This window comes from Anaeromyxobacter sp. K, from assembly GCF_000020805.1.
GTDB classification, from domain to species: Bacteria; Myxococcota; Myxococcia; order Myxococcales; family Anaeromyxobacteraceae; genus Anaeromyxobacter; species Anaeromyxobacter dehalogenans.
Genome location: NC_011145.1, coordinates 1,630,304 through 1,686,514, shown reverse-complemented (window position 1 = coordinate 1,686,514; position 56,211 = coordinate 1,630,304). Strand labels below are relative to the sequence as shown.

General features: G+C 75.2%; 49 protein-coding genes (2 of these 49 only partly in view). 13 read left to right on the top strand and 36 right to left on the bottom strand.

The annotated features are described in order from the left end of the window. On the top strand, positions 1 to 793 hold the 3' portion of the coding sequence (locus ANAEK_RS07445; RefSeq protein ID WP_012525536.1) for an anti-sigma factor. It extends 23 nt beyond the left edge of the window; 793 of the gene's 816 nt are visible here — the last part of the coding sequence; its start codon lies off the left edge, out of view; it ends in the stop codon at positions 791 to 793. A gap of 167 nt (positions 794 to 960) precedes the next feature. Further along, positions 961 to 2,544, top strand: a complete 1,584-nt coding sequence (locus tag ANAEK_RS07440) for a response regulator (RefSeq protein ID WP_012525535.1) — start codon at positions 961 to 963, stop codon at positions 2,542 to 2,544. 15 nt (positions 2,545 to 2,559) lie between these two features. Here ANAEK_RS07440 and ANAEK_RS07435 read toward each other — a convergent pair whose 3' ends face one another. The 12 genes from ANAEK_RS07435 to ANAEK_RS07380 all read right to left on the bottom strand — a co-directional run bounded on the left by ANAEK_RS07435 (position 2,560) and on the right by ANAEK_RS07380 (position 15,582). Beyond that, complete coding sequence (locus ANAEK_RS07435) at positions 2,560 to 2,862, bottom strand: STAS domain-containing protein (protein ID WP_012525534.1); 303 nt, start codon at positions 2,860 to 2,862, stop codon at positions 2,560 to 2,562. A gap of 136 nt (positions 2,863 to 2,998) precedes the next feature. Next, complete coding sequence (locus tag ANAEK_RS07430) at positions 2,999 to 3,370, bottom strand: hypothetical protein (protein ID WP_012525533.1); 372 nt, start codon at positions 3,368 to 3,370, stop codon at positions 2,999 to 3,001. An 11-nt stretch (positions 3,371 to 3,381) separates the two neighbouring features. After that, positions 3,382 to 3,570, bottom strand: coding sequence for a hypothetical protein (locus ANAEK_RS07425; RefSeq protein ID WP_232288394.1), 189 nt, complete (start codon positions 3,568 to 3,570; stop codon positions 3,382 to 3,384). 113 nt (positions 3,571 to 3,683) lie between these two features. Then, a complete protein-coding gene (gene murJ / locus ANAEK_RS07420; protein ID WP_012525531.1) occupies positions 3,684 to 5,291 on the bottom strand; it encodes a murein biosynthesis integral membrane protein MurJ in 1,608 nt (535 codons plus the stop codon). Continuing rightward, the gene (locus tag ANAEK_RS07415) at positions 5,291 to 6,436 is read right to left on the bottom strand and encodes a hypothetical protein (protein ID WP_012525530.1); all 1,146 of its coding nucleotides are present in this window, start codon (positions 6,434 to 6,436) and stop codon (positions 5,291 to 5,293) included. Before ANAEK_RS07415 ends, murJ begins: the two co-directional genes overlap by 1 nt. After that, entirely contained in the window at positions 6,436 to 7,251 is an 816-nt protein-coding gene (locus tag ANAEK_RS07410; RefSeq protein ID WP_012525529.1) for a hypothetical protein, read from the bottom strand. The genes ANAEK_RS07415 and ANAEK_RS07410 overlap by 1 nt, the downstream gene beginning before the upstream one ends. Continuing rightward, complete coding sequence (locus ANAEK_RS07405) at positions 7,248 to 8,012, bottom strand: type III pantothenate kinase (protein WP_012525528.1); 765 nt, start codon at positions 8,010 to 8,012, stop codon at positions 7,248 to 7,250. Before ANAEK_RS07405 ends, ANAEK_RS07410 begins: the two co-directional genes overlap by 4 nt. 73 nt (positions 8,013 to 8,085) lie before the next feature. Beyond that, positions 8,086 to 9,078 carry a biotin--[acetyl-CoA-carboxylase] ligase gene (locus ANAEK_RS07400; protein WP_012525527.1) on the bottom strand — a complete coding sequence of 331 codons (993 nt, stop codon included), beginning with the start codon at positions 9,076 to 9,078 and terminating at the stop codon, positions 8,086 to 8,088. Between the two features lie 63 nt (positions 9,079 to 9,141). Continuing rightward, positions 9,142 to 9,978, bottom strand: a complete 837-nt coding sequence (nadC, locus tag ANAEK_RS07395; protein WP_012525526.1) for a carboxylating nicotinate-nucleotide diphosphorylase — start codon at positions 9,976 to 9,978, stop codon at positions 9,142 to 9,144. Positions 9,979 to 9,992: 14 nt separating this feature from the next. Beyond that, positions 9,993 to 13,148 carry a valine--tRNA ligase gene (locus ANAEK_RS07390; protein WP_012525525.1) on the bottom strand — a complete coding sequence of 1,052 codons (3,156 nt, stop codon included), beginning with the start codon at positions 13,146 to 13,148 and terminating at the stop codon, positions 9,993 to 9,995. Between the two features lie 97 nt (positions 13,149 to 13,245). After that, positions 13,246 to 14,679, bottom strand: coding sequence for a response regulator (locus ANAEK_RS07385; RefSeq protein WP_012525524.1), 1,434 nt, complete (start codon positions 14,677 to 14,679; stop codon positions 13,246 to 13,248). 135 nt (positions 14,680 to 14,814) lie between these two features. Further along, positions 14,815 to 15,582, bottom strand: a complete 768-nt coding sequence (locus ANAEK_RS07380) for a chemotaxis protein CheW (RefSeq protein ID WP_012525523.1) — start codon at positions 15,580 to 15,582, stop codon at positions 14,815 to 14,817. A gap of 25 nt (positions 15,583 to 15,607) precedes the next feature. Here ANAEK_RS07380 and ANAEK_RS07375 point away from each other — a divergent pair, with 25 nt between their 5' ends. Beyond that, complete coding sequence (locus tag ANAEK_RS07375) at positions 15,608 to 16,975, top strand: diguanylate cyclase (protein ID WP_012525522.1); 1,368 nt, start codon at positions 15,608 to 15,610, stop codon at positions 16,973 to 16,975. Between the two features lie 296 nt (positions 16,976 to 17,271). On the opposite strand, the gene groL is transcribed toward ANAEK_RS07375, so the two are convergent. Continuing rightward, positions 17,272 to 18,915: a chaperonin GroEL gene (gene groL, locus ANAEK_RS07370; protein WP_012525521.1), complete on the bottom strand. Its 1,644-nt coding sequence runs from the start codon at positions 18,913 to 18,915 to the stop codon at positions 17,272 to 17,274. Positions 18,916 to 19,174: 259 nt separating this feature from the next. Here groL and ANAEK_RS07365 point away from each other — a divergent pair, with 259 nt between their 5' ends. After that, positions 19,175 to 20,236: a metallopeptidase family protein gene (locus tag ANAEK_RS07365; protein WP_012525520.1), complete on the top strand. Its 1,062-nt coding sequence runs from the start codon at positions 19,175 to 19,177 to the stop codon at positions 20,234 to 20,236. 549 nt (positions 20,237 to 20,785) lie between these two features. Then, positions 20,786 to 21,874 carry an HNH endonuclease gene (locus ANAEK_RS07360; RefSeq protein WP_012525519.1) on the top strand — a complete coding sequence of 363 codons (1,089 nt, stop codon included), beginning with the start codon at positions 20,786 to 20,788 and terminating at the stop codon, positions 21,872 to 21,874. Between the two features lie 96 nt (positions 21,875 to 21,970). On the opposite strand, the gene ANAEK_RS07355 is transcribed toward ANAEK_RS07360, so the two are convergent. The 11 genes from ANAEK_RS07355 to ANAEK_RS07305 form a co-directional block, all read right to left on the bottom strand. Continuing rightward, positions 21,971 to 22,933, bottom strand: coding sequence for a patatin-like phospholipase family protein (locus ANAEK_RS07355; protein WP_012525518.1), 963 nt, complete (start codon positions 22,931 to 22,933; stop codon positions 21,971 to 21,973). Positions 22,934 to 23,001: 68 nt separating this feature from the next. Continuing rightward, positions 23,002 to 23,844 carry an ABC transporter permease gene (locus ANAEK_RS07350; protein ID WP_012525517.1) on the bottom strand — a complete coding sequence of 281 codons (843 nt, stop codon included), beginning with the start codon at positions 23,842 to 23,844 and terminating at the stop codon, positions 23,002 to 23,004. Next, complete coding sequence (locus tag ANAEK_RS07345; RefSeq protein ID WP_012525516.1) at positions 23,841 to 24,308, bottom strand: nitrous oxide reductase accessory protein NosL; 468 nt, start codon at positions 24,306 to 24,308, stop codon at positions 23,841 to 23,843. The genes ANAEK_RS07350 and ANAEK_RS07345 overlap by 4 nt, the downstream gene beginning before the upstream one ends. After that, on the bottom strand, positions 24,305 to 25,204 hold the full coding sequence (locus tag ANAEK_RS07340; protein ID WP_012525515.1) for an ABC transporter ATP-binding protein: 900 nt from the start codon (positions 25,202 to 25,204) through the stop codon (positions 24,305 to 24,307). The genes ANAEK_RS07345 and ANAEK_RS07340 overlap by 4 nt, the downstream gene beginning before the upstream one ends. Further along, the gene (locus ANAEK_RS07335; RefSeq protein ID WP_012525514.1) at positions 25,201 to 26,577 is read right to left on the bottom strand and encodes a nitrous oxide reductase family maturation protein NosD; all 1,377 of its coding nucleotides are present in this window, start codon (positions 26,575 to 26,577) and stop codon (positions 25,201 to 25,203) included. Before ANAEK_RS07335 ends, ANAEK_RS07340 begins: the two co-directional genes overlap by 4 nt. A gap of 4 nt (positions 26,578 to 26,581) precedes the next feature. Then, on the bottom strand, positions 26,582 to 27,238 hold the full coding sequence (locus tag ANAEK_RS07330) for a hypothetical protein (RefSeq protein WP_012525513.1): 657 nt from the start codon (positions 27,236 to 27,238) through the stop codon (positions 26,582 to 26,584). A 21-nt stretch (positions 27,239 to 27,259) separates the two neighbouring features. Continuing rightward, positions 27,260 to 29,122: a Sec-dependent nitrous-oxide reductase gene (gene nosZ, locus ANAEK_RS07325; protein WP_012525512.1), complete on the bottom strand. Its 1,863-nt coding sequence runs from the start codon at positions 29,120 to 29,122 to the stop codon at positions 27,260 to 27,262. A gap of 21 nt (positions 29,123 to 29,143) precedes the next feature. Then, positions 29,144 to 30,430: a c-type cytochrome gene (locus tag ANAEK_RS07320; protein ID WP_012525511.1), complete on the bottom strand. Its 1,287-nt coding sequence runs from the start codon at positions 30,428 to 30,430 to the stop codon at positions 29,144 to 29,146. Positions 30,431 to 30,432: 2 nt separating this feature from the next. Further along, a complete protein-coding gene (locus ANAEK_RS07315) occupies positions 30,433 to 31,788 on the bottom strand; it encodes a cytochrome b N-terminal domain-containing protein (RefSeq protein ID WP_012525510.1) in 1,356 nt (451 codons plus the stop codon). Positions 31,789 to 31,798: 10 nt separating this feature from the next. Continuing rightward, complete coding sequence (locus ANAEK_RS07310; protein WP_012525509.1) at positions 31,799 to 32,305, bottom strand: ubiquinol-cytochrome c reductase iron-sulfur subunit; 507 nt, start codon at positions 32,303 to 32,305, stop codon at positions 31,799 to 31,801. Positions 32,306 to 32,325: 20 nt separating this feature from the next. Further along, positions 32,326 to 34,266, bottom strand: coding sequence for an FAD-dependent oxidoreductase (locus ANAEK_RS07305; protein ID WP_012525508.1), 1,941 nt, complete (start codon positions 34,264 to 34,266; stop codon positions 32,326 to 32,328). A gap of 212 nt (positions 34,267 to 34,478) precedes the next feature. Between ANAEK_RS07305 and ANAEK_RS07300 the strand changes: the two genes are divergently transcribed. After that, positions 34,479 to 36,920, top strand: coding sequence for an AAA family ATPase (locus ANAEK_RS07300; protein WP_012525507.1), 2,442 nt, complete (start codon positions 34,479 to 34,481; stop codon positions 36,918 to 36,920). A 47-nt stretch (positions 36,921 to 36,967) separates the two neighbouring features. After that, positions 36,968 to 37,825 carry a Rossmann-like and DUF2520 domain-containing protein gene (locus ANAEK_RS07295; RefSeq protein WP_012525506.1) on the top strand — a complete coding sequence of 286 codons (858 nt, stop codon included), beginning with the start codon at positions 36,968 to 36,970 and terminating at the stop codon, positions 37,823 to 37,825. Here the strand turns inward: ANAEK_RS07295 and nadD are convergent. The 11 genes from nadD to ANAEK_RS07240 all read right to left on the bottom strand — a co-directional run bounded on the left by nadD (position 37,813) and on the right by ANAEK_RS07240 (position 47,991). Beyond that, positions 37,813 to 38,376, bottom strand: a complete 564-nt coding sequence (nadD, locus tag ANAEK_RS07290; protein WP_012525505.1) for a nicotinate (nicotinamide) nucleotide adenylyltransferase — start codon at positions 38,374 to 38,376, stop codon at positions 37,813 to 37,815. The genes ANAEK_RS07295 and nadD overlap by 13 nt on opposite strands. Beyond that, a complete protein-coding gene (locus ANAEK_RS07285; RefSeq protein WP_012525504.1) occupies positions 38,373 to 38,936 on the bottom strand; it encodes a hypothetical protein in 564 nt (187 codons plus the stop codon). The genes nadD and ANAEK_RS07285 overlap by 4 nt, the downstream gene beginning before the upstream one ends. 29 nt (positions 38,937 to 38,965) lie before the next feature. Continuing rightward, complete coding sequence (locus ANAEK_RS07280) at positions 38,966 to 40,207, bottom strand: exo-beta-N-acetylmuramidase NamZ domain-containing protein (protein ID WP_012525503.1); 1,242 nt, start codon at positions 40,205 to 40,207, stop codon at positions 38,966 to 38,968. 159 nt (positions 40,208 to 40,366) lie between these two features. Then, entirely contained in the window at positions 40,367 to 41,344 is a 978-nt protein-coding gene (locus ANAEK_RS07275; protein ID WP_012525502.1) for a hypothetical protein, read from the bottom strand. Positions 41,345 to 41,400: 56 nt separating this feature from the next. Further along, a complete protein-coding gene (locus ANAEK_RS07270) occupies positions 41,401 to 43,137 on the bottom strand; it encodes a caspase family protein (protein ID WP_012525501.1) in 1,737 nt (578 codons plus the stop codon). Positions 43,138 to 43,256: 119 nt separating this feature from the next. Next, on the bottom strand, positions 43,257 to 44,087 hold the full coding sequence (locus ANAEK_RS07265) for a hypothetical protein (RefSeq protein WP_012525500.1): 831 nt from the start codon (positions 44,085 to 44,087) through the stop codon (positions 43,257 to 43,259). A 4-nt stretch (positions 44,088 to 44,091) separates the two neighbouring features. Beyond that, entirely contained in the window at positions 44,092 to 44,709 is a 618-nt protein-coding gene (locus tag ANAEK_RS07260; RefSeq protein WP_012525499.1) for an RNA polymerase sigma factor, read from the bottom strand. Between the two features lie 14 nt (positions 44,710 to 44,723). Further along, complete coding sequence (locus ANAEK_RS07255) at positions 44,724 to 45,713, bottom strand: lysylphosphatidylglycerol synthase transmembrane domain-containing protein (protein WP_012525498.1); 990 nt, start codon at positions 45,711 to 45,713, stop codon at positions 44,724 to 44,726. Positions 45,714 to 45,716: 3 nt separating this feature from the next. Further along, the gene (locus ANAEK_RS07250; RefSeq protein ID WP_012525497.1) at positions 45,717 to 46,559 is read right to left on the bottom strand and encodes a polysaccharide deacetylase family protein; all 843 of its coding nucleotides are present in this window, start codon (positions 46,557 to 46,559) and stop codon (positions 45,717 to 45,719) included. 7 nt (positions 46,560 to 46,566) lie between these two features. After that, on the bottom strand, positions 46,567 to 47,679 hold the full coding sequence (locus ANAEK_RS07245) for a glycosyltransferase family 4 protein (protein ID WP_012525496.1): 1,113 nt from the start codon (positions 47,677 to 47,679) through the stop codon (positions 46,567 to 46,569). 30 nt (positions 47,680 to 47,709) lie between these two features. Beyond that, complete coding sequence (locus ANAEK_RS07240; protein ID WP_012525495.1) at positions 47,710 to 47,991, bottom strand: hypothetical protein; 282 nt, start codon at positions 47,989 to 47,991, stop codon at positions 47,710 to 47,712. Positions 47,992 to 48,093: 102 nt separating this feature from the next. On the opposite strand from ANAEK_RS07240, the gene ANAEK_RS07235 reads away from it, so the two are divergent. After that, positions 48,094 to 48,582, top strand: a complete 489-nt coding sequence (locus tag ANAEK_RS07235) for a hypothetical protein (protein WP_012525494.1) — start codon at positions 48,094 to 48,096, stop codon at positions 48,580 to 48,582. A gap of 21 nt (positions 48,583 to 48,603) precedes the next feature. On the opposite strand, the gene ANAEK_RS07230 is transcribed toward ANAEK_RS07235, so the two are convergent. Then, positions 48,604 to 49,521: a lipopolysaccharide assembly protein LapB gene (locus ANAEK_RS07230; RefSeq protein ID WP_232288393.1), complete on the bottom strand. Its 918-nt coding sequence runs from the start codon at positions 49,519 to 49,521 to the stop codon at positions 48,604 to 48,606. 94 nt (positions 49,522 to 49,615) lie between these two features. On the opposite strand from ANAEK_RS07230, the gene ANAEK_RS07225 reads away from it, so the two are divergent. The 5 genes from ANAEK_RS07225 to ANAEK_RS07205 all read left to right on the top strand — a co-directional run. Continuing rightward, on the top strand, positions 49,616 to 52,006 hold the full coding sequence (locus tag ANAEK_RS07225) for an endonuclease MutS2 (RefSeq protein ID WP_012525492.1): 2,391 nt from the start codon (positions 49,616 to 49,618) through the stop codon (positions 52,004 to 52,006). A gap of 203 nt (positions 52,007 to 52,209) precedes the next feature. Continuing rightward, the gene (locus ANAEK_RS07220) at positions 52,210 to 53,490 is read left to right on the top strand and encodes a hypothetical protein (protein WP_012525491.1); all 1,281 of its coding nucleotides are present in this window, start codon (positions 52,210 to 52,212) and stop codon (positions 53,488 to 53,490) included. Positions 53,491 to 53,568: 78 nt separating this feature from the next. Next, positions 53,569 to 54,720 carry an ABC transporter substrate-binding protein gene (locus ANAEK_RS07215; protein ID WP_012525490.1) on the top strand — a complete coding sequence of 384 codons (1,152 nt, stop codon included), beginning with the start codon at positions 53,569 to 53,571 and terminating at the stop codon, positions 54,718 to 54,720. A 212-nt stretch (positions 54,721 to 54,932) separates the two neighbouring features. Further along, positions 54,933 to 55,799, top strand: a complete 867-nt coding sequence (locus tag ANAEK_RS07210) for a branched-chain amino acid ABC transporter permease (RefSeq protein ID WP_012525489.1) — start codon at positions 54,933 to 54,935, stop codon at positions 55,797 to 55,799. Positions 55,800 to 55,803: 4 nt separating this feature from the next. Next, positions 55,804 to 56,211, top strand: the start of a protein-coding gene (locus ANAEK_RS07205) for a branched-chain amino acid ABC transporter permease (RefSeq protein ID WP_012525488.1). 699 nt of this gene lie beyond the right edge of the window; 408 of the gene's 1,107 nt are visible here — the first part of the coding sequence; it begins with the start codon at positions 55,804 to 55,806; the stop codon falls past the right edge of the window.

Sequence of the window (56,211 nt, the reverse complement as noted above, 5' to 3'; positions counted from 1 at the left end):
CGCCGCCATGGACTGCCGCGAGCTCGAGCGATCGATCGACGCGTACCTGGACGGCGAGTTCGACGAGCGCGAGCGCGCCGAGGCGGAGGCCCACCTCGCCGCCTGCACGCCGTGCCGCGCCATGGCCGACCGCCAGGGCGCGCTCCGGCTCGCGCTCCGCGCCAAGCTCCGCGAGGCGATGGCCTCGCCCGCCGCGGCCGGCTGCGCGCCCCCGGCCCTTCGCGCGCGCGTCCGCACCTCGCTCGCGCACGAGCGCCGGCCGCTCTGGCGCCGGGTGCTCCAGCCGGTCCCCGCGGCCGCGGTGGCCGCCTGCGCGATGGGCGCGCTGGTGGTGCTGGCGGGTCACCGGGGCGACACCGCGCTGGTGGACGACGCGATCCGGGTGCACCACCGCGCGCTGCCGCTCGAGGTGGACGCCGCGGCCATGCCGGGCTGGTTCGCGGGCAAGCTCGACTTCCACCCCGCCCTGCCGCACTTCGACGGCGGCGGCGCGCGCGTGCAGGGCGCGCGGCTCTCCAACCTGCGCGAGTGGCCGGCCGCCTACGTGCGCTACCAGCTCCCGCGCGGGCAGGCCGGGCTGTTCATCGTGGACGACCCCGACCGCCGCTTCGACACGCCCGGCCGCGAGGTGAAGGTCGGTCCGCAGGTCGTCCGGGTGGTCAACGCGCGCGGCTACAACGTGGCGGTGTGGCGCCAGGACGAGATCGTCTACTCGCTCGTCTCGGACCTCGACGAGGACGCGCTGTTCAGGCTCGTCCAGGCCGCCCAGGCGGAAGCCGCCGGCGGCCGATAGCGGTCGATCGCGTGCCGCGGATGTGGTCGCGGGGACGACCCGCGGCGCCCGGCCCGCGTTTTGACCTCGCACCGCGCGGCGGTTAAGATTCACCAGCATTTTCCGCGCGGTGCGCGACGTGCGCGGCGCGCGCGCCGTCCCCTCCCGCACGTGCCCGGGTCCGCCTGATGCCGACGAAGATCCTCCTCATCGAGAACGACGCCGCGTTCGCCGCCGAGCTCTCGAAGGCGCTCGAGGCGAGCGGCTTCGACGTGCGCGTCACCGGGGACGGGAAGCTCGGGATCGAGCTGGCGCGCGAGTGGGCCCCCGCGGGCGTGGTCCTCTCCGTCGAGCTGCCGGGCATGAGCGGCTACCTCGTCTGCCAGAAGCTGAAGAAGGACGACGCGCTGAAGTCGACGCCGCTCGTGCTCACCAGCGCCGAGGCGACCGAGGAGACGTTCGAGAACCACCGCAAGCTGAAGGTCCGCGCCGACGAGTACCTGCTGAAGCCGTTCCCCGCCGCGGCGCTGCTGGAGAAGCTCGGCGCGCTGGTGGGGCTGCCCGACCTCGGCGAGGAGCCGCTCGAGGCGGACGAGGAGATCGTCTCCCTCGAGGAGGAGATGGGGCTCGAGGCGGTCTCGGAGCTTCCCGAGGCGGACCTCCCCGCGCTCGACCTCGACGCGCTCCCGGACGAGCCGGGCGATGCGGCCGCAGGTCCGGCGGCGGACGACCTCGCGCTGCTCGACGAGGCGTTCGACGGGATCGCGGCGCCGAGCCCGGAGCGGCCCGGCGACGCGCTCGACCTGGCGCTCGGGCTCGGCGACGGCCCGGCGGCGGTGGACGACCCGCTGGACCCGTCGCTGCTCGACCCGACCGACGACCTCCCCGGCGCCGCGGGCCTGGCCGGCACGGACGACGCCGACGGCGGCCTCTCGCTGCTCGACGCCGACGCGGCGCTCGGCGCGCTCGCCGACGAGCCGCCCGCGCCGGCGCGCCCGCCGGTGCGCGGCGCCAGCGCCGACGCGCTGCGCGCGGCCGGGATCCGGCTGCTGGAGGACCCGCCGGCCCCCGCGCCGGCCGCGGCGCGTGCCGGCGCCGATCCGGCCGAGCTCGCCGCGCTGCGCGCGCAGCTGCGCCAGGCGGAGGACGCCGCCGCCGGCGCTGCCGCGGAGCAGGCCGCCCTCCGCGCGCGCGGCGACGCGGCCGAGGCCGAGGCCGAGCGCGCCCGCGCCGAGCTGGCCGGGGCGCGCGAGGAGGCGCGGGACGCCGCCGACCGGGCGGAGACCGTGGAGCGCGAGCTGGCGGAGCTGCGCGACCGGCTGGCCGGCGCCGAGCGCGCCGCCGGCGACGCCGAGCGGCGCGCCGAGGACGCCGAGGCGCGCGCGCTGGAGGCCGAGGACGCGGCGCGCAAGCGGGCCGCGGAGGCGGCGGCCGCCGCCGAGGCCGCGGCGCGTGCCGAGGCGATGGAGCGCGAGCTGGAGGAGCTGCGCACCGAGCTGGTGGTGGCGCGCGGCGAGGCCGAGGGCGCCCGCGGCGAGGTGGAGAACCGCACCGCCGAGCTGGGCCGGCGCGTGGCCGAGCTGGAGGCCGCGAACGCCAAGAACGAGGAGCGCGTCCTCAAGGCGTACCAGAAGATCAAGGGCGACGAGAAGGTGAAGGACAAGGTCCGCAAGGCGCTCGCGATCGCCGCGCAGCTCCTCGACGAGGGGCTGCCCGCGGACCCGGCCGCCGAGAAGGAGCGCCGCGCCGCCTCGCCGCTGGTGCGCGAGTAGCGGCGCCGCCCGGCGCTACCCGAGCGCCTCCTCGTCGCCGACCGGCGGCGCGAGCGTGACCCCGAGGTACCGCAGCAGCCGGTGCTGGTGGCGGCCCAGGCCCACCACCTCGACCGTCTCGCGCCCGCAGAGCTGCCCCGCCATGGCGGCGACGCCCAGGTCCTGCACCTCGCGCACGCCCGAGAAGTCGAGCAGCAGCGGGGCGGACGCGGGGATCTCGCCGAGCCACCCCGAGAGGCGGCTCGCGGCCTGGCGATCGAAGACGCCCTCGATCCGGATGACGAGCTCGCCGCGTGCCCCGCGCGTCACGTCCATCATGTCACTGACCCCGGCCCGGAGGAGAGGAGTCCAAGGTGCGCGCGCGCGCGGCCCGGGTCAACCCGGCGCCCCAACGTGGAGGACGCGGGTGCGACGAGCGGGCCCGATTCCCGAGTCGACGTCGCGCTGCGCGCGATCAATGCGTGGACGGCGCGGCGGAGCCCTCGGGCCCCGCGCCCGCGGACGCCGTCTCCCGCGCCCGCGCCGCCCGCATCGCGCCCACCGCCGCGCCGATGGCGAGCAGGTTCGTCGGCGAGAGCGCGGCGCGCGCCGCCATCCGCACCATCGGCCGCAGCAGCGGCCACAGCCCGCCGCCCAGCACCATGCCCGCGGCGGCCGCCACGCCCAGGACCGCCATGGGCGACTCCGCCATGCGGCGCTCCAGGTCCAGCTGCTCGGCGAGCCGCGCCACCGACTCGCGCGCCTCGTCGCCGAGCTCGCGCAGCGCGTCCGCCACGTCGCCCAGCTCGCCCGCCTCCATGCCGCCCGCCCCCCGCTCGCGCTCCATCACCCCTCCGCTCAGGTCCGCGAGAGCAGCCGGCCGGCCAGGAACCCGAGCCCGACGGCGATGGCGACGGCCGCGATGGGCCGCTCGCGCGCGAAGCCGCGAATCCACTCGCCCGCGTCCTCGGCGTAGCCGCGGAGCCCCTCGAGCTGCTCCTGCATGCCCCCGGCCAGCTCCTCGGCCCGGTGCCGCATCTCGTCCATCGTGCCTTCCCCGCCCCTGCCGCCGTTTTCCATGTTCACCCTCGCCGGTCGCCCTCGCGGCAAGGTAGGCCGCGCGCACACGCGCGGCCAAACCCCGGGGAGGCGGGGCCGGATCAGGCCCGGCGCGCGCGGCGCCGGCGCAGCCCGGCGAGCAGCTCGTCGAGCTCGGCGATGCGCAGGGCGCGCGCCGCGGCGAGGTAGGCGAGGCCGCCCGCCGCGATGGGGCCGAACGCGAGGGCGAGCTGGGCCGGGACGCCGCCGTGGCGGCCGAGCAGCGTGGCGAGCCCCCGCTCGGCCGCCCAGGCGACCGCCGCCAGCGCCGCCGAGGCGAGCAGGACCTTGCCGAGCTGGCGGGCGAGCCCCTCCCCGCCCAGCCGGCCGTGCCGCCGCCGCCAGGAGAACAGCAGCACCGCGAAGTTCGCGAGCGCCGCGAGCGAGGTCCCGAGCGCCACGCCGCGGTACCCGAGCACCGGGTACAGCGCGAGGTTCAGGACCACGTTCGAGGTCATGCCGAGCACGCTCCCCACCACCGGCACGCGGGCCCGGTCGAGCGCGTAGAACGCCGGCGCGAGCACCTTGACCGCGGAGTAGGCGTAGAGCCCGGCCGCGTAGCAGACCAGCGCCGCGGCGGTCGCGTCGGTGTCGGCCGCGCCGAAGCGCCCGTGCTCGTAGATGACCGAGATGATGGGCCGGGCCAGCACCGCCAGCCCCACCGCCGAGGGCACGTTCAGGAACGCGACCAGCCGCAGCGCCGAGCCGAGCGTGTCCTGCACCGCGTCCATGTCGCGCGCCGCCGCCCACTGCGCCACGCCCGCGCCGGCCACCGTCGCGATCGCCACGCCGAACACGCCCAGCGGGAGCTGCATGAGGCGGAACGCCATCTGGAGCCAGGTGTTCGCGCCCTCCTCGTGCGAGGCGAAGATGGTGTTGACGAGGATGTTCACCTGCGTGGCGGAGAGCCCCACCACCGCGGCGCCCATCAGCCGGAAGATGCGGCGCACGCCGGGGTCGGCCAGCGCGCCCGCCGCGAGCGCCGGCCGGGCGCGGTAGCCCACCGCGCGGACCGAGGGGAGCTGGGCCGCGAGCTGGAGCGCGCCGCCGAGCAGCGTGCCGATGGACCAGCCCACCACCGCCCGCTCCGGCGGCAGCCCGGCCAGCCACAGCCCCATGCCCACCGCGATCGACCCCACGTTGAACAGCGCGGGGGCCACCGCCGGCGCGGTGAAGCGCCCCTGCGCGTTCAGCATGCCCATCGCCACCGCGGAGAGCGAGACGAGGAGCAGGAACGGCATCATGATGCGGGTGAGGTGCGCGGCCAGCGCCGCCTGGTCGGCGGTGTAGCCCGGCGCCATGAGCGCGACGAGCGGGCCGGCGAAGGCGACGCCGAGCAGCGTGATGCTCCCCACCACCAGCAGCACCAGCGCCACCACCGTGTTGGCGAGCCGGTAGGCGGCCTCGCGGCCCCGGTTGCGGTGGGCGTCGGCGAACGCCGGCACGAACGCGGAGGAGAGCGCGCCCTCGGCGAACAGGTCGCGGAGCAGGTTGGGGATCCGGAACGCGACCACGAACGCGTCGGAGAACCGGTTCGCGCCGATCAGGATCGCGAAGAGCTGGTCGCGGACGAGGCCCAGCACCCGCGACGACATGGTCGCCGCCGACAGCCACACCGCGCGCCCGACGCGGACCGGCGCCGCGCCCGCCGCCTCGGGGCTCCCGGCCACTAGTGCTTCCCGCCCACCGGCCCGCGCGCCGCCTGCTCCTTCTTCATCATCCACGCCTTCGCCTGCGCCTGGATCGTCTGCGGCACGTTCCGGTCGCGGGCCAGCTCCTTGATGTCCTTCTCCTGGAGCGTGGTGAGCATCTTGAGCGCGGTGGGCAGCGGGACCTTCGGGTTCTTCACGAGCGAGATCTTGATGGCGTAGGTCTTCAGGTACTCGCGGGTGCCGTAGATGTACCGCAGCACGTCGGCGTTCACGGTGCGCGAGTTGGCGAGCGAGAGGATCTCGCCGTCGGTGATGCGGGGGCTGGTGACCGCCGCCATGCACACCAGCTTGTTCGCGTCGCGCAGGAGCAGCGTGCGGGCCTCCTTGTTGCCGAGCGTGGCGAGCTTGATCTTCTCCGACACGCTCATGCGCATCACCCGCTGGGTGATGTTCAGCTTGCGGGTGGACTGCTCCTCGGTCTCCGCCGCGGGGGGCGCGCCCTCGCCGGCCCCGTCGCGCGCCAGCTCGTCCGCGTACTCGGCCATCAGCGCGGCGGCGGTCTCGCCCGGCTCGGGCGGCTTCACCGTGGGATCGACGCCGTGGACGCGCTTGTGCGCCTCGACCATCTGCGGCACGTCGAGCAGCGTGAGCCCGTTGCGCACGCAGAAGTCGCAGGCGCCGTCCACGGTGGACGCGAGCACGTGCGGGTTCGCGCACAGCGCGCGGACGATGGGCTCGTGCCGGAGCAGGCGCAGCTCGTTCTGCCGGACGATCTCGGCGAGGCGCTGCGGCACGATCGCGGCGAGCCGGGCCACCGTCCCGTCGAGCGTGGCCGGGTTGAGCAGCACCAGCTCGAGCGCGCCCTCGCGCTGCGCGAGCCGGTCGGCCATCCAGTCCAGCACCGGCCCGGGCACCTCGTCGGAGCGCAGCGCCACGCTCCAGATCTTCTCCGGCAGCCCCTCGGCGGTCTTCGCCGCCGTCTCGCGCACCGCGGCCTCGGGGTCGTGCGCCAGCATGAACAGGAGCGTGGCCAGGTCCGCGGCGGCCACCGCCGGGACGAGCCCCTTGGCGCCCATGGTGCGGAGCGGCAGCGGGGCCTTCGGATCGGCGTGCTTCTGCAGCGGCTTCGGCAGGGTCTCCAGCGGGAGCGGACAGTCCGGCATCAGCGTTCGACCTCTCGAGGCCCGTCCGGCTCCGGGGCCGCGGGCGCGGTGGCGTCCTGCGCGGCGGGCCCGGAGTCGGCGGGCGCGGGCGCGCTCGGCGCCTCGTCGGATACGGTGGACGCGGCGGCGGGCCCGGACGGTGCCGGCCCGTCGCCGGCGGGCCCGGCGGCGGCCGCGTCGGATGGGGTGGGCTCCGCGGGCGACGCCACCGGCGGCTCGACCGCGGCCGGCGTCACCTCCACCTCCAGCGGCAGCGGCGCGGGCGGCGGCGTGCCGGCGGCCTGCGCGGGCGCGAAGCCCAGCGCGACCGGCGACATCTCGTAGAGCGGCGCGTGGCGCCGCTGCCAGCGGTGCCGGATCCGCCCCAGGAAGCGGTTCAGCGGGTTGTTGCGCGACAGGGCGCCGATCACCGGCGGGCGGCGGATGCCGATCGTGTCGCGGGCCATGCAGAGGCTCGCGTCGCGCGGCCACAGCTCGAGCCCGCGCAGGATGGCGCGCACGGCCCGCTCGCGCTGGTTGAGCGCGAGGTGCACGCGGGCCTGGTTGAGCAGAAGCTCCGGATCCGGCCCGGTGGCGCGCAGCGCCTGGTCGCACAGCGTGACGCCCAGGTTCGAGTTCCTCTCCACGAGCACCAGCGTCACGCCGTACCAGGACATCGCGCGGGCGTCGCGCGGGTCCCTGCGGTGCGCGCGCTCGAACGCGGCGTGCGCCGCGCCCACGTCGCGCGCGACGAACGCGGCGATGCCCTCCTCGAGGAGGCTCCGCGCCGGGGCGGCGCCGTGCGGCGCCGCGGCTGGGGTCGCCTGGGCGGTCACCGGTTGCGCTCGTGGAGGATGCGCAGCCCCTCCAGCGTGAGGTGCTCGTCCACCTCGGTGATGCTGCGGGAGACGCCGGCGATGAGCGGCGCGAGCCCGCCGGTCGCCACCACCTTGGGCGGCGTGGCCAGCTCGGCCGCGATCTGCGCGCAGATCCCGTCCACCATCCCGACGTACCCGTACACCAGGCCGGCCTGGATGGAGGCGACGGTGTTCTTGCCGACGACCGAGGGCGGCTTCGCGAACTCCACCCGCGGCAGCTTGGACGCGCTGCGCGCGAGGGCGTCCATGGAGATGCCGATCCCGGGGCAGATGGCGCCGCCGAGGTACTCGCCCTTCGCGGAGATGACGTCGAAGGTCGTGGCGGTGCCGAAGTCCACCACCACCAGGGCGCAGCGCCAGCGCTCGTACGCGGCCACCGCGTTCACCACCCGGTCCGCGCCCACCTCGCGCGGGTTCTCGTAGAGGATGGGCATCCCGGTCTTCATCCCCGGGCCGACGAACATGGGCTTGCGGTCGAAGTACCGCACGCACATCTGCTCGAGGGTGAAGGCGAGCGGCGGGACCACGCTCGCGATCACCACCGCCGAGACGCGCGCCGGCTCGAGGCCGGCCGAGGCGAACAGCTGGCGCAGCAGGATCCCGTACTCGTCGTAGGTGCGGGTGTGGCTCGTCTCCACGCGCCAGTGCCTGCGCAGCACGGCGCCGTCGTAGACGCCCAGGGTCGTGTTCGTGTTGCCGACGTCGATGGCGAGGAGCACGGGCCGGAGCCTAGCTTCCGGGCCTGTCCGGGGTCAATTCCACGGCCGCCGCGGGCGCGCGCCGGCGCGCGGGTCAGCGGGGCCGCAGCAGGCGGACGTCGCCGGCGAGCACCCGCTCCAGCCCGCTCGCCGTCCGGACCAGCAGGGCCCCGGCCTCGTCGATGTCCTCGGCCGTGCCCGCCAGCTCGCCGTCGTCCACCCGCACCCGCACCTCGCGCCCCAGCGTCACCGACCGCTCGCGCCACGCCTCGCGGATGGGCCCGAAGCCCTGCTCCTCGTGCACGTCCAGCCAGCCCTCCAGCGCGGTCAGGCAGGCGGCGGCGAACAGCGCGCGCGGCGCGGGCTCGCCGCGCTCCAGCAGCACGCTGGTGGCCTCGCCGCGCAGGTCGTCCGGGAAGTCCTCGGCCCGGGCGTTCACGTTCACGCCCACGCCCACCACGATCCAGTGGACGCGGTCGGGCTCGGCCGCCAGCTCGGTGAGGATCCCGGCGATCTTGCGCCCGCCCGCGAGGACGTCGTTCGGCCACTTGATGCCCGCGTCCACCCCGGCCTGCCGGAGGACGTCGCAGACCGCCAGCGAGGCGACCAGCGTGACCTCCGGCGCGCGCGCCGTGGGCAGGTCGGGCCGCAGGATCGCGGAGAAGTAGAGGTTCTTGCGCGCGGGCGAGATCCAGGCGCGGCCGCGCCGTCCCCGACCGGCGGTCTGGCGCTCGGCGATCACCACCTCGCCGTGGGCGGCGCCCTCCTCGGCCAGCTCCCGGGCGCGGTCGTTCGTCGAGGCGAGCTCCTCGTACGCGTGGAGCACCTGCCCCAGGTCGTGGGTGTTGAGCAGCGGCCGCAGCTCCAGCGCGGTGAGCCGGTCCGGCACCTCGGCGAGGCGGTAGCCGCGCGCCGGCACCGCGTCGATGCGGTAGCCGCGGGCACGGAGCGCGTTCACGTGCTTCCACACCGCGGCGCGGGTCAGGCCCAGCTTGTCGGAGATGGCCTCGCCCGACACGACCTCGTCCCCGGCCTCGGCCAGGAACGCGAGCACCAGCTCGGCGGAGTCGGACGGCTCGGTCGCCATGGTCCCGGGATCTTCCGGGGCCGGCGGCGGCCTGTCAAATGGCGCGCCCGGGCAGGGCGCGGGTCAGGCGAGGTCGAACGCGACGTCCACGGCCCGCGCGCTGTGCGTGACCGCGCCCATGGACACGAAGTCCACTCCCGTCGCGGCCACGCGCGGGAGCCGCTCCAGCGTCATGTTGCCGCTGGCCTCGAGCAGCGCGCGCCCGGCCGTGCGGCGGACCGCCTCGGCCATGGCGCCGTCGTCCATGTTGTCGAGCAGCACCAGGTCGGCGCCGGCGGCGATGGCCTCCTCGAGCCCGGGCAGGTCCTCGACCTCGACCTCGACGCGCAGCATCGCGCCCGCCGACGCGCGGGCACGCCGGACCGCCTCGGCGACGCCGCCGCACGCCGCGACGTGGTTGTCCTTGATGAGGACGCCGTCGCCCAGGCTGAAGCGGTGGTTCTTGCCGCCGCCGGCGCGCACCGCCGCCTTCTCCAGCATGCGCCAGCCGGGCGTGGTCTTGCGCGTGTCGAGCAGGCGGGTGCGCCCGCCGCCGGCGGCCAGCGCGTCGGCGCAGCGCCGGGTGGCGGTCGCCACGCCGGAGAGGCGCTGGAGGAAGTTCAGCGCGGTGCGCTCGGCGGCGAGCAGCGCGCGCACGGTGCCGCGCGCGGTGCCGACGACCTCGCCGCGCGCGGCGCGCGCGCCGTCGGCGCGGTCGAACGTGCAGGATGCCCCGAGCCGCTCGAACACCCGCACCGCCACCGCGGTGCCGGCGAGGACCAGGTCCTCCTTCGCGAGGAACCGGCCCTCCCCGGTGGCCGAGGCGTCGATGGTCGCCTCGCTCGTCGCGTCGCCGAGGAGGAGGTCCTCCTCGAGCGCCAGATCGAGGAGGCGCTCGACGTGAGCGGAGAGCCGGGGCATCCGCGCGCCGCCGCCTACTTCCGCTTCGCGGCCTTCCGGGCCGGCTTCTTCGCGGTCTTCTTCGCGGCCGGCTTCCGCGCGACCTTCTTCGCGGGCGCCTTCTTCGCGACCTTCTTCTTGCCGGCCGGCTTCTTCGCGGCGGCCTTCTTGGCGGCCGGCTTCTTCGCGGGGGCCTTCTTCGCGACCTTCTTCTTCATGGCGGCGCGGGTCGCCGCGGCCTTCTTCACCGAGCGGCGAACGGTCTTGCGGACCGCCTCCGCGACCTTCTCGATGCCCGACGCCACCGCGGTCGCGGCCTGCTGAGCGGCCTCGCTCACCACGGCGACGGCCTTCTCGGCGCTCTCGACGACCGTGCTCTCCTGCGCCGGCTGCGACTCGGCAGCGGGCCCGTCCTGCGTCGGCTTCTGCTCGTTCTGGATCTCCATGGTGTCCCTCCTGGCGGAATTCGCCTCCGATCCCGAAAGCATCGCACGATGCGCCTCGAGCTTGCCTCTTTTTTCGCGAAGCTCCTCCGCCCGGGCACGGTCCTTCTCGACCACCGCCGCCGGCGCGTTCTGCACGAAGGACGGGTTCTGGAACTTCCGCTCGAGGACGGCGAGGTCCTGGTCGACCTTCCCGATCTCCTTGTCCACGCGCGCCGTCTCGGCCGCGAGGTCGATCACCCCGGCCAGCGGGACGCGGACCTCGAACCCGGGGCCCACCCCCACCGCCGACTGCGGCGCCGGGGCGGTCGCCGCCGCGACGACGAGGTGCGAGCCCTCGACCCCTGCCACCCGGTGGACCCGGGCCAGCTCGCCGGCCTGCAGCAGGTCGCGGAGCGCGGGATCCGCGACCGCGATCTCCACCGGCGCCTGCGCGCCGAGCTTCACCTTCCACGGGATGCCCATCTCGCCGCGGATGTTGCGCACCGCGTCGATGATCCCGAGAACCGGCCGGAATGCGGCCTCGGCCGCCCCGTCCGCCTCCCCCTTGCGGGGGTATTCGGCGGCGAGCACCGAGTCCGCCCAGGCGCTCGCGCCGACCTGCGCGCGGAGCACGTGCCACAGCTCCTCGGTGATGAACGGCATGAACGGGTGCAGCAGCCGGTAGGACGTCTGGAGGCAGTGCACCAGCACGGCCTGGACGCTCCGCCGCGCCTCGGGGTCCTCGGAGGCGAGCGCCTCCTTCGACAGCTCGATGTACCAGTCGCAGAGCTCGTGCCAGACGAACGCATAGACGGCGTTGGCGGCGTCGTTGAACCGGAACGCCTCGAGCGCCTCCACCGTCTCGTTCACCGCCCGCTGCAGCCGGGCCAGGATCCAGCGGTCGGCCGGCGTGCGCGCGAGGCGGGCCGGGTCCTCGCCGCGCTCCTGGTAGCCGGAGAGGTTCATGAGCGCGAAGCGGCTCGCGTTCCAGAGCTTGTTCGCGAACGCGCGGTAGCCCTCGATGCGCTCCTTCGCGAGCTTGATGTCGCGGCCCTGCGCGGTGAGCGCCGCCAGCGTGAAGCGGAGCGCGTCCGCGCCGTACTGGTCGGTGATGACGAGGGGATCGATCACGTTCCCCTTCGTCTTCGACATCTTCTGGCCCTTCTCGTCGCGCACCATCGGGTGCAGGTACACCGTCCGGAAAGGCACCTCGCCCATGAAGTGGAGGCCCATCATCATCATCCGGGCCACCCAGAAGAAGATGATGTCGTGCCCGGTCTCCATCACGGAGGTCGGGTAGAAGGTCCGCAGCGTCTCGGTCTGCTCCGGCCAGCCCATGGTGGAGAACGGCCACAGGCCGGACGAGAACCAGGTGTCGAGGACGTCCTCGTCCTGGCGCAGCTCGCGCTTGCCGCAGGTCGAGCAGGCCTCCGGCGTCTGCCGCGCGACCGTGACGTGGCCGTCCGGGCAGTACCAGGCCGGGATCTGGTGCCCCCACCACAGCTGCCGGCTGATGCACCAGTCGTGGATGTTCCGCATCCACGCCATGTACGTGTTGGTCCACTGCTCGGGGATGAAGCGCGTCCTGCCCTGCTCCACCGCCTCGATGGCCGGCCGGGCCAGCGGCTCGATGCGCACGTACCACTGGTCCGAGAGCAGCGGCTCGAGGATGGTGGCGCTGCGCTGGCAGCGGCCCAGCGGCAGCACGTGCGGCTTCGCGCCGCGATCCAGGCCCTGCTCGGCGAGGAGGCGCTTCACCTCCTTGCGCGCCTCGAACCGATCCAGCCCGGCGAGCGGGCCGGCCTCGGCGGTCATGCGGCCGTCGGGGCCGATGACGGTGATCATCTCGAGCCCGTGGCGCTTGCCCACCTCGAAGTCGTTGAAGTCGTGCGCCGGGGTGACCTTCACCGCGCCGGTGCCGAACTTCGGGTCGACCAGGATCGCGTCGGCGACGATCGGGAAGGTGCGCCCGGTGATGGGGTGGCGGACCTTCTTGCCGTGGAGCGCCATGTAGCGCGGGTCGAGCGGGTGCACCGCCACCGCGGTGTCGCCCAGCATGGTCTCGGGCCGCGTGGTGGCGACCACGATCTCGCCGGTGCCGTCGGCGAGCGGGTACGCGAAGCTCCACAGCTCGCCCTGGTGCGCCTCCTCGTGCTCGACCTCCAGGTCGGAGAGCGCGGTGCGGCAGTCCGGGCACCAGTTGATGAGCTTCTTCTCCCGGTAGATCAGCCCCTCCTCGTGGAGGCGCACGAACACCTCGCGCACCGCCCGGGAGAGCCCCTCGTCCATGGTGAAGCGCTCGCGCTGCCAGTCGAGCGAGGCGCCCAGCGCCTTGTGCTGCTCGCCGATGCGCGAGCCGTACTGCTCCTTCCACGCCCAGACGCGCTCCAGGAACGCCTCGCGCCCGAGGTCGTGCCGGCTCTTCCGCTCGGTCTTCTTCAGCTCCTTCTCGACGATCATCTGCGTGGCGATGCCCGCGTGATCGGTCCCGGGGAGCCAGAGCGTGTTGAAGCCGCTCATCCGCTTCCAGCGGATGAGCACGTCCTGCAGCGTGGCGGTGAGCGCGTGCCCGAGGTGCAGCGAGCCGGTCACGTTGGGCGGCGGCAGCACGATGGAGAACGGCGGGCGGGTGCGATCGTGCTCGTCGCCGTGGAAGTAGCCGCGCTCCTGCCAGAAGGGATACCAGCGGGCCTCGACCTCGCGGTGCTCGTAGCCCTTGGCGAGCTCGGTGCGGTTCTCGTTCTCGATGGGATTCGGGTTCGACACGTCGTCTCCGGGCCTGCGCGGGCCGCGGCCGCCCGGCGATCGGGCGCGCGGCCTCGGCGCGGCATGCGTTGGGAACGGGCGGCGCCGCCGCGGCGGCTCAGCCCTGGCGCTGCTTGACGAGGCGGTCGAGGTTCTCGCGGATGATCGTCTCCGCGAGCTCGGGGACCACCTCCCAGACCACCCGCTCGATGACCTCGCGCGACGCCTTGCCGATGGCCTCGCGCAGCGCCGCCTCTCCACCGTCGGCCGCGGCGGCCGCCGGCGCCGGCGCGTGGCCGGTGGAGGCGGCGGGGGGTACGAACGCGTGCATGGGCGCGAGCTCCGGCGCCTCGTCCGCCGCGCCGGGCAGCTCCACCGGCGCGCCCGCGGGCGCCGCGCTCGGCGCCTCCCGCTCCGGCGCCGGAGCCGGCCTCGCCACGGCGGGCTCGCCGCCGAGGTCGAGATCGCTCCAGTCGGTCTCGGGCGCGGACGGCGGCGGCGGCGCGTTCACCGCGCGCTGCGGGCCGCCGGGCCCGACCTGCGGGCCCTGCACGCCGAAGCCGAACGGATCGCGGCGGGCGGCGGGCTGCGGGATGGGGGTGGGCGAGGGGCGCGCGCCGGGCGGCGGCATCCCGGGGCCGGGGCGGAAGCCCGCGGGGGCGCCGGCCGGCATCGCCGGGCGAGCGCCGGGGGGCATCCCGGCCGCGGGGCGGGCGCCGGGGGGCGGCATGCCGGGTCCAGGGGGCCGCGCACCGGGCGCCATCCCGGGGCGCATCCCGGGCGCCGCCGGGCGGGCGCCGGGGGGCGGCATGCCGGGACCGGGGAGACGCGCGCCGGGGGGCGGCGCGGCGCCGGGGCGGAAGCCGGCGGGCGCGCCGGGCGCGGGCGACCGGGCGCCGGGGGGCATGCCAGGCCGCAGCTCGGGCGCGGCCGGGCGGGCGCCGGGCGGGAAGCCGGCGCCGGGCGGGCGGGCGCCCGGAGGCGGCATCCCGGGGCCGGGCGCGAGCGGACGGCCCGCGCCGGCGGGGACGGCGGACAGGGGGCGGGCGCCGGGCGCGGCCGGACCGGCCGGGCGCGCGGCGGCGGGCGGCGCCAGCGGGGCGCGCTGTGAGGGCACCGGGGCCTGCGCGGCGGGCTGCGGCGCGGCGCCGGCGCCCCGGTACGGCGAGGGCGCGGTGACGGGCGGCTCGCCGAGGAGCTCGCGCACCTTGTTGATGAGCGCCTGGCTCTCGAACGGCTTGGAGATGTGGCCGTCGGCGTGCGCACCGCGGGCGCGGGCCTCGTCGAACGCCTCGAACGTCCCGGCCAGCAGCAGCACCGGGATGCCGCGAAGGGCCGGATCGGACTTCACCGCCTCGCACAGCTCGTAGCCGTTGCGCCGCGGCATCACCACGTCCGCCAGGATCACGGCGGGGCGGAGCTCGCGCGCCTTGGCGAGCGCGTCCTCCCCGTTGTCCACGGCGACGACCTGTACGTCCTCGCTCGCGAAGGTGATGCCCACGACCTTCTGGATCGTGATCGAGTCGTCCGCGAGGAGAAGGGTCTTGGGCATGGGGCGGGTTTCCGGGCCGTTCCGGGCCTGTGGAGAGGATCCACTCCAGTACCGCCGGGATCCCTCGAATGTCAAGATTTGCGGGGCTTTGCGCAGGGTTGGCGACACTCGAGGTCCGCGTCGCGCCGGCGCCGGCTAGCCCCCGAACAGCGCATCCCACGGCGGCCGCAGCACGTCCTCGCCGCCCTCCCCGACCCCGAGCACGCGGTCGGCCACCACCCCGATGCCGGCGCCGCCCGCGTCGAGCAGGAGCACGGTGCGCCCCTCCCCTCCGGCGCCGCCGTACAGCACGGCCAGGTCCACCACCGGGTGGAGCGCGCGGCCGTGGTAGAGCAGCCCGCGGTGCGAGGGCGGCGTGAGCGGCACCGGCGCGAGCGCCGGTTCCTCCAGCACCTGCAGGAGCAGCGCGAGCGGGACCGCGTACTCCCGGCCCGCCCGCGCGAACCGCAGCTCGCGCTCGGCGGCGAGGCCGAGGTCGGGCGGCGGCTCGGCCGCGTCCAGCGCCGGCTCGAGCGGGGCGAAGCCGAGCGTCCCGACCGACAGCTCCAGCGTCACGGCCCCGCCCATCACGATCGCGCCGGCGAACGGCGGCGGCTGCGGCAGCGGCGTGCGCGCAGGGAGCTGGAAGAACTCGGCCTCGGAGAGGTCCACGATCCCGTGCAGCGCCTCGACGCGCAGCGCCACGCGCGGGGGGCCCTCGGTGAGGAGCGCGAAGGGGCACCGGCCGCCGGGGAGCCCCAGCACCGTGGAGACGAACGCCGCGGGCACCGCCTCGCCCCGGGCGATCACCTCGCCGGCCGCCTCGGGGACCGCGACGATCTCGCGGAGCTGCGCCAGGCGCAGGGCCAGGCGCACACCGCCCGCCGAGAACAGGAGCGCCTTGCGGTCCGAGGGGAGCGACACGGGCCATGATATACGACGATCCGCGATGGCCTACTCGGTCCTCCTCGTGGACGACGAGCGCTTCGCGCGCACCGTGTACTCGGACTACCTGCGCGCCGCGGGGTACGAGGTCGAGCTCGCGGAGGACGCGGAGGCGGCGCTCGCGCTCCTGCGCCAGCGGCGCTTCGACGTGCTGCTCACCGACGTGATCCTCCCGGGCTCGTCCGGCCTGGACCTGCTCTCGGCCGCGAAGCAGCTCGACCCGAACCTCGAGGTCACGGTCATCACCGCGCTCGACAAGGTGGACCCGGCCGTGCGCGCCATGAAGTCCGGCGCCTCGGACTACCTGGTGAAGCCGGTGACGCCGGAGCAGCTCCAGCTCGCGCTGCAGCGCTGCCTCGCCACCCGCGAGCTGCTCGCCGAGAACAAGGTGCTGCGCGCGCACCTCACGCTGTTCGAGACCGGCCAGCGCATCGCCGCCACGCTCGATCGCGACAAGCTGGTGCCGATGGCCCTCGCGTCGGTCGCGACGGCGGCGCGCAGCCCGGTCGCGGCGCTCATGGAGAAGGCGGCGGACGGGAGCTGGGTGCCCTCCGGCGCGCACGGGACCGATCACGCGGTCGCGATCGAGCTGCTCGCCGCCTGCCGCGCGGATCTCGATGCGCTGGGGGCCGAGCCGACCGCCCGCGGCGAGCAGGCGCCGGGCGAGCTGGGGCCGTTCGGGCCGCGCGCGCTGCTCCTGCCGGTCACCGAGGAGGGCGCGCTGCTCGGGGCCGTGGCGGTCAACGCGCCGGGCCCGCTCGATCCGGCCGGCGCCGAGGCGGTGGGGTACCTCTGCCGCAACCTGGGGCTCGCGCTCCGCAACCTCGGCCGGCTGAGGCAGGTCGAGCACCTCGCCTACCTCGACGACCTCACGCACCTCTACAACACCCGCTACCTCGACATGGCGCTCGACCGCGAGATGCAGAGCGGCCGCCCGTTCTCGGTCCTGTTCATGGACCTCGACCACTTCAAGACCGTCAACGACCAGCACGGCCACCTGTCCGGCTCGCGCCTGCTGGTCGAGGTGGCCCGCGTGCTCCGCTCCTGCGTCCGCGACGAGGACGTCCTGGTCCGTTACGGGGGGGACGAGTACGTGGTGCTGCTGGTCGGGATCGACTCCGGCGGCGGGCTGAAGGTGGCCGAGCGGGTCCGCCGGGCCATCGAGGACCACCGGTTCCTGTCACGGGAGGGCGCCCGGGTGCGGGTCACGGCCTCCATCGGCCTCGCCAGCTACCCCGAGCACGCCCAGGAGAAGAGCGAGATCCTCGACCTCGCCGACCGCGCCATGTACCGGGGCAAGCGCTCCAGCCGGAACGTGGTCTACATGGCGTCGAAGGACCTGCCGCCGATCCCGGCCGGCGAGCGGCCGTAGGCGGCCCGCGTCCGGGCTCGGGTTCGACGGGCTCACCCGAGCGGCAAAAAAAACGCGGGGCCAAGGAAGGATCCTTGGCCCCGCTGACGACGACTGCCGGGTTCCGCCCGTCCGAGCACGTAGTAGCGGCTGCCCTCGTCATCGACGAGACGGTCCGATATCGCGCTGGCCGTCCGTCGTATGCAAATACCCTACCCGACCGAGGGCCCGGTGTCAATGACGCACCCCGTCGGGGGACGGGGAACCCCCTGCACCGCGGGCGGCGCAGGGGGGAAAACCCTCGGGACGGCGGGACGCTAGTAGTCCATCTCGTCCATGCCGCCGCCCATCCCGGCACCGCCAGCGCCGGCCGCGGCCTTCTTCTTCGGCTTGTCGGCGACCATCGCCTCGGTGGTGAGCAGGAGGCTCGCCACCGACGCCGCGTTCTGGAGCGCGGTACGGGAGACCTTGGTCGGATCGATGACGCCAGCCTTGGTCAGGTCCTCGAAGGTGTCGGTCGCGGCGTTGAAGCCGAACGCGCCCTGCCCCTCGAGGATCTTGTTCACCACCACCGGCCCGTCCCAGCCGGCGTTCTCGGCGATGCGCCGGGCCGGCCACTCGAGCGCCTTCACCACGATCTGCACGCCGAACCGCTGATCGCCCTGCCCGACGTCGAGCTTCTGGAGCTCGGCCAGGGCGCGGAGGTACGCCACGCCGCCGCCGGGGACGATGCCCTCCTCGACCGCGGCGCGGGTGGCGTGGAGCGCGTCCTCGACCCGGGCCTTCTTCTCCTTCATCTCGGTCTCGGTGGCGGCGCCCACGTTGATGACCGCCACGCCGCCCACCAGCTTGGCGAGCCGCTCCTGCAGCTTCTCGCGGTCGTACTCCGAGGTGGTCTCCTCGATCTGGCCGCGCATCACCTTGATGCGGGCCTGGATGTCCTCCTTCTTGCCCTCGCCGTCCACGATGGTGGTGTTGTCCTTGTCCACCGTGATGCGCTTGGCGCGGCCGAGGTCCTTCAGGCCGAGCTGGTCGAGCTTGATGCCGAGCTCCTCGGCCACCACCGTGCCGCCGGTGAGGGTGGCGATGTCCTTCAGCATCTCCTTGCGGCGGTCGCCGAAGCCGGGGGCCTTCACCGCGCACACGTGCAGCGTGCCGCGCAGCTTGTTGACCACGAGCGTCGCGAGCGCCTCGCCCTCGACCTCCTCCGCGATGATGAGGAGCGGCTTGCCGGAGCGCGCCACCTGCTCGAGCACCGGGATGAGGTCGGCCATCGCCGTGATCTTCTTCTCGGTGATGAGGATGTACGGATCCTCGAGCACCGCCTCCATCCGGTCGGGGTTGGTGACGAAGTACGGCGACGAGTAGCCGCGGTCGAACTGCATGCCCTCGACCACGTCGAGCGTGGTCTCGAGGCCCTTCGCCTCCTCGACCGTGATCACGCCCTCCTTGCCGACCTTCTCCATCGCCTCGGCGATGATGTTGCCGATGGTGGTGTCGCCGTTCGCGGAGATGGTGCCGACCTGGGCGATGTCCTCCTTGCCCTTCGTCGGGGTGGAGAGCTTCTTGAGATGCGCCACCACCACCTCGACCGCGCGGTCGATGCCGCGCTTCAGGTCCATGGGGTTGTGGCCGGCCGCGACCAGCTTCAGGCCCTCCTCGTAGATCGAGCGCGCGAGCACGGTGGCGGTGGTGGTGCCGTCGCCGGCCTTGTCGGAGGTCTGCGAGGCGACCTCCTTCACCATCTGCGCGCCCATGTTCTCGAACTTGGACTCGACCTCGATCTCCTTGGCGACGGTGACGCCGTCCTTGGTGATGGTCGGCGCGCCGAAGCTCTTCTCGATCACCACGTTCCGGCCCTTCGGGCCGAGGGTCACCGCGACGGCTTCGGCCAGCGTCTGCACCCCGCGGAGGATGGCCTCGCGGGCGGGCTGGTGGAATGCGATCTCCTTGGCGGGCATGCCGGTCTCCTTTTCAGAGAAGCTGCAATGATCCTGAGATGTTGTGGGGCGACTCGGGTTGGCAGTCGCCCCGGGCGGCCGCTAACATAACCGCTCTCCGACCTCGGTCAAGCGGCGCCTGGCCGCGACCTCGCGGGTCCGTGGACGGCCCGCCGGATCCGCGCCGTCCGTGAAGCCCGCGCGACCGAGCCCGGCCCGCGCCCCTCCCCCGGGGGCGCGCGCGTTTGACACCGGCCGCCCGCCCCGCTACTCGCGACGCATGCCCGGTCCCGACGCGCTGGACGATCTCCTCGACGACGCCGCCGCCGCGCTCGAGGAGGGCGAGCCCGAGGAGGCGCTCGCCCGCGCCGAGGAGGCGGTGGCCCGCGCGCCCCGGTCGGTCCCGGCGCTGCACCTGCGCGCCGCCGCGCTCGCCGCGCTCGACCGGCTCGACGACGCGGCCGACGCGTACGAGCGCGCGCTGGAGCGCGGGCGGGACGACCCCGAGCTGCTCGCGGGCGCGGCCGACTTCCACCTGAACGTGCTCGCCGACGAGGACACCGCGCGCGAGCGGGCCGAGCGCGCGCTGGAGCTGGCGCGGCGGGGGTCGCGGGCCGCCCGGAAGCTCGACGACCCGGACCTCGCCGCCGACCTCGCCTACCTCGAGGGCGCGGCGCTCGACCAGCTCGGCCGCGCGGACGAGGCGCTGGTCCGGCTGGAGGAGGCCGCGCGGACCGCGCCGGACCGGGTGGAGATCCTGCTCGAGCAGGCGTTCGCGCTGTACGAGCTGTCGCGCCTCGACGACGCGCGCGCGGTGCTGCTCCGGGCCGAGGCGCTCGACCGGAAGGATCCGTGGGTGCACCACCAGCTCGGGCTGGTGGCCGAGCGGCTGGGCGACGCGGCCGAGGCGGCGCGCCGGTTCGCGCGGGCGCGCAAGCTCGCGCCGGAGGAGTTCCCGGAGCCGGTCTCGCTCACGCACGAGGCGTTCGACGCCGCGGTGGAGGCGGCGCTGGAGCGGCTGCCCGAGCCGGTGCGGCGGTACCTGTCGAACGTCGCCATCACCGTCGAGGACCTGCCGCAGGACGACGACCTGCGCGGCTCCGAGCCGCCGCTCTCGCCGGCGATCCTGGGGCTGTTCCGCGGCGCGCCGTGGGGGCAGAAGGCGTCGATGGATCCGTGGAGCCACTTCCCGTCGTCGATCGTGCTCTACCAGAGGAACCTGGAGCGGTTCGCGCGGAGCCGCGAGGAGCTCGTCGAGGAGATCGGGGTGACGCTGGTGCACGAGGTCGGGCACTTCCTCGGGCTGGACGAGGAGGAGCTCTGGGAGCGGGGGTTGGATTAGGGGCCTTCGCTGGCGCTTGGGGAGCGGGCTGGTTGGTGGGGGCGGCGCGGTCGGTTGTTTGGCTTCTGAGGGGGCAGCGGCGGTCGGGGGCGGGGCTGTTGGCCGGGACCGGTCGTTGCGGAATCGGCTTGCGAGAGGCCTGAGGGTGGGACGCGGGGCGCGGGGGGGCGCCTGCGAGAGCCGGGCTACGACGGCGCAGCGGGGTTCGGGACGGGGCCGTGGGCCGGAACCGCTGGTTGCGGGATCGGCTTGCGAGAGGCCTGAGGGTGGGACGCGGGGCGCGGGGGGCGCGTGAAGCCGAAGGCGCGGCCGTGGGCGTGGAGTGATGCTGCACCCGTTTGTCTATCAGTGAATGCTTGACGGGGTTCACGGCCGACCGCGCGTTCGCTGTCGGCGACGCGTCATCGCAGGCCTCTCGCGCGCTCGCGGCGCGGCGCTGCGGCGCTGGAAGGCGAGCCGGGGGGTCGCGGCACCGTGCCCGCGTTCTCGCCTCCTGGGGCATCCTCGTGCGTTTTACGGTGAGCGAATATCGCGTGCGATGCTTCGTGCATGGACACCGCACTCGAGTTCACGAACCGTCTCGCCGCCCTCCTCCGTTCCGAGCGCCACTCCATGGCCGACTTTCTCGTCGCGCTCTCGGAGTTCGATCGGCGCGGGCTGTACCGGGAGCGCGGGCACACCTCGCTGTTCTCGTTCCTGCGGCGCGAGCTGGGGCTCTCGGCGGGCGCAGCGCAGTACCGCAAGACGGCGGCGGAGCTCATCCGGCGGTACCCGGCGGTCGAGGAGGCGCTCCGCGACGGGAAGCTGTGCCTCTCCTCGGTCTGCGAGCTGGCAAAGGTGGTGACCGCCGAGAACTGCGCCGAGGTCCTGCCGCGGTTCTTCGGGCTGTCGAGCCGGGACGCGGCGGCGGTTGCGGTCTCCATCCGTCCTGTCGAGAACCCGCCGCGCCGCGAGGTCATCGTGCCCATCAGGGCGGCGGTTTCGGCGCCGGCGGAGACGACGGCAAGCGCGGTTCCGGCTTCAGTTCGGGCGCCCGAACTGAATGCACCCGACCGGGTCCTCCTGTTTCATGCGCATGAAGCGGCGCCGCCTCCCCCCGCTCGCAGTGAGCCTGTCGAGCTGCGAGCGGTGAGCCCCGCCGCCAGGCCGAGCTCCGTGGACTGGCTCGGGGGCGATTCGGCCCGCATGCACCTCACCGTCTCGAAGGCGTTTCTGGCGAAGCTCGACGCGGCACGCGATGCGCTGTCTCACGCCATGCCCGGCGCCACCCGCGAGGACGTCCTCGAGGCGGCGCTCGACGTGCTCCTCGCCGACCGCAACCGGCGCAAGGGGCTCACGGCTCGGCCGCAGCAGACTCCACGGCCCTCCAAGCCGGACCACATTCCCGCCCACGTGCGCCGCGAGGTCTGGGAGCGGGATGGCGGGCGGTGCACCTTCGTGCTGCCGTCCGGCGAGGTGTGCGGCTCGACGCGCCGGCTCGAGCTCGACCACGTCGTGCCGCGGGCGCGCGGCGGGGTCTCCACGGCGGGCAACCTCAGGATCCGTTGCCGGGGTCACAACCTCGAGGAGGCGCGGCGGGTCCTCGGCGATGGGTTGATGGACGGCTACGCTCCGCGGCGTCGCCGCGGGTCGGCGTGAGGGGCGCGCCCTCGGGTCCAGCTCGGGCGGTCGCGTTCCCGCCCGCCGCCCTGATCCCCGCCTCGCTCCGGGTCCGGTTTGCTGGGTCCGGCTTGCTCACGCCCGGGGGCGCTGGGCGGCCTGCTTCGCCTTCCACGCCTCGATCGCGGCGCGCACGCGGGGCATGGCGGCGCGCGCCGCGTCGATGCCGGACTGGACGCAGCGCTTCTTCTGCGTGAAGTCGAGCATGCCGACGCCGCGCACGTCGGGCTGGACCAGCACGTCGGCGCCCTGCTTCCGGTGCGCCACGTTCTCCGCGAACATGATGTTGGTGGCCTGGAGGATCACGTCGAGCGCGTTGCGGATGCTGGTGTTCCCGACGTCCTCGGAGATGTCCACGGCGATCACCACCTCGGCGCCCTTCTCGCGGGCCACGTCGATGGGGATGTTGTCCACCACGCCGCCGTCCACGAGCAGCTTCCCCATGTGGCCGACGGGCTCGAAGATGCCGGGGATGGCCGACGACGCGCGGACGGCGGGCGCGACGGGACCGCGGTCGATCACCACCCGCGTGCCCCAGTTCAGGTCCGTCGCCACGGCCGCGAACGGCACCTTCAGCTGCTCGATGCTGGGCTGCTTCACCTTCGCCCGCACGAACGCGTCGAGCTTCTCGCCCTTGGCGTAGCCCATGCCCATCACCGCGTTCACGAGCCGGAAGTCGAACAGGTCGTCCTGCTGGAGCTGGAACGCGGTCCACTCGAGATCGAACGAGTCCTTCTCGCTCGCGTACAGCGCGCCGATGAGGCTGCCGACGCTGGTCCCGACCACGAGGTCCACGGGGATCCGCTCCTGCTCGAGCACCCGGATCACGCCGATGTGGGCGAAGCCGCGGGCGGCGCCGCCGCCGAGGACGAGCGCGATCCTGGGCTCGCGCACGGGGGCGGGCGGCGGGGGGACCGCGGGCGCTGGGGCGGGCGCGGACGGGAACGGCGCGGCAGGGGCGACGGGGCCGGCGGTGCGGCAGCCGGCGAGCGCGGCCAGCGCGGCGGCGGAGAGGGCGGCGAGGGGGGTGCGGCGCATCGGGCGATTCTGGCGCGGGACGCGGGCGCGCACCAGCGCCCTGGCGGCCCGGAGGCTCCGACAGTCCCTTACAGATCCACCCGCCCGATCCGGCGCGCCGCCAGCGCGGCCGGCACCACGATCCAGAGCGCGAGCGACGACGCGAGCGCGACCGCGGCGCCGGCGGGACCACCGGTGAACCGCAGGAACGCGAGCGACGCCGCGCCGAACGCCGCGGTGCCCTCGACGGCGAGGAGCGCGCCGGTCCGCACCGCGCCGACGGGGTTCGCGATCACCGCGACCACGAGCAGGCGCGAGGCGGTCCCGGAGGGCAGCAGCGACGCCACGCCGAGCGCGGCCACGTCGAGCAGGACCACGGCCGCGAACCACACCACCACGGCCACGGCGAGCGCCCGCACGCGCCGGCGGCCCACCGCGCCGGCCGCGATCAGCGCGGCGATGGCGAGGAACGCCGCGGTGAGCAGGGCCGCGCCGAGCACGAGCAGCGCGTACCCTCCCCCACCCTCCTCGCCGGCCTGCGAGAACACCACCACGCCGGCGGCGCCGAACCCGACCAGCTCGGCGGCGGAGAGCGCCGCGAACAGGCCGAGCAGCTGGCCGAGCAAGATGGTCCGGCGCGACACCGGCTGGGCGTACAGCAGCTCCGCGGTGCCGCGCTCCGGCGCGAGCGCGAGGACGCCCATGAGCAGCGCCGCCAGCGGGACCACCAGCGCCACCAGCTCCACCAGCGACGCGCTGGTCCGGGCGAAGTCCTGGAACCCGTGCCCGCCGGAGAGGACGTAGCCGGACCCGGCCACGCCGAGCGAGAGCACGGCGAACACGGCCGCGAAGATCTGCACCCAGCGCGAGCGCGCCGCGAGCAGCAGCTCCTGGCGCGCCACGAGGAGCAAGGGCGACCGGCCGAGGCTCATCGACGCTCCGCCGACGGTGCCGCGCCGAGGAGCTCCGCGGCCGGCACCGGGACGGCACCCCTGGCGGCGGGGTCGGCGTCGCGCGACGCGGCGTCCGCGTGCGCGATCAGCTCCGAGCCCATGGGCGTGCGGAGCCCGGGCACGCGCGAGACCGTCGCCGCCTCGGCGCGCACCCAGGCCGAGGTCCGGTGATCGGCGACGTACGCCACCGCCCCCCGCGGCAGCCGCGGGTGCTCGCGCAGGTAGTCGCGCAGGCACCCGAGGTCGTCGAAGAAGCGCGGCTCCTCGCCCGGCGCGACGAGCTGGGCGGCGAACGGCGGATCCGACACCATCATGCGGCAGTGGGCGCAGGCGTCGTTGCGGGGATCGAGCCGGGCCGGCGCCGGCGTGCCGCGCTGGCAGCCGGCGGCGCAGGCCGCGGCGACCACGAGCGCGGCGAGCCGCGCGGAAACTCGTGCCCTCATGCGGAACCCTCCACCAGCTCGCGGTACAGCGGCTCCAGGCGCCCGTCCTCGGCGCTGAGGCTGCGGATCTCCGCGCCCGCGGCGCGCGCCAGCTCCAGAGCCTGCGCGCGGAGCGCGGGCGGCCCCGGGATCACCAGCTCCTCGCCGGTCCAGCGCGCCCCGGGGGCGAGCGCGGCCAGCCGCTCGGCCAGCCCGGCGGGGCAGGCGTCGAGCCGCAGGCGCATGCGCCCGCGCGCGGCCAGGCGGTCCGCCAGCTCGCGCTGGCCGAGCGCCGCGACGAGCCGCCCGTCCACCAGGATCGCGATCCGGTCCGCGAGCCGCTCGGCGTCGCCGAGCTGGTGCGAGCTGAACAGCACCGTCCGCCCCTCGCCGCGCCAGCGCTCGACCAGCGCGTAGAACGCCGCCAGCCCTTCGGCGTCCAGCGCCGAGGTGGGCTCGTCGAGCAGGTAGGCCCGCGCGTCGGGCAGGGCCGCCACCGCCAGCCCGAGCCGCTGGGTCATGCCGCCCGAGTACGTCCCCACCGCCCGCTCCGCCGCGCCGTCCAGCGAGGCCGCGCGGAGCGCCTGCGCCGCGGCGCCGGGGGGCGCGCCGCGCAGGCGCCGGTAGAACTCGAGCACCTCGCGGCCGGTGAGCGACTCCGGGAAGCTCACCCGCTGCGGCAGGAACGACAGGGCGCGCCGCGCGGCCGGGTCGCGCGTGCTGGCGGGAGGCTCGCCGGCGAGCACCCGGCCCGAGGTGGGCAGCACCAGCCCCGCCGCCACCTTCAGCGAGGTGGTCTTGCCCGAGCCGTTCGGCCCGAGCAGCGCCACCACCTCCCCCGCGGCGAGCTCGAGCGAGAGCGCCTCGACGGCGCGGTGGCTCCCGTACCGCTTGGTGAGCGCCTCGAACCGGATCACGAGCGCCCCCGTCGCGCGGCCCGCCCGCCCAGCGCGAGCACCGCCAGGCCGAGCGCCACCGCGCCGGCCGAGCCCGCCACGCCCGCTGCCGACGCGCCGCCGTCCTCCGGGCGCGCCACCGGCACCGCCGGCAGCACGGGCGCCCGCGCCAGCGGGGCGTGGTCGACCGCCTGGATCCGGGCCAGCACCGGGAAGCTGCGCTCCGCGGCGGCCAGCGCCGAGGCGGCGACGCTCTGCGCGAGCAGGTCCGCGGCGGAGAGGTTCCCGCGCAGGTGATCGAACAGGCTCCCGAGGACGTGCGGCGCGTCGTTCCTCCCGTCGCCGTCGAGGTCGAGCCCGCGGTCGTCCGACCAGTAGTTGCCGTCGAACCCGGTGTCGGTGCGCCGGCCCACGAGGTCGAGCGTGGTGAGGTTGCCGACGAACGCGTTGCCCTCGAAGCGGACGCCGCCGCAGGAGTCGTACAGCACGATGGCGGCGTCGGACTCGGCGATCACGTTGCGGCGGAAGAGGTCCCGGTACGAGCCCTCCAGGAACACGCCGCGGGCGTTGTCGGCGATGAGGTTGTCCTCGGCGATCACGTCGTCGCAGGCCTTGTAGAGGAGCCCCACCGAGGCGAAGCCGCGGTTGTGCAGGAAGCGGTTGCGGCGGAACGCGATGCGGCGCGAGTACATGAGCACGGCGCCGGCGTCCGAGCGCTCGAACAGGTTGTCCTCGAAGACGTTGTCGTCCGAGAACATGTAGTGCAGCGCGTACCGGAGCTCGCGCGCGACGTTGCCGCGGATGACGCCGTGCGGGGAGGACTGGATGTAGAAGCCGTCGCGGGCGTCGCGGATCTCGTTGCGCTCGAGCGTGAACCCGTCGGTGTTCCAGACGTGGATGCCGGAGCCCTTCTCGCCCGGCTCCTTCGAGCGGATCCCCGTCACCACGTTCCCCTCGATGCGCGCGCCGTGCGCCTCGCGCAGGTAGATCCCGAACAGCGCGCGCTCGATGCGGCAGTCGCGGATCACCGCGTCGCGGGCCGCGACGTGGACGCCGGCCGAGTCGCGGCCCAGGTCGCCGCCCTCGCGCCCGTCGACGTCGAAGCCCTCCACCACCACCCCGGGCGCCCGGACGCGGACCACGCTGCCCCGGCCCGAGCCCACCAGCCGCGGGCGGCCGCGCCCGGCGAGGTGGACCGGGCGGTCGAGGTAGAGGTCGCCCTCGTACGTGCCGGGGCCCACCTCGATCCGCTCGCCCGGCGCCGCCGCGTCCACCCTGGCCTGCAGCGGCGACCTCTCGCCGGGCGGCGGCCGCCCCTCCAGGTTGCCGGCGGGGATGGCCGCCATGTCGCCCTGGGCGAGGAGGACGGCGAGGAGCGGCGCGACGGCGTCCATCGCCTCAGGGCCCGCCGGCCGGGACCGGCAGGGCCACGACGCGCCGCCGCGTGCCGCGCACGCCCAGCACGAGCGCCGCCGCCAGCGCGAACCCCACCGCGAACAGCGCGTACGAGCCGAGGCCCGGGTACGAGTACACCTCGAAGTTCGCGAGCTGGGCGCTGCCCATCATCGGCGGCATGAAGGGCGGGACCTTCACCGGCGCGCCGGGGGCGAGGTCGTGGCCGTAGCTGTACAGCTTGTAGCCGAACGACCAGAGCGAGAAGAGCCCGACGTAGGTGAACACGACCAGCGAGTCGAGCAGGTCGAGCAGCCGCCCCATCACCGCCGCCCGGAGGAAGACGAGCGCGAGGCCGCCCAGCACGAACGGCATCCACTTGAACTCGCGGAAGTCCTCCTCCGCCAGGTCGTGCATGCCGATGTAGTGGTTGAGGAGGTTGATCTCCTTCAGGTCCTGCCCGTGGTTCCCGCCCTCCAGCTTGTAGCTGTAGATGTCCAGCCGGAGCCCGTCCCCGTACTGCGGCGCGAACATGGTGAGGTTCCACAGCGGCGCGACGTAGGTCGGGACGACGAGCAGCGCCGCCACGAGCGCGAGCACCCGCGGCGTCGCGCCCACCGGCGCGGTGAGGAGCGCGTGGCTCCGCTCGAGCAGTCTCTTCATGGCGGTCCCCGGTGCGCGGCGCTACTTCGGCTTCACCACGAGATAACCCTGCATCTCCTGGTGCAGCGCGGAGCAGAAGTTCGTGCAGTAGTAGGGGAAGACGCCCGGCTTGTCGGCCTTGAAGGTGACGGTCTTGGTCTCGCCGGGATCGAGGACGACGTTGATGTTGTAGTCGAGCAGCCCGAAGCCGTGGAGCTCGTCGGTGGTCTGCTCGATGTTGGTGAGCGCGACCTTGACCGTGTCGCCCTCGTTCACCTCGATGAGCGCCGGCGTCATGCTGGACCGCACCACCACCACCTTCGCCAGCACCTCGTTGCCCTTGCGCGTCACCCCCGCGTCCTTCACGTCCCAGATCGCCAGCGGGTGCTTGTTCTCCTCCTTGGGGTAGACCTCGATCGGCTTCAGCTTGTCCGCCTTGATGATCTGCGCGTAGTGCGGCTCGGGCTCGGTGAACGCGTCGTAGACGAGCTTCATCTTGTCGCCCGAGATGTCCACGAGCTGCGAGGACTCGGGCTGCGAGGGTCCGACGGGGAGGTGCCGCCCGTGGGACAGCTTGTTGAGGCCCACCAGCCACTTCCCGTCCGGCGAGACGGTGTCGCCCTCGGCCGCGGCGAGGTGGCCGGTCGAGTAGGACATCGGGACCTTGTCCAGGACCTCCCAGGTCCCGAGCTTCCACTTCGCGAGCGCGCTGTCCACGAACAGCGAGGTGTACGCCATCCCGTCGGGCCCGAACTGCGTGTGCAGCGGCCCGAGCCCCACCGGCACCTCCGCGTCCTTGATGGACTCGTACTTGAGGACCGGGATGCCGTCCTCCTCGCCGGCGAAGTCCTTGTTCTTGATGGCGGTGAGGACCTTCTCGAAGTTGAAGGCGGTGGTGACGCCCTGGAGCTTGCCGGAGCCGACCACGTACTTGCCGTCGGGCGAGACGTCCACGCCGTGCGGCGACTTCCCGCAGGGCAGCAGGTACACGAGCCCGGGGACGGTCTTCGGATCGAGCACCTTCACGCCGCCGATCAGCTCGCCCTTCCCCTCCGCCGCCGCCTTCTCGGCCAGGCGCCAGTCGATGGCCGCGATGTAGTCGCGGTCGCGCTGCGAGGCGGTGACCTCGAGCTTCCCGGTGGCGCGCTCGGAGTTGTAGCAGGTGAGGAAGAACCAGCCCTCCGACAGCTTCTTGCCGGCGTCCCCGAGGTCCCAGTCGAACGGCGGCAGGAGCACCTGCCAGCCCAGCGACATCTGGCCGGACTTCGGGTCGACCTTGATCCCGGCCGCGACGCCCTTGTACTCGCTGGCGTACCGGTCGATCGACACCGCCTTCCCCTTGGGGATGGGGATGGAGAACCGCGAGGACATGAGGATGTACTCGCTGTTCGGCGTGATGAAGGTGGACCCGTGGTTGCCCGAGATGTTCGGCACCGGCCCGATGATCTGCCGCGTCTTGAAGTCGCGCAGGTCGATGCGCGCCACGCGCCCGTTCATCTCGTTCACGAACAGCCAGCGCCCGTCGTAGTCGCCGCCGGTCTCGGAGAGCGCCGGGTGGTGCACGTCACCCCAGGTCAGGTTGCCGAGCATGGCCTTCGACTCGTCGTCGAAGCCGTAGCCGGTGCCCGAGTACGGCGCGAACACCGGTATGGTGGTGATGTGGCGCATCGACGGGATGCCGTAGACGTAGACCTGCCCGGAGTGACCGCCGGACGAGAACATGTAGTACTCGTCGAGGTCGCCGGGCGGGACGTAGGTCTTCTCCGCCGCCACCGCGATGTCCGACGCGGCGGCGGGACGCTTCGAGCCCTTCGGCTTGCTGGGCGGGCAGCCCACCACGAGCGCCAGCGCCCCCGCCGCCGCGAGCGCCACGGCGATCCTCGTCCAGAGCTTCGTGTCGGCCATGTCTGCCTCCGTCGTCGATGTTCAGCGGGCGGGTGCCTTGCGGACGGGCGCCCCGGGCCCGGGGGTCTTCTGCTCGGATGCCGGCTCCGCCGGCGCCTTCTGCCCGGCGGCCGCCTTCTGCTTCAGGTGCTCGGCGTAGGCCTCGCGGACCTTCTGGATGGCCATGTCGAGCTGCGCCGGCGTCAGGATGATCTGGCGCGCGAGGACCACCGACATCGTGCCGGTCGGCGCCCGCAGGAAGTCGTCCAGGGTGCGCCCGAAGCGCGCCTGGACGTCCTCGACCGCGATGGAGAGGTCCGGGCCGATCTGCGCCGGGCTCTTCACGCCCAGCGAGGACACGTTGTGGCAGATGAAGCAGCCGGTCTTCACGAACCACGCGCCCGGCCCGTGCAGCATCCGCTGCTCCTCCTCGATCTCCGCCGGCGTCTGCGGGTCGGTCCGCGGCGCGCCGCGCAGGTACGACGACGGCAGCTCCACCTTGCGCCAGGACATCACCAGCATCGCGAGCGACTGCACCTGCGCGGTCGAGAAGTTGAAGTTCGGCATCACCGTCTCGGGCACGATCGCCTTCGGCTCGCGGAAGTGCGCCACGTGCCAGGCGAACATGGTCTGCTGCCCGAGCAGGCGCGTGTAGTCGAACTGCTCCGGCGCCTTGTCGCCCTCGAAGGTGAGGTCCGGGCCGATGCTGCCGCCGCGCCCGTTGATCACGTGGCAGGCGCGGCAGCCCTTCTGCGCCACCAGCGCCTTCGCGTCGTTGATGGCCTTCGCGCCCTTCGTCTCGCGGTCGTAGCGGTGGCAGACGTTGCAGTTCATCTGCAGCAGCGCGCCCTTGTCGGTCGCGAGCGAGTACTCCGCGCCGAGCGTCGCGCCCAGCACCGGCTCCTCCCAGAACCGGACCGGCCCGTGCGCCGCCTCCACGTCCACCGCGTAGCCCTGCCCGCCGTGGCACGCGGTGCAGCCGTAGCGCTCGGCCGGGTGCGCGGCCAGGATCGCCGGCGGGTGCGTGCGGAACGGGTTCTCGGCGTCCTCGAAGCCCTTCCACGAGACCGCCTGGTGGCACATCGGGCAGCGGTCGGCGTGCCGCAGCGCCGGCACCCAGATCTGCAGCATGCCCGAGGGCACGGTGCGGGCCTTCTCCGCCCCGAGCTTCGCCTCCACCTGGTTCCGGAACTCCCACTGGTAGTAGCGCCAGTCGTGGGACCAGTCCTTCCAGGCGAACAGGCCGAGCGAGACGACCAGCGACAGGCCGACGACGGCGAGGAGGAGCCGGTCGCGGCGACGGTAGGGCGAGGGCGTGCGCTGTTCCATGATCAGATCCGCGTCGGGAGCTGGGGCCAGGCCTGCCACGGCCAGTACAGGTTCCAGTAGGGACCGCGCGCGAACAGCCCGATGTAGGTGAGGACGAGCACCACCCCCACGATCACGAGGAACACCAGGTTCTGCGTGCGGCGGCTCCGCGGGAACCAGCGCCCCGCCGCCGACGGCGGGCTCCGGTCGAGCCACGGCCACGCGACCATCAGCGCGACCAGGATGCCGGGCAGGATCACGCCGCCGAGGAACGCGCCGTTCACCGTGAACGAGCCGATCCGGAACGTCGTGTCGGTCACCAGCTCCTGCAGCCACAGGAAGTACCAGGGCGCCTTGGCCGGGTTCGGCGTGACGAGCGGGTTGGCGGGCTCCTCCAGCGGCGAGGGCACCAGCACCGCCAGGATGCTCACCAGCGCCATGGTGCCGAGGACCACGATGGCCGCGCGGCGGGTCAGGTCCGGCACCGCGCTCACCGTGGTCTCGGGCCGCTCCACCGAGGTGGCGCGGATGGTCGGGTGCGTCCCGCGGGCGATGCCGAGGAGCGTGTAGGTCTTGGTGGCGGCGGGCGGGACCTCCGCCGGCGCCGGCAGCGCCACCGCGCGGTCGGCGCACGCCAGGCCGCCGTCCTTGCGGATCCGCCACATGTGGTAGGCGAGCAGCGCGAACAGCGCGCCGGGCAGGACGATGACGTGGAGCACGTAGAAGCGGATCAGCGTGGGCTGGTCGATGGTGCGGCCGCCGAGCATCAGCTCCCGCAGCTCCTCGCCGACGAGCGGGACCGCCGAGGCGATGTTCGTGCCGACCGTCACCGCCCAGTAGGCGAGCTGGTCCCACGGCAGCAGGTAGCCGGTGAAGGACAGGAACAGCGTGACGAGCAGCATCACCACGCCGAGGATCCAGTTCCACTCGCGCCGCTGGCCGCGCCCGACGCCGTTCTTGTAGGCGCCGGTCAGGAACACCCGGACCAGGTGCAGGAACACCGCCGCCACCATGAGGTGCGCCGACAGGCGGTGGACCGAGCGGATCCAGGAGCCGAACGTCACCACGTACTCGATGTCCTTCACCGAGCCGTAGGCCCGCTCCACCGAGGGCACGTGCAGGAACAGCAGCGGCAGGCCGGAGACCACCAGCAGCAGGAGCAGCGCCGCCGAGATGGTGCCGAGCCAGAGCGAGTACCGCCACTCCAGCGAGGCGCGCAGCGCCTTCGCCGGGAACCAGTGGAGGAGGAAGTTCGCGACGATCGCGTCGCCCGCCTCGCGGTCGGACGCGGGCCGCAGGCTCCACAGCGGGCGGTGGTGGACGCCGGGCGCGGCGGCCGGCGCGGGCGTGCTCACCGACGGTTCGGGCAGGGTGGCCACGGTCGCCTCCTCACGCGATGGTCAGGCGGAAGTCGTGCGCGACGGGTCTCGCCAGGTCCACCACGAGCTGCCCGTCGTCCGCGGCGAGCGTCAGGTCGTACCAGGCGAGCGGCCGCGGCGCGGGCCCGGCCACGTTCTGCCCGTCCCCCTCGTAGCGGGAGCCGTGGCACGGGCAGAGGAAGCGGTGGGTGAGCTTGAGCGGCCGCCCGCCGACCTCCTTCGTCTCCACCCTGGGCAGCGCCTCGGCGCGCACGGTGCACCCGAGGTGCGTGCAGACCGCGGAGATGGCGTGGAAGGTGTTTCCCTCCCGGAACACGAACAGGCGCTGCTCGGGCAGGAACTTCATCCCGTCGGGGAACTCGGCCGGCGGCCCGAGCTTCACCGTGGTGGGCGCGTCGTAGGACACGTTCGGCACGAGGGAGCGCAGCGCGGCCACGGCCTGGCCGCCCAGCGCCACCACCCCGGCGCCGATCCCGACGCCCACGAGGAAGTCCCTTCGGTCCTTCCGCTCGGCCATGGCGAACCTCGGCGCCCCCGCTAGGCCGCGGGGGCGTAGCGCTGCGTGATCTGGAACCGTTCCATCGTCATCGCGTCGGTCGGGCAGCGGATGGCGCAGAGCCCGCACCGGATGCAGGGCGCGTCGTCCTTGATCATGGCGGAGAGCGGCAGGCCGCCGGCCTCGGCCGCCGCGGCGAGCGCCCGCCGCTCCTCGTCCGGCAGGTCCACGTCCTCGAGCGGCACCAGCGCCAGGCAGTACTCCGGGCACACGTCCACGCAGCGCCCGCAGAGCACGCACTTCTCCGGGTCGTAGATGGTCTGGACGTGGCAGATGAGGCAGCGCGCGCCCTGCGCGATGGCCTCGTCCACCGCGAACGCGCTCTCCACCTCGGCGATGCCGCTCCGCCGCCCCAGGTCGAGCGTGGGCGGCGCCTCGCGGTCGAGCAGCTCGAAGCCGGCGATCATCCGGTAGTCGCGGGTGGGGATCTTCTGGACGGAGATGATCGCCTCGAGCCGGGCGGCCTCGCCCGACAGGTGCTCGTGGATGGAGCGCGCGGCCCGCTTCCCGTTCGCGATCGCCTCGATGAGGTTCCGGGGACCGAACGCCACGTCGCCGCCGGCGTAGACGCCCGGCGCGCTGGTCGCGAGCGTGGCCCGGTCCACCTTGATCGTCCCCGCCGGCGTGAGCTCCACCCCGTCCTCGGGGCGGAGGAAGGAGAGGTCGGCGCGCTGGCCGATGGCGAGGATGCAGCCGTCCGCGGGGACGGCGACGACGTCCTGGTCGTCGTAGGCGGGCGAGAAGCGGCCCGCGTCGTCGAAGACCCGCGTCACCGCGCGCAGCTCGACCGCCTCGAGCCGGCCGGACCCCACGAACCGCTTCGGCCCGCGCCGCGGCTCGAAGCGGATCCCCTCCTTCTTCGCCTCCTGGAACTCCTCGTGCCCCTGCGCGGTCCGCAGGACCGGCATCTCGGTGAAGCTCTCCAGCGAGACGATGGTCACCTCGGCGGCGCCGCCGCGCACCGCGGCGCGCGCCGAGTCGAGCGCCTCGACCAGGCGCGCGTCCGACTCCGCCTTGAGGCTCGCGCCCAGCGCGCGGACGTCGTCCTCGCGGTCCTCCCGCCCGGCGCGCAGGGCCATGCGCGCGGCGTCGAACGCCACGAACCCGCCGCCGATCACCACCACCCGCCGGCCCAGGTCCATCCGGTAGCCGCGGTTCGCGTTCAGCAGGAAGTCGGCCGCCTTCACCACGCCGTCGAGCTCGACGCCGGGGATGGCGAGGTCGCGCCCCTTCTGCACGCCCACCGAGAGGAAGAACGCCTCGAAGCCCTCGGCCCGCAGCGCCGCGAGGCCGCGATCGGCGGTGAGCGGCGCGCGGGTCCGCAGCGTGACGCCGAGCGCCAGGATCTTCTCGATCTCCCCGCGGATCACGCTGCGGGGCAGCCGGTACTCGGGGATGCCGAAGCGCATCATCCCGCCCGGCTCCTCGGCGGCCTCGAGGACCGTGACGTCGTGGCCGAGCAGCGCGAGATCGTGCGCGGCCGAGAGCCCGGCCGGCCCGGCCCCGATCACCGCGACCTTGCGGCCCCCGGCCTGCGCCGGACGGCGGGCCGGCGCGGTGGGGAGGTGCCCCGGGTAGCGGTTGCCCTCCGGCACCAGCGCCTCGCGCAGGCGGTCCTGCGCGTCGGGGTGGACCGACTCGACGCCGTAGCGCTCGGTGAGGGTCCGCTTCAGGGCGCGGATGGTGATGGGCGCGTCGATGGTGCCGCGGCGGCAGGCGTCCTCGCACGGCGCCGCGCAGACGCGGCCGCACACCGACGCGAACGGATTCGGGGCCCGGGCGACGAGGTACCCCTCCTCGTACCGCTCCTGCGCGACGAGCTGGCAGTAGCGGCCGCCGTCGGTCTCGACGGGGCAGCCGACCTGGCACTTCACCTGGGCTCGCCAGTCCTCGAACCCCGGGAGCCGCACCGCGATGCGCATCGGGACCTCGCTCGCCGTGGAACGCACCCGCCGCCGCCCGCACCGGCCTGCCGCGCCGGATCCCCGTGCCCGGAAACCATGCAGCGCCGCGCAGACCCTGGGTGCGGCCGTGCGGGTCAATGGCAAAGTGCCGCGCTCCCCGGCGGGGACCGCGTGGCCTGGAAGGGCCCGAAATTTGACCCGTTCGGGCCGATATCGCACTCTCCCCGGGAATGGCCACGGTCATCGAGTCGATGGAGCTCCTGCAGGTCCTGGCCGAGGCCGAGGACATCGCACGGAGCGTCAACCAGAAGCTCACCAGCGCGCACCAGCTCCTCGCCTTCTTCACCGTGCCCAACCGCGCGGAGGTCCTGCTCCGGGATCGCGGCATCGACGAGGACCGCATCCTGCTGGCCATGACCGGCGCGCCCCGCGAGCCGGAGGGCGTCGAGCGCGACCTCCGCGAGCGCGCGCGGGACGTGGCCGAGGGCGTGGGCGCCGAGGAGGTGGACTGCCTGCACCTGCTCATCGCCATGAGCCGGGTCCGCGGCGCCGCCGCCCACCAGCTGCTCGCCGCCTGCGGGCTGCAGCTCGCCTCGCTGCGCAACATCGCGCTGTCCTACTTCACCGCCCGCATGCCCCGCCGGCTCCGCCAGCTCCAGCCGGTGAAGGTCGGCCCGGCCGCCGGCGCGACCGCCACCCCGGCCCCGCGGCGCGGCGCCGACGCGTCGCCCGCGGACGACCTCGACGCCCGCCTGGAGGACGCGCTCGGCGAGGCCCCGGCGCTCACCCCCGCCCCCGCCGCGACCCCGGCGCCCGCGGCGCCCCCGCCCGCCGCCGCCGAGCCCCGCGCCGCCCCGGCGGCCGCGGCCCCGGCGCGCCGCAGCAGCCCGCACGCGCTCGATCCCAAGGTCTTCCCCTGGCTCTCGCAGCTCGGCCGCAACCTCACCGAGCTCGCCGCGGCCGGCAAGCTCGACCCGCTGGTCGGGCGCGAGCGCGAGGTGGAGGAGGCCATCGACGTCCTCGGCAAGCGCCGCACCAACAACCCGCTGCTGGTGGGCGAGCCGGGCGTGGGCAAGACCGCCATCGTCGAGGGCATCGCGCAGCGGCTGCTGGCCTCGGCGGGCCAGGCCCGCGAGCGGATCCTGGTCGAGATCGACATGGCGAGCGTGGTGGCCGGCACCCAGCTCCGCGGCGCGTTCTCCGAGAAGCTCCTCGGCATCAAGGAGGAGGTCCGCAAGGCCGGCGGCCGGGTGGTGGTGTTCATCGACGAGGTGCACACGCTCATGGGCGCGGGCGCCGCCGGCGAGGGGCCGCAGGACGCCGCCAACGAGCTGAAGGCGGCGCTGGCCCGCGGCGAGTTCCCCTGCATCGGCGCCACCACGCACGACGAGTACCGCCAGCACATCGAGAAGGATCCGGCGCTGGAGCGCCGCTTCACCCCGGTGCTGGTGCGCGAGCCGTCGGTGGCCGACACCGTCACCATCCTGCGCGGGCTCGCGCCCCGCTACGAGAAGCACCACCAGGTGGCCTACGCGCCGGAGGCGCTGGAGGCCGCCGCCACGCTCTCCGCCCGCCACGTCACCGACCGCTTCCTGCCCGACAAGGCGGTGGCGGTGCTCGACCTGGCCGGCTCGCGCGCGCACCGCGCCGGCCAGCGGCAGGTCGGCGAGCGCGAGGTGGCGCAGGTGGTGGCGAAGATGGCGGGCATCCCCGAGTCGCGGCTCCTCGCCTCGGATCGCGAGCGGATCCTGGGAATCGAGGCGGCGCTGGCCGCCCGGGTGGTCGGGCACGCCGACGCGGTGGCCCGCGTCGCCGGGGTGCTGAAGCGCAACTTCGCCGGGTTCGCCTCGCGGCGGCCCATGGGCTCCTTCCTGCTGCTCGGACCGACCGGCGTGGGCAAGACCGAGCTGGCCCGCGCGCTCGCCGACGCGCTGTACGGGTCCGCCGACGCGCTGGTGCAGCTCGACATGACGGAGTGCGCCGAGCAGACCGGCGTGGCGCGGCTGGTGGGCGCCGCGCCCGGCTACGTGGGCTACGGCGAGGGCGGGCAGCTCACCGACGCGGTCCGCCGCCGGCCGGCGTCGGTGGTGGTGCTCGACGAGATCGAGAAGGCGCACCGCGACGTGCAGATGCTGCTCCTGCAGATCCTGGAGGAGGGCCGGCTCACCGACGGGCGCGGGCGGCTGGTGGACTTCTCCAACACCGTGGTGGTGCTCACCTCCAACCTCGGCGCCGCCGAGGCCACCCGGACCTCCACCGGCACCCTGGGCTTCGGCGCCGCCGACCGGGCCGCGCCGCGCGAGGACCGCGCGCTCTCGGCCGCCCGGGGCGCGGTGCCGCCGGAGCTGTGGAACCGGCTGGACGAGCGGCTCGTGCTCGCGCCGCTGGCGCGCGGCGAGGTGGCCCGCATCGCGCGCCTGCTGCTCGCCGACTCCTCGCGCCGCCTCGAGGGCGAGCGCCGCATCCGCTTCGAGGCGGACGACGCCGCGGTGGAGCACCTGCTCGACCACGGCGGCTGGGACCCGGCGCTCGGCGCGCGTCCCATGCGCGGCGCCATCCAGCGGCTGGTCGAGGCGCCGCTCGCCGAGCGGATCCTCTCCGGCGAGATCGTCGCCGGCGACACGGTGGCGGTGACCGCCGCGGACGGCGCGCTCGCGTTCGCCCGCGCCTGAACCGGCGCCACCTTGCCGCCGGCGGCGCGCGGCGGGACACTCCCTGCATGCCCTCCGCCTACGTCCTCGGCGCCGGCCGGCTCGCCTCCGCGCTCGTCCCCGGCCTCCTCGCCGCCGGCTGGCGGGTGGCCGGGAGCGCCCGCAGCGCGCGCGGCCGGACGCGGCTGCGCCGGCTCGGCGCCGAGCCGCTCCCGCTCGAGCGCGCCGCCGGCTTCGACCTGGTGCTGCTCGCGGTCCCGGACTCGGTCATCGACGAGGTGGTCCGCGGCCTCGTGCCCCACCTCGCCCGCGGCCAGGTGGTGGCGCACGGCGCCGGGGCGCTGACGCTCGACGTGCTGGAGCCGGCGCGCCGGCGCGGCGCCCTCCCCGGCTCGCTCCACCCGCTCCAGGCGCTGGCGGGCGGGCCGTTCCAGCCGGGCGCGGCGGCGGCGGTGGACGGGGGTCCCGCGGCGCGGCGGCTGCTGGTGCGCGCCGCGCGCGACCTGGGCCTGCGGCCCATCCGCGTCCCGGCGGCGGGCCGGCCGCTGTACCACGCCTCGGCGGTGATGGCGTCGAACCTGGTGATGGCGCTCGCCGACCTCGCCGCCGAGACCTGGGCGCGGGCGGGGGCGCCGCCCGCGGAGGCGCTGCCGGCCCTGGTGCCGCTCCTGCGCGGCGCGGTGGAGAACCTGGCCGAGCGCGGCCTGCCCGGCGCGCTCACCGGGCCGGCCTCCCGCGGCGACGCCGGGGTGGTCCGGCGCCAGGTGCGGGCGCTCCGCGGGGAGGCGCGGGACGCGTACCGGGTGCTCACCCGGCGGCTGGTGGAGATCGCGGCGCGCGGCGGCCTCGACCGGGCGCGCGCGGACGCGGTGCTGCGGGCCGCGGGCGGCGCGCCCCGGCGCCCCGCGCGGCGTCAGCCGCGGTAGAGCCCCTTCTCCTCCACGTAGCGCAGCACCTTCTCCGGCACGAGGCCGCGCACGTCCTCGCCGCGCGCGAGCCGCGCGCGGATCTCGGTGGAGGAGATGGCCGGCAGGTCGGGCGCGCCGGGGACCGGCGGGTGGCCCTGGCGCCCCACCACGATGACCCGGGCCAGCGCCTGCACGCGGTCCCAGCGGTACCACTTCGCGGTCTCGGCGAGGATGTCCGCGCCGACGATCAGCGCGAACCGGTGATCGGGGTGCTTCGCCGCGAGGTGCTCGAGCGTGCGGGCGGTCTTGCCCACCAGCGGGTCCGCGGCCAGCTCCGCCTCGGCGCCGCACACGTGCACGCCGCGCAGCGCCCGCGCGGCGAGGCGGCACATCTCCAGCCGGTCCTCGAACGGCGCCAGGTCCTTGCCGAACGGGTGGCGGAACGTGGGCAGGAGCCACACCTCCGAGACGCCCTGCGTGGCGAGGGCCCACCACGCGGCCATCAGGTGGGCCACGTGCGGCGGGTTGAACGAGCCGCCCAGGAGCGCGATCTCGCGGCCGCCGCTCATCGGACCGAGAGCCTCCCGCCGCCGCCCGTCGCCGCGGCGCGCTCGCGGCGCAGCTCCGCGCCGTCGAGGCCGTGCACGGTGAGCGCGAAGCCGTCCGGCCCGATCTCCAGCACCGCGCAGCTGGGCGGCTCGGGCGAGGTGCCGGGCGCCGCCGCGGCGGCGCGCACCCGCCCCGGCGCCACGAAGCAGCGCGGCCCGATCCCCACCAGCGCGGCGCGCGCGGCGCGCCCGTGCAGGAGCAGCGTCGCGTTCTCGATGTCGTCGCGGGTCAGCTCGGCCTTGTCGTGCACCGCGCAGCAGAGCAGGCCCTCCAGGAGATCGATCACCTTCGCCGGCGCGCCGGCCGCGCGCTCCGGGTCGGCGCGGCTCGCCACGCGCACCACCCGCCCGGCCAGCGGATCCGGGCCCGCGGCCGCGCGCCGCGCCAGCGCCGCCTCCAGGTCGGCGAGGCGCCGCCCCAGGAAGAACGCGCGGTCCACGCCGGCGCGCGCCAGCACGTCGAGCGCGCGCACGAGCGCGTCCACGTCGCCGTCGCTGTCGCTGGCCAGGCCGATGCGCACGTGGGCTCCGGGGAGAGGACCAGGGAAGGCTAGCGCAGGTCGCGATAGCGCAGGAAGGGCGCGCGACGGCGGGCGAAGGCCCGCTCCTCCGGCGCGAACGCCCGCGCCAGCTCGGCGGGCGAGGCGCCCGCCTCGATGCCCTCGCGCTCCCGGGCCGAGCCGCACAGCAGGTCGAACGCCGGGACGTCCGCCACGAACTCGTACGGCTCGGTGCGCCAGGCGAACCGGGCCGGATCCTGGGCGCGGGCGCGGAGGACGCAGGCGAGGCCGGTGCGGAACGGGCGGAAGCGCTCGGGATCGGTCACGTGCAGCTCCACGCCGTGGCAGCGGACCCCGGCGTGCTTGTCCCAGGTCGGCACGAAGCTCACCGGACGGAAGGCCACGCCCGGGAGCCGGTCGCGCGCGAGGTCGGCCGCGAGGCGCGCACCGTCCAGCCAGGGCGCGCCGAACAGCTCGAACGGCCGGGTGGTGCCGCGCCCCTCCGACAGGTTGGTGCCCTCGAGCAGGCACATGCCCGGATAGACCAGCGCGGTCTCCGGCGTGGGCATGTTGGGCGACGGGAACACCCAGGGCAGGCCGGTGTCGCGGAAGCGCTGCCCGCGCCGCCACCCCTCGCACGGCACGATCTCGAGCTCGAGGTCGAGCCGCCGCTCGGCGCGGAACAGCAGCGCCAGCTCGCCCACCGTCATGCCGTGGCGCACCGCCAGGTCGTGCAGCCCGCAGAAGCTCTCGAAGCCCGGGCGCAGCGCGGGGCCCTCCACCCGCACCCCGTCGATGGGGTTCGGTCGGTCGAGCACCACGAACGCGAGCCGCGCCGCGGCGGCCGCCTCCATGCACAGCATCATGGTGGCCTGGTACGTGTAGAAGCGCGTGCCGACGTCCTGGATGTCGAACACCAGCGCGTCCAGGCCCGCCAGGTGCTCGGGCCGCGGCTTCAGCGACGCCGGCGTGGCCCCGTAGAGCGAGTGCACCGGCACGCCGGTGCGGGGATCGCGGTCGCCCTCCACCGCCGCCATGTACTGCGCGTCGCCCCGGACGCCGTGCTCCGGCCCGAACAGCGCCGCGAGGCGCACGCCGCGCGCGCCGTGCAGCAGGTCGGCCGCGTGCACGAGCCGCGAGGTGACCGCGGTGGGGTTGCAGACGAGGCCCACCGCGCGCCCGCGCAGCGGCGCGAAGCGGCGCGCCGCCAGCACGTCGAGCCCGGAGCGGACCGGGCCGTTCCGCGGGGCGCGCGGGCGCTTAGGTGGGGTCGGCGGTCGGCGTGGGCTCATGCGTGGGGGGCTCGCGGAGGCGCCCGGGCCGGGCGGCTCGCGACGTTGTACCTCGCGGCGGCGCGCGCGTGCAGCGCCTTCCGCGGCCCTGCGACGACGCGCTCGCCCGGGCCCGGTCGAGGGACGAGCCCGGAGCGTCGCTGCGGGCGACCGCGCCGATCACGGCGGCGGCGCGCAGAGGCCGCCGTCGCAGGTCCAGCCGGCGCCGAACGGGGCGCACTGTGTCGCGTCCTGGCAGGGCGCGGTGCAGTAGCCGGGCTGCTCCGCCGAGGGCCGGCGGCAGGAACCGTCGTGGAGCGCGTCGTCGCAGACGTCGTCGCTCACGCACGGCGTGCCCGCGACCGACAGGTACGTGGCGCAGTCGCGGTCGGCGAGGCACTGGCCGCCGCTGCAGTCGAGGCCCGCCGGGCAGAGCGCGCCGCCGTCGCAGGTGTAGGCGCAGGCGCTGCCCGAGGGATCCGCGTCGTGGCAGAGCCCGTCGTCCTCGCACTCGAGCGCGCTGCTCTCGCAGCCCCCGGTGGCCGCGCACCCCTTCTCGGCCTCGTCGTCGTCCACCAGCAGGTCGAGCTCGTAGGACGTGCTCGCGCCCTCCACCACGTCCACGTCGGCCCCGCCCTTCACGAAGCCGACCATCTCGGCGGTGAGCCGGTAGCGGCCGGCGGGCAGCGGCTGGAACAGCGCGGTGGTGGTGCCGAGCGGGAGCCTGGCGCCGGGGTCGGTGCCGGTCACCTCGAGCCGCGGGTCGAGCGGCAGCGCCCCGCCCACCGCGCGGACGCCGGCCAGGATCGCGCCGGCGAGCGGCATCTTCGCGGCGGCGCCGACGGCGCCCTCCCCGCGCCGGTCGGCGACCGTGCGCAGCCCCGCGCCCTCGACCTCGACCGGCACCCGCTCCGCGCGGACGCCGCCGTCGTAGAGCACGAGGTCGTGCCCGCCGCGCGGGAGCGCGAGGCGGTAGGCGAAGTCGCCGGCGGCGCCGGCGCGGACCACCAGGTCGGGCCTGCCGAGCGGGTACACGTAGGCGCCGGCGGACGCCCCCAGGATGCGCCCCTGCACCTCGCCGGTGGACAGGTCAGGGCTGTCCAGGCCGCCACACCCGAGGGTGAGCGCGAGGAGCACGGCCAGCGTCGTTCGCGACATGCGGCGGAACCTCCGTCCGTCGGACCCCGGGGCCCGGGCTGCCGGCCACGCGCCCATCAGAAGCGATACCCCGCGCCGACCAGCAGCTCGGCGAGGCCGGTGGAGCGGTTCTCCCCGTCCACGCGGAGCAGGAGCCAGTCGACGTGCAGCTCCGCGCCCGCGGTGAAGCCGCGCCCGAGCGGCACCGCGGCGCCGAGCAGCAGCCCCGGGGTGAACGTCAGCACGCGCTGCGCGGGCGGCGCGAGCGCGAGGTCGAAGCGCCGGTCGAGCCAGAGCAGCGAGAGGCGCGGGCCGGCGAGGAGCGCCGCGCCGCGGAGCGCCGCCGGCTCGAATCGCCAGGGCACGCCGACGCCGGCCGCGAGCGCGGTGTAGCCGAACGTGGCCTCGGCCCCGCCCTGCCGGATGCGCGAGCGGCCGAACGAGCCGACGAGGTCGAGCCGGAGCGAGAGCGAGGGGGCCGGCCAGCCGCGCGCGGTGAACGCCGCGCCGACGCCGGGGACGGGCCCGAGCACCTCGCGCCGGCTGCGCGCGTCCAGGAACGCGAGCAGCGCCACCCGCGGCGCCGCCTCCCAGCGCCCCTGGGCGTGCTCGAGGAGCGTCATCACGTCCACCCGCTCGCCCGGGTCGAGCGAGACGGTGCGGTCGAGGAGCGCCGGCCCGCCGCCCTTCGCGAGCTGCACGCGGCTGCGGCCGGGCTCGAGCACCACCCCGCCCGGCAGCTCCGCCAGCGGACGCCCGTCCACGCTGACCGTGAACCCGTCGAGCCGCGTCGCGTAGCTGTACAGCTCCGGCTTCCCCTTCCGCTCCACCCGCCCCACCAGCACGATGGGATCCGCGCCCACCTCGGTGGACTCGGCGCTGGGCCGCTGCCGGCCGGCGGTGTAGGCGTAGGTCCGGCGGCGGGCGTAGTCGTGCGCCTCCGAGGCGGTCACCGCCCCGTCGCCGTTGCGGTCGGCGCCCGCGCGGAGCGCCTCGACCAGGAAGTACGTGTAGATGTCGTGCCCGAGCCGCTCGTCCTCGCGCGCGGTCTCGCCCCAGTCGCTGGCGGCGAGCACGGTGCTCGCGCGCGAGACCTCCTCGATGGGCCGCACCAGGAACCCGGCCTTGGTGGCCTCGAGCTCGCGGCGGACCTCGTCGGGCAGGAGCGACTTGCCGCCGCCGGAGTGGCAGGTGGCGAGCACCAGCACCTTGCGCCGCGAGCGGAGGTGGTCGAACTCGGCGTTCAGCTCGTCCATGGCGAGCGCGGTGCCGGGCACGTCGTCGAGCCGGGTGTCGCGCACCACCAGGTAGCGCCGGAGCTGGCCGGCCGCGTCGCGCGCCAGCGTGCCGTGCGAGGAGACGTAGACGACCACCGTGTCGCGCTCGTCGCGGTCGGACGAGGCGAGCGCCCGGAGCGCGTCGCGCACCTCGGCGCGCGTGGCGCCGGTGAGCACCCGCACCTCGTCGAACCCGCCCGGATCCCGCAGCGCCTCGCCGAGCGCGCGCGCGTCGGCGTCGGGGTACCTGAGCGGCCGCCAGCTCGCGTCGTCGAAGCGCTGCACGCCGAGGAGCAGCGCGATCCGCCGCGGCGCGTGGGCCGCCGCCACGCTGGCGCGCGGCAGGTCGAGCGGGACGAGCCCGCCCTTCTCCGAGGACGCGGCCGGCGCGGCGGGAGGCGCCGAGGGCGGGGCGGGATCGTCGGCGCGAGCGGCGGGCGGGGCGAGGCAGGCGACCGCGGCGAGCAGCGCGCAGGCGCGGCGCGCGCGAGCGGGCGCGGCCGCGGGCCGTGGCGGGCTGGGGGACGGCGCGAACATCGGGCTCCTTCGTCTCGCCGCCGGCGGTTCCCTCGGCCGCCGCCGGCCGTTGCTCCGGTCGAGGGGGCCGCCCCGTGGCCCCCGTCCCGGCGCGACCCCTCGCGCCGGCGCAGCCCCTCCTATTGCACCGTGACGTCCACCGCGTCCACCGAAAGCCCCTCCAGGCCCGGAGCGATCGCCTCCATGCGCGCACCACCCGCCACCTGCCCGGCGGCGCGCGCGATCCCGGCCTCGTCCAGCGCGGCCGGGCTCGAGATCGCCACGAAGCGCTGCGGGCCCGAGAGCTCCGCCAGCGGGTACGCCGCCGGCCGGCCGTCCACCGCGACCACGGTGCGGCCCGCGGGCAGCGACTCGCGGAAGAACACCTCCGGCGGGCGCCCCGGCGCCGCGCGCACCAGCGCCACCTGCGCGGCCCGCGCCAGCTCCACCTCGAACTGCAGGCTGGCGGCGGCGGGCACCGGCTGCCCGGAGACGCCCTTCTCCACCGAGGGCGCGCCGGCGCCGCGGGTGACCACGAGGAAGCGCAGCCGCACCGGAGCCGCGGCCGGCGCCGCGCCCATGCCCTTCTCGCCCGTCCACTCCGGCCGGCCCGGCCGCTCCGGCGCCCGGCTCGCGAGCCACAGGCCGGCGAGCCCGGCCGCGGCCACGCCCGCCGCGATCGCGAGCGCGGGGCGCGGGAGGCGGCGGGGCGCGGCGCGCCGGGCCTCGGCGGCGAGGCGCTGCTCGATGCGGCGATACTCGAGATCGTTGCCGGGCGCGCCGGGCGGACCGAGCGCCGCCAGCGCCCGGTCGGCGCGCGCGTCGAGCGCGTCCGGACCCGGCCGGGCGGCGAGGAACGCCTCGCAGGCGTCGCAGCCGGACTCGAGGTGGCGCGCCCAGGCTGCCGCCTCGTCCGGGGGAAGCTCGCCCCGGATCAGCCTCGCGTAGACGGGTTCGGTCAGGTGGACCACGTGCCTAGGACTCCTCACCCCGCAGCCTGGCCACCTCGGCCAGCAGCCGACGCTTCACCTTGGCCCGGAACCGCTCGAGCCGCATGGTGATCGCGCTCTTGCCCACGCCCAGCCGGGCCGCGATCTCGCGCGCGGTGAGCTGGCCCTCCAGGTAGAAGAGCCGGACCGTCTCCTTCTCCGGCCCCTCCGGCAGCTCGTCCACCACCCGGCGCACCAGCTCCAGCTCGGCGCCGGCCTCGGGATCCGGGGCCTCGGCCTCGCTCGCCCCCAGCGCCTCGGCCTCGCGCCCCAGCTCCTCGGCGAGTTGGCTCCGCGCCCGCCCGCGGGCGATGCGGGTGATGGCCCGGTTGCGGGCGATGGTGAGCAGCCAGCCGCCGAAGCGCGCCGGCTGCTCCAGCCGGGCCAGGCTCGCGAACGCGCGGACGAACGCGTCCTGCACCACGTCCTCGGCGTCGTCCGCGTCGAGCGCCGGGAAGCTGCGCGCCAGCCGGTGCACCGCCGGACGGTACCGGTCGTAGAGCGCGCGCTGGGCGGCGCGATCGCCGCGCAGGGCGGCCGCGACGTCGGCGGCGTCCGCCGCCCCCGCCTCCTCCCCGCCCGCCGCCTTGCGCTCCGCCGTCACCGGCGCGGAGGGTACTACGGACCCGTCGGAGCGTCCCGTCCCGCCGCACGGGCCTCCCGCAGGAGCATCGCGCCGCCCACCAGCGCTACCGGCGCGAGGTGCGCCAGGTGGTACAGCAGCGCGAACGCCAGCGCGGCCTCGCGCGGCGCGCCCGCCCCCGCCAGCGCGAGCACCACCGCGGCCTCGAACGGCCCGGCGTTCCCGGGCGACACCGCCACCACGTTCGCCGCGGTGGACGCCACCACCGCCAGCCCCGCCGCCCAGAGCGACGGCGCGAGCCCCACCGCCGCCAGCGCGCACAGCGCGATGAGCACCTCGGCCGCCCAGCCGGCCAGGCCCCACGCGAACGACGCGGCGAGCGCGCGCGGATCGTGCACCGCGGCCAGGCCCGCCCGCAGGCGCACCAGCAGGCCCGCCCCGCCGCCCCGCTCCGGCGCGCGCCCGCGCGGCGGCCGGAGCAGCCGCGCCAGGAGCACGCCCGCCACGGCCACCGCGGCGAACACGAGGAGCGCGTGGCGCGCCCAGCCGGGCAGCGGTCCGAGCAGCGCCAGCGCCGCGAGCAGCGGCACCAGGGTGGCGGCGCCGACCACGTAGTCGAGCGCCGCGGCGGTGAGGAGCGACGCCACCGGCACGCCCGACCGGCGCGAGAGCAGCATGGCGCGGGCCACGTCGCCGGCCCGGGCCGGGATCACGAGCGACAGCGCGAACCCGGACACCACCGCCGAGAACGCGTCGCGGAAGCGCACCCGCAGCGCGGGCCCGCGCACCACCGAGGCCCAGCGCGCGCTGTGCAGCGCGAGCGAGAGCAGGTTCGCGCCGCCGGCGGCGAGCAGCAGCAGCGGGTCGGCCCGGGCGAGCACGCCGGCGACCTCGCGCAGGTCCACGTGGCGCGCCGCCAGCACCGCCAGCCCGGCGACGACGGCGAGGCCGGTGAGGTGCAGCGCGGTCCGGCTCCCGGGCCGCGCCGGCGCGAGCGACCGCAGGCCGGCGAGCCGCTCGCCCATCCGCTACGCCCCTCCCCGCGCGGCGGCGCCCGTCCCGCCCTCCGCCGCCCCTGGCGCGGCGAAGGCGTCCAGCGTCACGAACGCGTACCCGGCCTCGCGCCAGCGGCGGACGATCTCCGGCACCGCGGCGGCGGTCTGGTCGCGGCGCGGGTCGATCCCGGGCGTGGCGCAGCCGTCGTGCAGCAGCAGGATCTCGCCCGGCCGCATGCGGCGGCTGGCGCGCGCCGCGATGGCGGCGGCGCCCGGGCGCTCGGTGTCGAAGACGCCGCGCGTCCAGCCCACCAGCGTGAGGCCGCGCCGGCGCAGCGCCGGCCCGAGGAACGGGCCGCGGAAGCCGTGCGGGGCGCGGAACAGCGGCGCGGGCTCGACGCCGGCGGCGCGGATGGCCTCGGCGCAGCGATCCAGCTCGGCCGCCACCCGGCGCGGCCCCGCCAGGAGCAGCTTCGCGTGCGTGTCGCCGTGCAGCGCCACCAGGTGCCCGCGGCGCGCGACCTCGCGGACCCGCTCCGGCGCGCGGCGCGCCGCCTCGCCCAGCACGAAGAACGTGGCCCGCACGCCGGCGCGGTCGAGCGCGGCCAGCACCGCCGGCGTGTCGTCGGAGGGCCCGTCGTCGAAGGTGAGCGCCACCGCCCGCGTCCCCGGCGGCCCGCGCCGCAGGCTCCGGCCGGTGAGATCGAACGGCACCCAGAGCGCCTGGAGGACGCCGAGCGCGGCGGCGACCGTGGCGAGCCCGAGCGCCGCGCCGGGTCCGGGCCGTCCCCGGATCCCCAGCCACGCCGCCAGCCCGAGCAGCGCCACGCCCCCGAGCACCGCCAGCGCCACCGCGAGCCGCTTGCGGGCCGGCACGCGCGCCTCAGCCCCGGACGCCGATGGAGCGGTACAGCCCGAGCACCTCGCGCGTCACCGAGGGCCAGGCGTAGCGCTGGGCGGTGAGGCGGCCGCGCTCGCCGTACGCCTGCGCGCGGGCCGGCTCGCGCGCGATGCGCACCAGCGCCCGGGCCCAGGCGGCGGGATCGTCGCCGGAGAGCAGCTCGCCCTCGCGGCCGTGCTGCATCACCTCCCGGAAGCCGTCGATGTCCGCGGCCAGCACCGGCTTGCCCGCCGCCATCGCCTCGAGCAGCGTCACTCCGAAGCTCGCCACGCGCGTGGGCGCGCAGTACACGTCGGCGGTGGCGTACCAGTCCGGGCGCTCGTCGAGCACCCGTCCCGCGAACACCACGTCCTCCCGCAGCTCGCGCGGCACCATGGCACGATAGCGCGGCAGGAGCGGGCCGTCGCCCAGAACGATCAGGCGCGCCCCCACCTGGCGCCAGGCGCGGTGGAACGCCGCGAGCAGCCGGTCGAGGCCGTTGCGCGGCTCGAGCCGGCCCACGAACAGCACGTTCAGCTTGCCGTCGTCGTAGCGGCGGATGCGGCGCCCGCGGGCGAACCGCTCGGTGTCCACGCCGTTCGGGATGATGCGGAAGTCGGCGTGCAGCCGGTCGCGGAACGCGCCCAGGCAGGCCTGCGAGACCGCCACCGCGGCGTCGAGGCGATCGAGGTAGCGCTGCAGCGGCCCGCGCATCATCCGGAACAGCAGGCCGGGCCGGAAGTTGGTGTGGAACGTGCCGACGATGGGCCCGGTGGCGTGGTGGATCGCGAGCAGGGGCAGCACCGGGGTGAGCGGCGCGTGCACGTGGACCACGTCGAAGCGCTCGCGGGCGAGCACCTCCCGCACGGCGCCGCGGATGCCCAGGCCGCCGGTGACGCGGCCGAAGCCGCCGTTCGTGTACGCGGGCAGGCTGCGGCCCAGCCGGATCACGTCGGGCTGCGGCGGGGCCGCGCCGTCGCCCAGGTCCGGCATGGCCGAGGTGACGATCCGGACCGTGTGCCCGAGCCGCCTCGCCTCGCGGGCGAAGTGGTGGACGTGCTCCTGGATGCCCCCGACGCTCGGGTAGTAGTACTCGGTGACGACGCCGATCTTCACGGGGCACCTCCCTCCGGCGGAGGGGCGCCGTCAGCGAGGCATCGCCTGGCGGCGGCGCTGGAACGGGATCACCCGCGCCTCGCGCCGCGCCAGCGGGGTGACCCGCCGGCCGAGGGGCGCGCGCCGCCAGAGCAGCGGGAAGAGCGCGAGCGCGGCGGCGAGCCAGGCCCGCGCGGTCACGAGGACGAGCGCCACCGCGGCGACGAGCGTGCGCGCGAGCAGCGCGAGCCGGCCCTCGGGGCTGCCGCGGGGGCCGGGGGCGGGGGCGAGGCGCAGGTGGCGGCGAGCGGGCTGGGCAGCGGGATCCGGCACGGGTTCCGTCCTCCGCGACGAATCTAGACACCGGTTCCGCGGACGGCCAGGCGACCTCGGGCGAGTGGCGAGGGGCGGCGCCGACCTGCTACACACGGCGAGATGCCCGGCCCACCCCGACGCGCCCACGGCCTCGCCCTGGCGGCCCTCGCGGGCGCCGTCCACCTCGCGTGCGACGCGGCCGCCGCGCAGGTCCACGCGATCGCCCCGCCCTACCTCCTCCTCGACCACGCGGCCGAGCTCTTCAGGGATCTCCTGGCGTTGGATCGCACCGCCATCCTGGTCACCGTCTCGGTGGCCGCGTCGGCGGTGAACGGGGCCATCGCGGCGCTCATGGCGGTCGCGCTGGAGGACGCGCCGAGGCGCCGGCGCGCCCTCGCCTGGGTGCTCACCGCGTTCTGGGTGCTCTCGGGCGGCCTGCTGATCCTGGTCTACCTGTCCCCGCCCTGGGGTGTGGCGCTCGGCAGCCTGGCCGCGGGGGTTCCCCGCGCGTGGGCCGTGGCCTGGGTGCTCGATCGCGCCCTGGGGCGGCCCGAGCCGGCGACCCCCGAGGACGGGGCCCGGCGACCGGACGGTCTCCCCCCGGCGTAGCGCGCGCGGCGCGCACCCGGCTCAGCGGCTGGAGGGCAGCAGCGGCCGGAGCACCCGCTCGCGCGTGCCGGCGGCCGCGCGGGCCTTCGCCTCGGCGGCGCGCGCCTTCTCGTCGCGGTGCGTGCGCGCGTAGAAGCGCGCCAGCCGGTCCCAGCCGGCGGCGCGCTCCGGCGCGGCCTCCGCCGCCGCCACCAGCTCCGCCTCGGCGGCGGGCAGCAGCCCCGCCGCCTCGTAGCGCTCGGCGAGGCGGGCGCGCACCAGCGCGTCCCCGGGCCGCTCGCGGCTGGCCCGGTGCAGCTCCAGCAGCGCCTCGTCGCCGCGCCCGAGCCGCTCCAGCGCGAGCGCGCGGCGGACCCGGACCTCGGCGTCGGCGCCCAGGTCGAGCGCGGCCGCGTACTCGGCCACCGCGGTGGCGTCGTCCCCGCGCAGCTCGGCCAGGCGGCCGGCCAGCACGCGGCGCCGCGGCACCGCCGCGGCCTCCGGCGCGCCGGCGATGAGCGTGGCGGCGCGGTCCAGCTCGCGGCCGTCCGCCACCAGCAGATCGGCCAGCGCGAGGCGCGCCTCGCCGGACGCGGTCGCGAGCGCGAACGCGGCCTCGAGGATCTCGCGCGCGCCCTCCACGTCGCCGTCGGCGCGCAGCGCCTCGGCGCGGGCCACCAGCACCTCGGTGCGCGGGCGCCGGCCGCCGGGCTCGGCCGCCGGTGCGGGCGCAGGCGCCGGAGCGGGCGGGGTGGCGGAGGCGGCTGCGCCGGCCGGGGTGGGCTGCGCGGGGGAGGCCGCGGGCGCGGCCGGGGTCGCCGCCGCGACCGGCGCCGGCGCGGCCTGCGGCCTCGGGGCCGCGGTGGTGGGCGGCCGCGAGAAGGATCGGGCGCGGGGGGTGCAGCCTGCGGTGGCCGCGGCGGTGACGGCGGCGAGGACCAGGAGCGGGAGGGAGCGCATCACGCGCATGATAACCCCGGGGACCGCTCGCCCCTTCCCCCGGCGCGCGCCGGCCCTGGCGCGCCGCCGCCAGGCGCGGTAGTTCACGGCCCGCATGCGCGCCGAAGACACGCTGAACGAGCTGGGCTGGCCGCGGATCCTGGAGGCGCTGGCGGGCCGCTGCCGGCTGCCGGCGGGGCGCCGCCAGGCCGCCGCCCTCCCCTTCCTGCCGGACGCGCCCGCCGTCCGCGAGGCGCTGGCGCGCGTGGGCGAGGCGCGCGCGCTCTCGGAGGCGGGCACCTCGCTTCCGCTCGGCGGCGTCGCCGACGTGGAGCCGCACCTCGATCGCGCGGCCAAGGGCGGCGTGCTCGAGCCGCTCGCGCTGCGCGAGTGCGCCGGGCTCGCCCGCGCCGCCGCCCGCACCCGGTCCACGCTGGAGCCGCGCGCGGCCGAGGTCCCGCGCCTGTGGGCGCTCGCCGAGGCGCTCTCCCCGAGCGCGGCGGTGGCGGACCGCATCGAGCGCGCCATCGAGCCGGACGGGTCGATCTCCGACCGCGCCAGCCCGGCGCTGGCCGCGGCGCGCGAGCGGTCGCGCGGGCTGCACCGCGCCCTGAAGGCCCAGGTCGAGGCGCTGCTCGACGACGGCGACATGCAGCGCCACCTGCGCGACCGGTACTTCACCATCCGCAACGACCGCTACGTGCTCCCGGTGCTGGCGAGCGCGCGCGGGCAGGTCCCGGGCATCGTCCACAACGCCTCGCAGTCCGGCCAGACGCTGTTCGTCGAGCCGGACTCGATGGTGGAGCTCGGCAACGAGCTGTCCATCGCGAACGCCATGGCGGCGGAGGAGGAGCAGCGCATCCTCCGCGAGCTGTCGCAGGCGCTCACCGCCGGCGCCGGCGCGCTGGCGCGCGACCTCCAGCTGCTGGCCCGCCTCGACCTGCTCGAGGCGGAGGCCCGGCTCGCGTCGGACCTCGACGCGCACGCGCCGGAGGTGGGCCCGGAGCCGGCCGGCTTCGAGCTGCTCTCGCTCCGCCACCCGCTGCTGGTGCTGCAGGCCAAGAAGGTGGTGGCGAGCCACGTGCGCCTCTCGCCGCCGCAGCGCGCGCTCATCGTCTCGGGCCCGAACGGCGGCGGGAAGACCGTGGCCATCACCGCGGTGGGCCTCTCCGCGCTCATGCTGCGCGCCGGCCTGCCGGTGGCGGCCGCGGAGGGCTCGCGCCTCCCGTTCTACCTGGAGGTGAAGGCGGCCGTGGACGAGCGCGGCGACCTCACCAAGGACCTCTCCACCTTCACCGCGCACCTCACCGCGGTGAAGGACATGCTGGCCGGCGCGGTGCCGGGCTCGCTCATCCTGGTGGACGAGATCGCCGCCGACACCGATCCGCGCGAGGGCGCCGCGCTCGCCGCGGCCATCCTGGAGGCGCTGGTGGAGCGCGGGGCCACCGTGCTCGTCACCACCCACCTCGACGAGCTGAAGGCGCTCGCGCTCACCGACGCGCGCTACGGCAACGCCCGCGTCGGCTTCGACGCGGAGCGGCTCGTGCCCACCTACCAGGTGCACCTGGGCGCGCCGGGCAGCTCGTCGGCCATCGAGGTCGCGGCGCGGGTCGGGCTGCCGCCCGCGGTGGTGGAGCGGGCGCGCGCGGCGCGGCACGGCCAGGGCGGCGCGCTGGGCGAGGCGCTCCGCGCGCTCGACGAGGAGCGCGGCCGGCTCGCGGCGGAGCGGCGCGGCGCCGAGGAGGCGCGCGCCGCGGCGCGGGCGGCCGAGCAGCGCGCGCGGGCGGCGGAGGAGGCGGCGCGGCGGGCGGAGCGCGACGCCGGCGCGCGCATGGGCGCGGCGCTGGCGGAGGAGATCGAGGCGGCGCGCGCCGAGGTGGCCGACCTCATGGCCGAGCTTCAGGCGCAGCCCAGCGTGAAGAAGGCGGCCGAGTCGAAGGCGCGGCTCGACGCGTGGCACGCCACGGTCTCGCAGGCCGCGGAGGCGACGCGCGCCCGCGCCGAGGCGGGCCCGGAGGCGCTGCCCGGGGGCGAGCTGAAGCCGGGCGCGCGGGTGCGGATCCTGTCGCTCGGGCAGGAGGGCGAGGTCGTCGAGGTGGACGGCAAGGACGCGCTGGTGCGCGCCGGGCCGCTCAAGATCCGCCGGCCCGTGAAGGACCTGCTGGCGCTCGCCGGCAAGGCGCGCGACGCGGGGCTCGCTCGCACGCGCGGGGAGAAGCTCGCGGCGGCCAGCGCGGCGCGGCCGGACGCGCCGGTGAGCGCCGAGCGCCGCCTCGACGCGCGCGGCCTGCGCGTTGAGGAGCTGCTGCGCGAGGTCGATCGCTTCCTCGACCGCATGTACTCCGACGGTGAAGCCGAGTGCGTGGTGCTGCACGGGCACGGCACCGGCGCGCTGAAGCAGGCGCTGCGCGACCATCTTGCCGCATCCCCTTACGTGGGAGCCTTCCGTGCCGGCGATCGGCACGAGGGTGGCGATGCGGTGACGGTGATCGGCCTCCGCCGCTAGCAGGTCGTGGGACCTCTGGAAGATCGCGCACTTGACGGGGTGCGGCACGAACGCGCAGTCCCTGCGCGGGTGCAAGATTTGCCGACCGGAACAACAATTCTGCGCTCGGCTGTCTGCCTGATGTGGTAGGAAATTCCCACCCGTCCGGGCTGCAACTCGATTCGTCCGGACACACCCCGCGCTCCGATTTCTGGAGGAACTGCATGAAGGCTCTGAAGAAGCTGTTCGTGGCAGGCCTCGCCCTGTCGCTGCCTCTCGCGACGCTCGCTCAGGCGACCGAGGCCGCAAAGCCTGCGGAGGCCGCCCCGGCGGCTGCGCCGGCTCCGGCCCCGAAGCCGGCTGAGGAGACCATCAAGGTCACGCCGTACGGCTTCGTGCTCCTGAACGCGTACTGGGACGGCAACACCCTCGTGAACAAGGACTACCCGGGCCAGGCGCAGCGGGCCGGGGTCAACGAGGGCGGCGCGTTCCTGATGAGCGCGCGCCAGTCGCGCGTCGGCATGCGGCTCGCGACGTCCGGTGACAACTGGACGGGCGCGGCGCTCACCGGCGTGATCGAGTTCGACTTCAAGGCCGGCCACGTCGGCGTGGCGCCGCAGGCGAGCACCACCTGGTACAACGGCCTGATGCGGCTCCGCCTCGCGGCGATGACCGCCACCTGGAAGACCCCGTACGGCAACTGGGCGGTCCTCGCCGGCCAGGAGTACGGCCTGGTGAACCCGCTCTTCGCCGAGTCGCTGGCGTGGGTCGCCGACCCGCTGTTCTGGCAGGCCGGCAACCTGTGGCGCCGCGCGCCGCAGATCCGCCTGTCCTACAACGGCCAGTTCGACGCGGTGGGCCTGAGCCTCGCCGCCGCCATGCTGTCGCCCGCGGACGCCGGCACCCCGGTGGACAACGGCTACGGCAACCGCTCCCGCACGCCGAACTTCGAGGCCCGCGCTGCCGTCAGCGTCAAGGCGGCCCCGGACATCGGCGGCACGGTGGGCGTCGGCTACCATATGCAGACGCGCCGCTATAACTACGGGACGCCCGACCAGAAGGACGTGGACGGCTACATGCTCGGCGTGGACGCCGACCTGAACCTGACGCAGTTCCTCCAGGTGAAGGGCGAGTACTACACCGGCAAGGGCGCCGACGACACCTACAACACCATCGGCGCGCCGACGGTCCAGACGGATCCGCCGTACGCCAAGGTGAAGGGTGACGGGTACTGGGCCCAGGGCATCCTGAAGCCGCTGCCGCAGCTGTGGCTGACGATCGGCTACGGCAAGTCCAAGATGGACGATGGCGACCTCGGTTTCGTCGCGCCGGCCAACCAGGCGGCCACCCGCTTCGAGAACACCCAGCTCGCCGGCGGCGTGCTCGTGAACGCTGGCAAGTTCTGGCGGTTCGGCGTGGAGGCGATGCAGGTCGAGACCAAGTACCTCGTCGGCGCGGATCAGAAGGCGACCCAGATCGCCCTCTCCTCGCAGCTGAAGTTCTAGCTTCTCATCGAGGGGCGCCCGGGCGACGCCCGGGCGCCCTTCGTGTTTTCAGCGCACCCCTTCACCCAGGAGCGAATCATGACGAAGAAGCTCGCGATGGCCGTGGCGGCGCTCGCCCTCGCGCTGCCCGGCACCGGCAGCGCGCAGGTGAAGATCGGCTTCATCAACTCCATCACCGGCCCCGAGGCGCCCATCGGCGAGAACCTCACCAACGGCGTGGACATGGCCGTCGAGGATCTCAAGAAGCAGGGCGTGAACGTCACGCTGGTGAAGCAGGACGACACCGGCAAGCCGCAGGTGGCGATGAGCGCCATGGAGCAGCTCGCCACCGGCGACGAGGTCGCCGCCGTGGTCGGCCCGTACACCTCCGCCACCGCGAACGCCGTCGCGAAGCTGGCCCAGCAGTACAAGGTCCCGCAGGTCGTTCCGGCCGCCGCGAAGGAGGAGATCACCAAGCAGGGCTACGACTGGGTGTTCCGCCTGAACGCCCCGGCGCACCAGTACGCGCAGTCGCTCATCGACGCGGCGCTGACGTTCGGCAAGCCGAAGTCGATCGCGTTCATCTACGAGTCCACCGACTTCGGCGCGTCGGTCGCCACCGCCGGCAAGGACTACGCGCAGAAGAAGGGCCTGAAGATCGTGGCGGACGAGGCCTACCAGAAGGGCGCGCCCGACTACCGCTCCACGCTCACGAAGATCAAGGCGCAGAACCCCGACCTCGTCTTCATGGTCTCCTACGTCGCCGACGCGATCCTGCTCATGCGGCAGTCGCGCGAGGTGGGCCTGAAGCCCCAGGCGTTCCTGGGCGGCGGCGCCGGCTTCGACACCGCGCAGTTCGAGAGCGAGAAGGACATCTCCAACCTGGTCTACTCGGTCACGCAGTGGACGCCCGAGTCCTCCAAGGCCGCCACCGCGTTCGCCGACCGCTACAAGGCGAAGTACGGCAAGAAGCCGACGTACCACGCGGCCTGCGCCTACGCGGCCATGATGATCGTGGGCGAGACCGCCGCGAAGAACGGCGGCGACCGGAAGAAGATCCGCGACGCGCTCGCGAACGGCTCGTGGACCGGCATCATGGGCAAGGTGGACTTCGAGACCTACGAGGGCTTCACCAACCAGAACAAGCTCGTCATGCCGGTGATCCAGTACCAGGGCGGCAAGTCGGAGACCGTCTACCCGAAGGAAGCGGCGCAGAAGAAGGCCGTCTACCCGTTCCCCGGCTGGAAGTAGGTCGGCGCGCGCCGCGCGCGCACGCAGCGTGAAGCAGCTCGGAGCCGGGGGGCGGCGCGACCGCTCCCCGGCTCTCTTTTTTCCGGCCCGGGCGGCCGTGGATCGTTGAAGTCCCAACTCGGCTTCGGTACCCTGACGGGCCCCGTCGAGCCGGAGATGCAAGGCGCGCTGCCGGCGCGCGGGCGCGTGAAGCGTCCAGCGGAGGAGCCTCGATGATCGTGTTCTTGCAGTCGGTGCTGAGCGGCCTGCTCGTGGGCGGCGTCTACGCGCTCATCGGGATCGGGCTCACGTTGATCTTCGGCGTGATGCGCGTGACGAACTTCGCGCACGGCGAGCTGCTGATGCTCGGCATGTACCTCGCCTGGCTGGCCTTCACCGGCCTGCACATCGATCCGTTCCTGTCGATCGTGCTGGTCGCGCCCGCGATGTTCCTGTGGGGCGCGTTCCTGCAGAAGAGCTTCGTCAACCGGGTGCTCGGCGCGCTGCCGCAGAACCAGATCCTGCTCACCATCGGCCTCGGCCTGATCATGTCGAACACGGTGATGCTGATCTTCACCTCCGACTACCGGATCCTGACCACCACCTACTCGTCCTCCAGCTACAAGCTGGCCGGCCTCTCGATCTCGCAGCCGCTGCTCTACGCGTTCCTCATCACGGTGGCGATCACCGGCGCGCTCTACTGGTTCCTGCTCAAGACCGACACCGGCCAGGCCATCCGCGCCACCGCCCAGGACCGCGACGCGGCCCAGCTCATGGGGATCAACGTGCGGCGCATGTCGGTGCTGGCGTTCGGGATCGGCTCGGCGCTGGCCGGCACCGCCGGCGCGCTGATCTCGCCGACCTACTACATCTTCCCGCAGGTGGGCAGCGCCTTCACGCTGAAGGCGTTCGTGATCGTGGTGCTCGGCGGCATGGGCAGCGTCGTCGGCGCCACGCTGGGCGGCATCATCATCGGCGTGGCCGAGTCGCTGTCCGCCGTCTACATCGCCTCGGGGCTGAAGGAGCTGGTCACCTTCGTGCTGTTCCTCGCCCTGCTCCTCTTCAAGCCCGCCGGCCTGCTCGGCAAGACGAGGGCCTGATCCGATGCGCACCCGACTCCTCGCTCCCCTCCCCTCCCGCGCCCCCCGCGGCTTCTCGGTGGTGGGCCTGCTCGTGTTCCTGGCGGTCGTCGCCGCGCTGGCGGTCTTCCCGCAGTTCGTGAAGAAGCCCTACGTGCTGCACATGGGCGTGCTGCTGTTCCTGGCGGTGATCCAGGGCCAGGCCTGGAACGTGGTGGGCGGCTACGCCGGGCAGTACTCGGTCGGCCACGCCGCGTACTTCGGCGTGGGCGCGTACGTCACCGTGATGCTGCTCGAGGTGAACAAGATCGCGCCGTGGTGGGGCGTGTGGGCGGCCATGGCGGCGTCGGTGCTGCTGTCGCTCGTGATCGGCAGCATCACCTTCCGGCTGCGCGGGCCGTACTTCGTGCTCGCCTCGATCTCGGTCGCCGAG

Bases quoted from the DNA above. Each gene is read 5' to 3' on its own strand.
- ANAEK_RS07400 (WP_012525527.1), bottom strand. From the start codon at position 9,078: ATGGCGACCGAGCCGTCCGACTCCGCCGAGCTGGTGCTCGCGTTCCTG.
- ANAEK_RS07375 (WP_012525522.1), top strand. From the start codon at position 15,608: ATGGCCTACTCGGTCCTCCTCGTGGACGACGAGCGCTTCGCGCGCACC.
- ANAEK_RS07255 (WP_012525498.1), bottom strand. From the start codon at position 45,713: ATGGGCGAGCGGCTCGCCGGCCTGCGGTCGCTCGCGCCGGCGCGGCCC.
- nosZ (WP_012525512.1), bottom strand. From the start codon at position 29,122: ATGGCCGACACGAAGCTCTGGACGAGGATCGCCGTGGCGCTCGCGGCG.
- groL (WP_012525521.1), bottom strand. From the start codon at position 18,915: ATGCCCGCCAAGGAGATCGCATTCCACCAGCCCGCCCGCGAGGCCATC.
- ANAEK_RS07360 (WP_012525519.1), top strand. From the start codon at position 20,786: ATGGACACCGCACTCGAGTTCACGAACCGTCTCGCCGCCCTCCTCCGT.
- ANAEK_RS07330 (WP_012525513.1), bottom strand. From the start codon at position 27,238: ATGAAGAGACTGCTCGAGCGGAGCCACGCGCTCCTCACCGCGCCGGTG.
- ANAEK_RS07295 (WP_012525506.1), top strand. From the start codon at position 36,968: ATGCCCTCCGCCTACGTCCTCGGCGCCGGCCGGCTCGCCTCCGCGCTC.
- ANAEK_RS07320 (WP_012525511.1), bottom strand. From the start codon at position 30,430: ATGGAACAGCGCACGCCCTCGCCCTACCGTCGCCGCGACCGGCTCCTC.
- nadD (WP_012525505.1), bottom strand. From the start codon at position 38,376: ATGAGCGGCGGCCGCGAGATCGCGCTCCTGGGCGGCTCGTTCAACCCG.
- ANAEK_RS07310 (WP_012525509.1), bottom strand. From the start codon at position 32,305: ATGGCCGAGCGGAAGGACCGAAGGGACTTCCTCGTGGGCGTCGGGATC.
- ANAEK_RS07235 (WP_012525494.1), top strand. From the start codon at position 48,094: ATGCCCGGCCCACCCCGACGCGCCCACGGCCTCGCCCTGGCGGCCCTC.
- ANAEK_RS07425 (WP_232288394.1), bottom strand. From the start codon at position 3,570: ATGGACGAGATGCGGCACCGGGCCGAGGAGCTGGCCGGGGGCATGCAG.
- ANAEK_RS07230 (WP_232288393.1), bottom strand. From the start codon at position 49,521: ATGCGCTCCCTCCCGCTCCTGGTCCTCGCCGCCGTCACCGCCGCGGCC.
- ANAEK_RS07270 (WP_012525501.1), bottom strand. From the start codon at position 43,137: ATGTTCGCGCCGTCCCCCAGCCCGCCACGGCCCGCGGCCGCGCCCGCT.
- ANAEK_RS07430 (WP_012525533.1), bottom strand. From the start codon at position 3,370: ATGGAGCGCGAGCGGGGGGCGGGCGGCATGGAGGCGGGCGAGCTGGGC.
- ANAEK_RS07215 (WP_012525490.1), top strand. From the start codon at position 53,569: ATGACGAAGAAGCTCGCGATGGCCGTGGCGGCGCTCGCCCTCGCGCTG.
- ANAEK_RS07280 (WP_012525503.1), bottom strand. From the start codon at position 40,207: ATGAGCCCACGCCGACCGCCGACCCCACCTAAGCGCCCGCGCGCCCCG.
- ANAEK_RS07365 (WP_012525520.1), top strand. From the start codon at position 19,175: ATGCCCGGTCCCGACGCGCTGGACGATCTCCTCGACGACGCCGCCGCC.
- ANAEK_RS07435 (WP_012525534.1), bottom strand. From the start codon at position 2,862: ATGATGGACGTGACGCGCGGGGCACGCGGCGAGCTCGTCATCCGGATC.
- ANAEK_RS07225 (WP_012525492.1), top strand. From the start codon at position 49,616: ATGCGCGCCGAAGACACGCTGAACGAGCTGGGCTGGCCGCGGATCCTG.
- ANAEK_RS07335 (WP_012525514.1), bottom strand. From the start codon at position 26,577: ATGGACGCCGTCGCGCCGCTCCTCGCCGTCCTCCTCGCCCAGGGCGAC.
- ANAEK_RS07210 (WP_012525489.1), top strand. From the start codon at position 54,933: ATGATCGTGTTCTTGCAGTCGGTGCTGAGCGGCCTGCTCGTGGGCGGC.
- ANAEK_RS07350 (WP_012525517.1), bottom strand. From the start codon at position 23,844: ATGAGCCTCGGCCGGTCGCCCTTGCTCCTCGTGGCGCGCCAGGAGCTG.
- ANAEK_RS07300 (WP_012525507.1), top strand. From the start codon at position 34,479: ATGGCCACGGTCATCGAGTCGATGGAGCTCCTGCAGGTCCTGGCCGAG.
- nadC (WP_012525526.1), bottom strand. From the start codon at position 9,978: ATGCCCCGGCTCTCCGCTCACGTCGAGCGCCTCCTCGATCTGGCGCTC.
- ANAEK_RS07355 (WP_012525518.1), bottom strand. From the start codon at position 22,933: ATGCGCCGCACCCCCCTCGCCGCCCTCTCCGCCGCCGCGCTGGCCGCG.
- ANAEK_RS07345 (WP_012525516.1), bottom strand. From the start codon at position 24,308: ATGAGGGCACGAGTTTCCGCGCGGCTCGCCGCGCTCGTGGTCGCCGCG.
- ANAEK_RS07385 (WP_012525524.1), bottom strand. From the start codon at position 14,679: ATGCCCAAGACCCTTCTCCTCGCGGACGACTCGATCACGATCCAGAAG.
- ANAEK_RS07275 (WP_012525502.1), bottom strand. From the start codon at position 41,344: ATGTCGCGAACGACGCTGGCCGTGCTCCTCGCGCTCACCCTCGGGTGT.
- ANAEK_RS07415 (WP_012525530.1), bottom strand. From the start codon at position 6,436: ATGCCGGACTGTCCGCTCCCGCTGGAGACCCTGCCGAAGCCGCTGCAG.
- ANAEK_RS07305 (WP_012525508.1), bottom strand. From the start codon at position 34,266: ATGCGCATCGCGGTGCGGCTCCCGGGGTTCGAGGACTGGCGAGCCCAG.
- ANAEK_RS07440 (WP_012525535.1), top strand. From the start codon at position 961: ATGCCGACGAAGATCCTCCTCATCGAGAACGACGCCGCGTTCGCCGCC.
- ANAEK_RS07220 (WP_012525491.1), top strand. From the start codon at position 52,210: ATGAAGGCTCTGAAGAAGCTGTTCGTGGCAGGCCTCGCCCTGTCGCTG.